The sequence below is a fragment of the Kocuria sp. MNB10 genome (genome assembly GCF_054073685.1).
Window position 1 is genome coordinate 2,810,362 of record NZ_CM133411.1, and the last position, 57,671, is coordinate 2,868,032.

Below are 57,671 nucleotides of genomic sequence, written 5' to 3' on the forward strand. Positions count from 1 at the left end.
CGAACCACATGTGGGACATCTCGTGCAGCAGCGTGTTCGCCCGCCCCGCCAACTGCGCCCGCGTGGCACCCGACGGGAACAGGTACGCCTCCGTGAACGTCACGAGCCCCGGGTTCTCCATGGCCCCCAGGTTGTACTCCGGCACGAACGCCTGCTCGTACTTCCCGAACGGGTACGCGAACGCGAACAACCGCGGGAAGAAATCCAGACCCTGCTTGGTGAGCATGAACAGCTCCTGGGTGTCCATGTACTCAGCGAGCGCCCGCCGGCAGTACAGCGTGAGGGGGATCGTCACGGCCTCGCCCTGGGGGTCGGTGCCGGACCACTCGTCGGTGAACCGGGCGTAGGGCCCCGCCAGGATGGCGGTGATGTAGCTCGAGATCCGCTGGGTGGGGGCGAAGTCGTGGGCCACCGCACCGGGGACGTCGCAGTCGTCGGTGGTGTTCTGCCCCGTGGGGTCCCCGTTGGACGCCGCGAGCCACTCCGGGGGCGTGATCACGGTGAAGTGGTAGACGGCCTTGAGGTCCGGCTGCTCGAACACGGGGAACACCCGGCGGCAATCGGCGGGCTCGTACTGGGTGTAAAGGTAAACGGAGTCGTCCTGGGGGTCCACATAGCGGTGCATGCCCTCCCCGGAACGGGAGTACAGCGCGCGACCCACCACGTGCAGCTCATTGGCCGTGCCCAGCTCCGGCAACCGGATCCGCGAGCCCTCCACGACGTCGTCCACGTCCAACGACTCGCCATTGAGTTCCACGGCGCTCACGGTGTCGTGAATGAAGTCGATGAACGTCTCCGCACCGGCCTCCGCGGTGAAGCGCACCGTGACCTCGGTACCGAATGTCGTGGCGCCCGGCTCCCGTGCTCCCGAGAGATCCACCGTGACCCGGTAGTCCTCCACCCGGATCTGCTCCGCGCGCGTCATGGCATCTTCTCTGGTCAGTGAGCTGGCTCCCATGACCCCAGTGTAGGCATCCGCCCGCCCGCGCCCCCTTGCGGCCCGCTGGGCGTGCCGGGCAGACGACGACGCTGCCGTCGGCAACCGCGCGATGCGGCGTCGTCGTCCCCGCCCGGGCTCCCGACCGCGCCCTCGTCGGCGCCTACGACGGCGGCCCCGCTCGCGTGAGCGGGGCCGCCGAGTGGGTGTCACGGAACGAGAACCGGACTCAGTTCTGGAAGCGGTAGTTCTTGGGCGCGATCGTCAACCCCGAATCCGTGACCGTGAGCCCGCGGGCGAGGTCGCGCTCGCGGTCCAAGCCCACCGTGAACCCGGGCGGGACGATCACGTTCTTGTCCAGGATGGTGCGGTGCACGGTGGCCCCGGCGCCGATCTGCACGTTCTGCATGAGCACCGATTCGGTCACGCGGGCGTCGTGCTCCACCTTGACCTTGGGGGAGAGCACCGAGGAGCCCACGTGCCCGCCGGTGATCAGCACACCGGGGGAGACGATCGAGTCGAAGGCCACGCCGGCCTGACCGTTGGGCCCGCGCACCGTCCTGGCCGGCGGGGCCATGATCTGGTGGGTGTAGATGGGCCAGTCGTAGTTGTAGAGGTTGAACACCGGCAGCGGACGGATCAGGTCCATGTGAGAGTCGTAGTAGGAATCCAGGGTGCCCACGTCCCGCCAGTACTGGCGGTCGCGGTCGGTGGAACCCGGGACGTCGTTGTGGGTGAAGTCGTAGACCATGGCCTCACCGCGGTCCGCGAAGTGGGGCATGATGTCCCCGCCCATGTCGTGGTTGGTGTCCCCGCGCTCGTTGTCCGCGCGCAGCGCCTCCACGAGGGCGTCCCGGTCGAAGACGTAGTTGCCCATAGACGCGAGGAACGCGTTCGGGTCGTCCGGCAGGGGAGCGGTGGAGTCCGGCTTCTCCACGAACCGGGAGATTCGGGTGGGGTCCTGCGGGTCGGTCTCGATCACACCGAAGGACTTGACCATGTCCATGGGCTGACGCACCCCGGCCACGGACGCCTTGGCCCCGGACTCGATGTGCTTGCGCACCATGTCCGAGAAGTCCATCCGGTACACGTGGTCGGCGCCCACGACCACCACGATGTCCGGATCGGCGTCGTCGATCAGGTTCATGGACTGGAAGATCGCGTTGGCCGAACCCAGGAACCATTCCTTACCGCGGCGCTGCTGCGCGGGCACCGAGGTCACGTAATTGCCCAGCTGCGTGGACAACCGCCACGTCTCGGACAGGTGCCGGTCCAGGGAGTGGGACTTGTACTGGGTGAGCACCACGATCTGCAGGTACCCCGAGTTCACCAGGTTGGACAGCGCGAAGTCGATCAACCGGTACCCGCCCGCGAACGGCACGGCGGGCTTGGCCCGGTCCTCCGTCAGCGGCATCAGGCGCTTGCCCTCCCCACCGGCCAGAACGATGGCAAGGACTTTCTTGTGTCGTGACATTCGTACCCCTCACTTCCCGAGCCAGTCAGAGCCCTCGCGGACCACAACACGGCGTCGTCTTTGACTGGTCTTCCCCGTCATTGTGTCCCACTCGGCAAGGCGGAACACCGTGTCGCCGGAAGTTTCGCGAACTTTTGCGCACCTGTGTGCGAGCACCCCCGTGCAGTACGCTCGCAGTGTGCGAGTAGACATCCTGAGCAAAGAGTTCCCGCCGACCATCTACGGGGGAGCGGGGGTGCACGTGGCCGAGTTGTCCCGCGTGCTCGCACCGCTCGTGGACCTCAACATCCGCTGCTTCGGCGAACCCCGGGACCCGGACTTCCATGGCGCCCAGGTGCAAGCGTATCCCGTGCCGGGTGAACTGGCCGATGCCAACGCCGCCGTGCAGACCCTCGGGGTGGACCTCACCATGATCGGGGACATCCAGGGCGCGGATCTGGTGCACTCCCACACGTGGTACGCCAACATGGGTGGGCACCTGTCCTCCCTCATGTACGACATCCCCCACGTGCTCTCCGCCCACTCCCTGGAACCCCTGCGCCCGTGGAAGGCCGAACAGCTCGGCGGCGGGTACCGGGTGTCCAGCTTCGCGGAGAAGACCGCCTACGAGGCCGCTGCCGCGATCATCGCCGTGTCCGACGGCATGCGCCGCGACATCCTCGCCTCCTACCCGGACGTGGACCCCCAGCGTGTACGCACCGTGCACAACGGGATCGACGTCAGCCAGTGGGACCGAGACGAGAACACCGACGTCCTGGACGAGTACGGCATCGACCCCACCAAGCCCTCCGTGGTCTTCGTGGGCCGCGTGACCCGCCAGAAGGGCGTGCCCTACCTCCTGCGCGCCGCTCTGCAGCTGCCGCCCGAGGTGCAACTGGTCCTGTGCGCCGGCGCCGCCGACACCCCCGAGCTCGGCGCCGAGGTCAACGCCCTCATCGACCAGCTCAAGACCGAGCGCGAGGGCGTGGTGCTCATCGAGAAGATGCTGCCCCGCCGCGCCGTGATCCAGATCCTCTCCCACGCCACCGCCTTCGCGTGCCCCTCCGTCTACGAACCCCTGGGCATCGTCAACCTCGAAGCCATGGCCTGCGGCGCCGCCGTGGTCGCCACTGCCACCGGGGGCATCCCCGAAGTCGTCGTCGACGGCGAGACCGGCCGCCTGGTCCCGATCGAACAGGTCACCGACGGCACCGGCACACCCTTGGACCCCCAGAAGTTCGTGGACGACTTCGCCGCAGCCCTCACCGACGTGGTCTCCGACCCCGACCGCGCTCACCGCATGGGGCAGGCGGGACGCACGCGCGCGGAGGAACACTTCTCGTGGGAGTCCATCGCGCAGCAGACCCTGGAGGTCTACCGCTCGGTGCTGTGAGCTCTCGATGCCGTGAGCCCGGTTGATATGGTGGAAGCGGGACGTTTGCATCATACATACCAATTGTGAGGGGAATCATGGCCTACGAGATCCAGACCGCTGCCGCTAAATACGAGACGATCGCCCGCTTCCCCGATTACGCCGAGGCCCAGGCCGTCGTGGACACGCTCTCCGACCGCGAGTTCGATGTCTCCACCGTCAAGATCGTGGGCGAGGGCCTGCGCTCCGAGGAATACGTCACCGGTCGCCTGACCAAGGGCCGCGCCGCGCTCGCCGGCCTGGGTTCCGGCGCGTGGCTGGGCCTGTTCATCGGCATCCTGTTCGGCCTGTTCGCCCCGGCGTTCGGCTGGCTGTCCATCATCCTGTGGTCCGTGGTGATCGGTGCCGTGTGGGGCGTGATCTTCGGTTTCGTGGCGCACCTGGCCACCGGCGGGAAGCGAGACTTCAAGTCCGTGCGCACCACGGCCGCGGACACCTACCTGGTGCAGGTCCGAGCCGAGCGCGCCCACGAGGCCATCACGGTCCTCAACCGCTGACTCCCTGCCGGTCCGCGCCCTCCGGCGCCCTCTCGACCGGTTTGAATAATTGACGACGACGGGCGGTCACCCTTCCGGGGTGGCCGCCCGTGGTCGTGCGCGTTCCGGCACGTCGACTCCGTCGCCGCGCGGGCGGGGCCGCTTCGGCTGCAGAGTATGCGGGTTCGGATCGTCGTTCGCGCAGCAGGGCCCCGGTACAACGGTCAGGCCCGGCCGTCGGAGACGGACCATGGTCCCCAGCCCGTGGTCAGCCGTCGGCCGGGGCCGCAAGCACCCCGGAGAGTAGCGACTCGACGGCGACTGCGAACGCGTCGTGTGTCTCCTGCAGGGAGCGCGAGCGTACGCGGGGGATGGGGGAGCGGGCGACATGTGTGTCGTTCTTCTCGCTTTCGCATGGCCCACGGCCACGTCCCGGGTGGAGAACCTGCCCGGGGCGGTAGTCGGTTCGCAGGAGCAGGTCGATGCTGTTACCCAGAAGATGCCCGAGCACCTGCTCGAGCTGCACCCGATGGCCAACAGTGAGGACGCGGTCAACGGGATCACGTCGCGGGAGGTGTGCGGCGGGATCGTGCTGGGGGAGCAGCCCGAGATCCTCACGGCGAGTGCGGCCAGCCCGGTGGCGTCCCAGATGCTCACGGGCGTGGAGACGAACATGCAGCGCTGGATCGACCAGCAAGTGATCGCGGGGATGCAACAGGCGCCGCAGAAGATGGCGTCGGGCGGCGGCGCGGCCCCGGTGGCCCTGGGGCTCCGGGACAAAGTGGGGGCGCTGCCTCCGGGGGTTTCGTGCAGGCCCAGCGTGGCTCGGGTGCGGGGCAGACGCCGGGAGCCACGGGGGCGACTCCGCCCACCGTGAGGGTCACGGACGTGGTGCCCCTGTCCGACGACGACCCGCGGGGGAGATCTGGGCACCGATCGGATGGCCGGCGCTGGGAATCATCCTGACGGTGCTGGGGCACCACAAGAAGGAGTGGGCGCTGCGGTCGGCCGAGGGCCGAGGATGCCGACGGGAGAGGCCCAGGGACCGTTCCGGCCACTCCACGTTCGGTTCACTTTACATAATGTACATTATCGGTCATAGGGGTACGTTAGTAACGACGCGATATGGGGCGAACCCGATTCAGCCTCTGGGAGGCCTCAGATGGCCGTGAGCTCAGGCGGCGACTCGGCCCCTCGTCCCATGGGTCACCGCCTGAACGACGCCATGCATAGTTACGGGACGGCGCGTTGCGTGACGCTTTTGTTCAACGGGTCCGGATACACATCTCGGGTTTCTGCTCGTGTATGTACTCAGTCCGGCGAAGTACGCCATGATGAGGGCACGCGACCCATACCGTCGATGCCACGGGTGCAGCCGGCGATTCCCCCGCGGTGTTCCCCGGCCCGCGGGTGATTTCGGGGCCCGCTCTGGGTGGCTGCCGGATCGTGGAGGTCGCCAGTAAGGCCGGCGCTCTGAAACGTGCAGCCTAAGCATCCGCGGCATGTGGGCAGCCCCTGGAGGTTCGTGCGCTCGCGGGGTGAAGACCCCCCAGCTGCGGCGACCTCAGCTGGCCCAGTCCATGAGAGCGTCATAGCGCCTTGGGCCGGTTCTTAAAGTTATAGGTGGAACTCGAACTAAATCCTGCGATTCTCACTGTGAAATTCATCCGTTCGGAAGCTTCCAGAACCCGCCATAAACTGGAGACATGAGCTCACAACCCCGTCCCGGATCGGACTCCCGCACGTCAGTGGCCTCTCCCCCGCAATCGCCTGGATCAGCTCCTTCCGCCGAGCGAACCGCGAGGGCCTGGCCCCTTTTCCTGGCCGTGGACCTCGTTCTGGTGATCGTTTTCGCCGCCATTGGGCGATCCGCCCACGGCGAGGACGTCCTGGGCATGCTCACGACCGCGTGGCCCTTCCTCGTGGGCACCCTCATCGGATGGTTCGCGGCCCGAGGTGCGCACCGCCCGGCCGCCGTGGTGCCCACGGGCCTAGTCGTGTGGCTCAGCACCGAGATCGTGGGCATGTTCCTGCGGACGCTCACCGGCCAGGGCACCGCATGGTCGTTCGTCCTGGTCAGCCTGGTGGTGCTGGGAGTCTTCCTGGTGGGCTACCGCCTCGTCCTGGCGGGCGTGGCCCGAGTTCGTCGTCGCTGATACGGCCACGACTCCCCTGCCACCGGCCGCTCCGAGACGCCCGCCGCGCCATCGACCCACCGATACAGTGGAGTGACACCGTGGAAAGGAACCCCATGTTCACCGCCATCGTTTTGATCAAGACCTCGTCGGACAGGATTCCCGAAGTCGCCCAGGAGGTCTCGGACATTCGCGGCGTGACCGAGGTCTATTCGGTGACCGGTGAGTGGGACCTGATCGCCGTGGTCCGGGTGCACCAGCACGAACGGCTCGCGGACGTGATCGCCGATCAGCTGTCCAAAGTTGAGGGCGTCGAGTCCACGAACACCAACATCGCCTTCCGCACCTACAGCACGCACGATCTCGACGCCGCGTTCTCATTAGGCATCGACGACTGACTCCCCGGCCGTAGCACGAACGACGCCGCTCCTCCGGAAACCGGGCGAGCGGCGTCGTCGTCAGATGGTGCGGTACCGCACGGACGGGCCGGGCGGGAGCGACGACCGGGTGGTCACCGCGCGGCGAACTCGACCCACCCGGTGAGGACGTCTCGCGCCGCACCCGAGTCGATGGACTCGGCCGCACGCCCAACCGCGGCCTCGAAACGCTCGGCGAACGGAGCCTCGGCATTCTCATCGATGGCCACGAGGCCGGCCGCGGCATTCAACAAGACCGCGTTGCGCACGTGTCCGGGCGAGCCGTCGAGGACGTCGCGCACCACACCCGCGTTGTAAGTGGCGTCCTGGCCGCGCAGATCCTCGATCGTGGCGCGCGGCATGTCCAGGTCCAGGGGCTCGAGCGTGTGTTCGGTGGTGCGGCCGTCCCGCACCTCCCAGATCCGCGACGGCGCAGTGACGGTGAGCTCGTCGAGCCCGTCATCGCCGCGGAAGACGAGCGCGCGATCGCCGCGGTTCTGGAACACACCGGCCATCAGCGGCGCCAGGGCCTCGTCCGCGACGCCGATCGCCGATGCCTTGACCTTGGCCGGATTGGTGATCGGGCCCAGGAAGTTGAATGCAGTGGCGACCCCGAGGGCCTTGCGTGCGGCGGCCGCGAAGCGCATGGACGGGTGGAAGGTCTGCGCGAACAGGAAGGTGATCCCCACCTCGCGTGCGGCGCGCTGGACGCGCTCGACGGGCATGTCCAGCTGCACGCCCAGGGCCTCCAGGACGTCCGCCGATCCCGATTTGGACGACGACGCCCGGTTGCCGTGCTTCACGACCCGCACCCCCGCCCCCGCGCACACCAGGGCGGACATCGTGGAGATGTTGACGCTCGAGAGGCGGTCCCCGCCGGTGCCCACGATGTCCAGCGCCGGGGCGGGAACGGAGATGGGGCGGGCGTGAGCGACCATGGCGTCCGCGAGACCGTTGAGCTCGGCCACGCTCTCCCCCTTGGTGCGCAGTGCCATGAGGAAGCCCGCGACCACGGTGTCGAGGACCTCGCCCGCCATGATGTTGTCCATGGCCCAGTAGGACTGGTCCCATGACAGGTCCTCGCCGCGGGACAAGCTCGTCAACACGTCTGGCCAGTGGTTGTTCGTGCGGGAGGCGTTCGAGGTAGTCACGGCTTCGACTCTATCGCGCCGTCACTCCGCGTGACGCAGTGCGGTGGCAGGCGGGGGCCGGCGGACGGGAGGGTTGTCCAGATCACACCTCGAGGACGCGACACGATGCGCTGCGGAGGCCGTGGTGGTTGGTTCGCCAGGAGTTTTGGCGACATAATGTCTCTGTGACAACTGCGACTCATACCCCAGCCAAACCGGTGGGCGCGACCATCACTCGCCCCAACCTCACATCCGTGGGCACCATCGTGTGGTTGTCCTCCGAAGTGATGTTCTTCGCCGGACTCTTCGCCATGTACTTCACTCTGCGCGCCACCTCCCCGGAGGTCTGGCACGAGAACACACAGCTGCTCAACGTGCCCATGGCGTTGGCCAACACCATCGTCCTGGTGCTGAGCTCCGTCACGTGCCAGTTCGGCGTCTTCGCCGCCGAGCGGCTCCAGCCCCGGCGCACCGGCGGCATCCTCCAGTTCACCAAGTGGGGCATGACCGAGTGGTTCGCCCTGACCTTCCTCATGGGCGCCGTGTTCGTGTCCGTGCAGGTCTACGAGTACGTCGCTCTCGTTTCCGAAGGCGTCACGATCGCTGCGAACGCCTACGGCTCCGCCTTCTACATCACCACCGGTTTCCACGCCCTGCACGTGACCGGTGGCCTGATCGCATTCCTCTTCATCATGGGCCGCGCCTTCGTTGCCAAGCGCTTCGGTCACTACGAGGCCACCTCGGCCATCGTGGTGTCCTACTACTGGCACTTCGTCGACGTGGTCTGGATCGTCCTGTTCGTGCTGGTCTACTTCATCAAGTAGGCCCCCAGGACCGTTCGCCCATCCAAGTTCTAGAACCGAGTAAAAGGAACGTTTGACGTGAAGGCACTCTCACAAAAGCGCCGCCATCCCCTGGCAGCCCTCGCGCTGTTGGTCATGGCTTTGCTTCTGACCGGTGGACTCTACGCAGTTGCCACAACCACCAATGAAGCCAAGGCCGACACCACCACGTACTCGGCTCAGGACGTCGAGGAGGGGCAGAAGCTCTTCATGTCCAACTGCTCCACGTGCCACGGCATGCAGGCCCAGGGCACCAACACCGGTCCCTCCCTGATCGGCGTGGGCGCTTCCTCCGTCGACTTCCAGGTGGGGACCGGCCGTATGCCCATGCAGATGCAGGGCCCCCAGGCGCAGGTCAAGCCGCAGCAGTTCAACGACGAACAGACCAAGCAGCTCTCCGCGTACGTGGCTTCCCTGGGTGCCGGCCCCGCCGTCCCCGAGGAGGAGTACCTCGACATCAGCGAGGGCAACTCCGCCAACGGCGCCAAGGTGTTCCTGGCCAACTGCGCCATGTGCCACAACGCCGCCGGCCAGGGCGGTGCCCTGACCCGCGGCAAGTTCGCCCCCTCCCTCATGGGCGTGAGCGAAAAGCACATCTACGAGGCCATGCAGACCGGCCCGCAGAACATGCCGGTGTTCAACGACGCCAACATCACCCCCGAGGAGAAGCGGGACGTCATCACGTACCTGAAGACCCTCGACAACAACACCACCGTGGGTGGCTTCAGCCTCGGCTCCCTGGGCCCCGTGTCCGAGGGGCTGTTCATCTGGACCATCGGCCTGGTGATCGTCATCGGCTTCACCGTGTGGCTGACCTCGCGCTCCGCCTGAGAGCGCCCCGCCGGTACCCACCGGCACCCGAAACAGTATTCACAGCACCAAGAGAAGAATGAGGGACCACATGGGCGACCATCGTGACGGCACTCCCCACAAGAGCGGGGCGGTTGTCACCTCGGACGGAACGGGCACGGAAAACTTCCCCAACCCGGGGCTTCCACCGCACCGCCCCCGCGTGACGGACGTAGATCCCAAGGCCGCGAAGCGAGCTGAACACCAGGTGGTCCTGCTGTTCCTGCTCTCCATCATTGGATCCATCCTGTTCTTCGTGGCGTACTTCGGTATCCGCGTGGACGGTCCTCTGTACGACGCCGTCAACACCGAGCCCACCGCGCAGCTGCGGTTGCAGAACCTGCTGTTGGGCCTCGGCATCGCCCTCGGCATGTTCGGCATCGGTATCGGGGTGGTCCACTGGGCCCGTACCCTCATGCCGGACCACGAGATCGTGGAGATGCGCCACGACCTGCGCCCGGAAGAGGACCGCGCCGAGGCGCAGGGCATCCTGAACACCATCTACGACGAGTCCGGTGTGCGGCGCCGCCCGCTGCTGCGCAACACGCTGATCGGCGCCGCAGTGCTCATGCCCCTCCCCTTCGTGGGTCTGCTCAAGGACCTCGGTCCCACCGACCTCAAGGTCCTGCGCCACACCATGTGGGACGAGGGCGTGCGCCTGGTACGCGACCCCTCCGGTACCCCCATCAAGGCGTCCGACGTGACTCTCGGTTCCGCGTTCCACGTGGTCCCGGAGAACCTCAGCAGCCTGAGCCACGAAGAGGGCTACCTGGACGAGAAGGCCAAGGCCGTGGTCCTGCTCATGCGACTGGCCCCGGAGGACGTCAACGTCTCCCCCGAGCGCAGTGACTGGAACGTGGACGGCATCTTCGCCTACTCCAAGGTCTGCACGCACGTGGGTTGCCCGATCGCCCTGTACGAGCAGCACACGCACCACTTGCTGTGCCCGTGCCACCAGTCCACGTTCGACCTCACGAAAGAGTGCGAGGTCATCTTCGGCCCGGCATCCCGCCCCCTGCCGCAGCTGCCCATTACCGTTGATTCCGACGGCTACCTCGTTGCCCGTAGCGACTTCCACGAGCCCGTGGGACCGACCTACTCGCAGCGCGATCTCGCCGTCCAAGACATGCAGGATGAGGCGAACTAATGTCCACATCAACAGACTTCGAATACCGCCCCACGACCACCACGGGCCGGATCGCCAACTTTGTGGACACGCGCGTGGGCGCCTCCGCGATGGTCAAGGAGTTCGGCCGTAAGGTCTTCCCCGACCACTGGTCCTTCATGTTCGGTGAGGTCGCCCTCTACAGCTTCATCATCCTGTTGCTGTCCGGCACCTTCCTGGCGTTCTGGTTCGACCCCACCATGACGTCCCTTACCTACAACGGCAGCTACGTCCCCATGCAGGGTGTCGAGATGTCCGGGGCGTACGCCTCCACCCTGCACATCTCGTTCGACATCCGCGGCGGCCTCTTCCTGCGTCAGCTGCACCACTGGTCCGCGCTGCTGTTCGTCATGGCGCTGTCCGTGCATATGCTGCGCGTGTTCTTCACCGGCGCGTTCCGCCGCCCGCGTGAGCTGAACTGGGTCGTGGGTTGCGTGCTCTTCATCTTGGCGATCGTGGCCGGCTTCTCCGGCTACTCGCTCCCCGACGACGTGCTCTCCGGTAACGGTCTGCGCATCGCGGACGCGATCGCTAAGGCCGTCCCGATCGTGGGTACCTACATCTCCATGTTCATGTTCGGTGGCGAGTTCCCCGGCCACGCGATCATCGGTCGCCTCTACATCGTGCACGTGCTGATCATCCCCGCGTTGATCCTCATGATGATCGTGATCCACCTGTTCATGGTCGTGGTCCACAAGCACACCCAGTTCCCCGGTCCGGGTCGCACCGAGGACAACGTGGTGGGCTTCCCCGTGGGTCCCATTTACGCCGCGAAAGCGGGTGGATTCTTCTTCATCGTGTTCGGCATCCTGGCCGCCATCGCCGCGACCACCACGATCAACGCGATCTGGAACTACGGTCCCTACGATCCCTCCCCCGTGCAGGCTGGCTCCCAGCCCGACTGGTACATGGGCTTCTCCGACGGCGGTCTGCGCCTGATGCCCGGTCACTGGCCATTCTCGTGGGAGGTCAACATCTTCGGTCTGGCGGTTCCGCTGGCCATTCTGTTGCCGCTGATCCCCATGGCCCTGATGTTCGGTGTCATGTTCGCGTGGCCGTGGATCGAGCGTTGGGTGACCCGCGACAACCGCGTGCACAACATCCTGGACCGTCCGCGTAACGCGCCGTTCCGCACCGCCGTGGGCGCCGCCGGCGTCACCTTCTACGCCATCCAGATGATCGCGGCCAGCGGTGACCTCATCGCCACCCACTTCCACGTGGCCGTGAACGACGTCATCTACTGGCTGCGAGCCCTGTACTTCCTGGGCCCGATCCTGGCGTTCATCATCACCCGCCGCTTCTGCCTGTCCCTGCAGCGCAAGGACCGGGAGATCGTGCTCCACGGCCGCGAGTCGGGCCGCATCCAGGCCCTGCCGCACGGTGAGTTCGTGGAGGTCCACGAGCCCCTGGATGAATACCGTCGCTACAAGCTCGTGAACTTCGAGGACCGCGAGGTCCAACCCGCTCGTGCCAATGCCAAGGGCAAGATCACGGCGAGTGAGAAGATGCGCGGCGGTCTGAGCCGGATCTTCTTCGAGGACCGTGTGGCCCCCGTGACGCCCGCCGAGCTGGAAGCGGCTCACGGTCATCACCACGCCGAGCCCGCCAGCGTCGGCGCCGGCTCGCACAGCGCACAGATCGAGAAGTAGGCCCCGGGCCCAGCTGACTCGATCGCTGATCGGGAGGGCCCGTTCGGATCACATAATCCGAACGGGCCCTTTCCTATGCCTCCAGCCCGGAGCCGGCTGGTCACTGTTCTATGCGCTGGCCTCGGCCTCCGTACGCGGCGTCCCGGAGCTGACGGGCACGGCAAGGGTGACGCTCCCGTCCCCATGGATGGTCTGACGATACGGTCCCACGGCGGTGAGCCCCTTGCCTCGAAGTGCCGTGTCCACCATGAGCCATGCGTCCCCGGTATTGACCGGCCGCTCCCGGAACCGAATGACAGCTGCCGTTCCGGCCCCCGGTAAGGTCACGGGGCGAGTACCCATCATCGGCTCTCCGACGGCCACTGTGACCCGAATCAGCGCCCTGTCGCTCATTCCGTCATAGCAGAGATGCACATCCCGCGATCCGATGGCGCCCTGGCCGTTCAACCGCTCGAGAAGGCGAGCCACGGCCCTCGGGATCTCGGTTTCGTCCCGTACCGCTTCCGACATGCCGTGCAACTCGAGCTCCGGCAGGCCTACCAACGCGAGCCCGTGGGCCATCGCTCCCCCTTGCCCTGCAATTTTCCCCATGGGCTCCATGGAACCATTTAACCCATGACACGGTGTCAGCCGAAGCGTCAGCCTCATCCCCGCTCGATGGTGGCCGCCGCCACTGTGGGCAAGAGAGCCCCCGTGACCTTCTTCCTGGCCCTTTCGCCCAGCAGGATGGAGGGGTGCTGACCGGTCGGTGCTCGGCATGATCGTTTGCCCCAGTCGCCGATGATCTGGGGGGTGTTGTCACCGAGGGCCGGTCCGGTGGTCGTGGATCGCTGATAGGGGCGGGATCGCCCCTGGAGGGCCTTCGTAACGTGGATGCTGAGCGTGACCATCCCCCGGTCGGCCAGCATGCTCGTGCGGCAGGGGAGGACAAGGGACTCGGCCCTGTCAGAGCAACCACAACCACCGGTGTTCCTCGGCCTCAACGTCGGCGAGTCCGACCACCACGCCGTGACCGCGGCCGGGAAGACGGTCTACGACAAGGCACCGCCCAACGACGAAGCCCGGCTGCGCGCGATCCTGGATGACCTGGCCGCCCAGATTACCGCCACCTCCAACCGGCTGCGCGGGATGCTCCCCCAGATCCACCCGGACCTGGGACGGGTCTTGGGGCCACGGGTCGCCCACCCGGCGGTAGCCGACCTGCTCAGCCGCTACCCGACCCCGGCCACACTGGCCGCGGCCGGTGGCGGGCACGTGCGGGCCAGGCTCAAGAAGCACGCACCCAGGCTGGCCGAGCCCCTCACGAATGAGATCTTCGATGCACTGAGCCAGCAGACCGCGGTGGTGGCCGGGACCGAGGCAGCTGCCCGCTCGGCCCGGCGCATCCACCGTCACCTGCTGGATCTCGGGCACCAGATGCACCTGCGCACCGTGGGTCGGTGTCTGGCCCGCCTGGGGATTTCCCGCCTGCGCGATCTCACCCCGGACGGGGATGACCTGCGGCGGCCGCCGCGACGGATCCGTGCAGCATAGCCCGGGCACATGGTCCATCTCGATGTCGTCATGAATTCACCTCTGCTTCCGCGCGGTATTCAGCACATCGGCGTCACCGCGCGCGATCTCGACGCCACCACCCGGTTCATCGTCGACAGACTCGGTGCCGGGGTCGTGTACCACGGCCTGACCGCGGACGGCGAACCACGCCGAGGGCAAAGGGCCGGTCCACGTCAAGGCACCGTGGGGAATGCTCGTCGAGCTCCAGAGCATCCCCGCCGGCCACCACTACCTTGAGGGCTGCACGACGCGCGTATCGATGCCGGACCCCCGCCCGTAAGGCTCGGGGCTGATCGCGAACCCTGCCCCGGTTGGGAGATATGACGAGGCCCGCACCATCCCATGATGGTGCGGGCCTCGTGGTATGGTCAGCCGATGCTGATCAGTGGGCGTGCTCCCCGCGGGAGTGCTCGAAGACCAGGCCCAGCAGACCGAGAGCGGCCACCGGGACCGCCAGGCCGATGATCCACCAGCCGACCGCCAGCGCGGTCACGAACAGCGCCGAGCCGATGCCGAGCAGCAGGGGCCACCAGCTCCACGGGGAGAAGGCCCCGTAGTCACCGGACATCTCCACGATCTCACCGTCCTCGCGGTCCTCCGGGAGCGTGCCCCCGGTGGAGCGCTGCACGAGCCAGAGGTAGACCACGAGCATGAAGCTCATTGCGGCCACGGCCAGCAGTGCGGGGAATCCGGCGAGTTCCTGGAACTCGGTGACGAATCCATACACCAGGCCCACCACGGTGCAGAACACACCGAGCAGCAGGAACGTCTTGATAGTTGCGCTCATCGTCCGTTCCTTCCGGTGCCGCCCACCAGGGGGGTCTCGGCCTCATATTGTTGGCTGGAGAACGCCGAGAGCTCCGGGTGGTGGAGATCCAGCGCGGGGCGCTCGGAACGGATCCGAGGCAACGAGGTGAAGTTGTGACGCGGGGGCGGACAGGAGGTGGCCCACTCGAGGGAACCACCGAAGCCCCACGGGTCGTCCACTTCCACCTTCTTGGCGTTGCGGTGGGTGGTGTACACGTTCCAGAAGAACGGGATCATGGACACGCCCAGCAGCATGGAACCGATGGTCGAGAACTGGTTCATCCAGGTGAACCCGTCCTCGGGCAGGTAGTCGGCGTAACGACGCGGCATGCCGTCCACACCCAGCCAGTGCTGGATCAGGAACGTCATGTGGAAGCCCACGAACAGCAGCCAGAAGTGGATCTTGCCGATCCGCTCGTTGAGCATCTTGCCGGTGAACTTGGGCCACCAGAAGTAGAAGCCCGCGAACATGCCGAACACGATGGTTCCGAAGATCACGTAGTGGAAGTGCGCCACCACGAAGTAGGTGTCGGAGACGTGGAAGTCGAGCGGCGGCGTCGCCAGGATAATGCCCGTGAGACCACCGAACAGGAAGGTGAAGAGGAAGCCGAGCACCCACAGGATGGGCGTCTCGAACGTCAGCGACCCCTGCCACATGGTGCCGATCCAGTTGAAGAACTTCACGCCGGTGGGCACCGCGATCATCATGGTCATGAAGGAGAAAAAGCCCAGGGCCACCGCGCCGGTCACGTACATGTGGTGCGCCCACACGGTCACGGACAGCGCCGCGATTGCGATGGTCGCGAAGACGAGACCCTTGTACCCGAAGATCGGCTTGCGGGAGAACACCGGGACGATCTCCGAGACGATGCCGAAGAACGGCAGGGCCAACACGTAGACCTCGGGGTGACCGAAGAACCAGAACAGGTGCTGCCACAGGATGGCGCCACCGTTCTCGGCGTCGAACACGTGGCCGCCGAGTCGCCGGTCCATACCCAGTGCGAACAGGGCGGAGGCCAGCGGCGGGAAGATCATGATGATCAGCATGGAGGTGATCAGCGTGGTCCAGGTGAAGATGGACATGCGCCACATGGTCATACCCGGCGCACGCATGCACACGATGGTCGTGATGAAGTTCACGCCACCCATGATGGTGCCGAAGCCCTGCAGGACCAGGCCGAAGACCCATAGGTCACCACCAACGCCCGGACTGAATGTCGTGCTGTTCAGTGGCGCGTAGGCGAACCATCCGAAGGAGGCCGCGCCCTGCGGGGAGATGAACCCGGATACCGCGATGAGCGAGCCGAAGAGGAAGAACCAGAACGCGAGGGCGTTCAGACGGGGGAAGGCCACGTCCGGCGCACCGAGCTGCAGGGGCACGATCACGTTGGCGAAACCGATGAACAGCGGTGTGCCGAACATCAGCAGCATGATGGTGCCGTGCATGGTGAACAGCTGGTTGTACTGTTCCTTGGTCTCTAGGATCTGCATGCCCGGCTGGAAGAGCTCGGCCCGGATCAGCAGAGCCATCACGCCACCGGCGCAGAAGAAGATGAAGGACGAGATCAGGTACATGTACCCGATGGTCTTGTGGTCGGTCGAGGTGAGCCAGTTGACGATCACCCGGCCCTTGGACCGTGGGACAACGCGGGGTGCGGTCGTGGCCGCGTCGTCCCGCGAATATTCGAGCGTAGACATTGCCTATCCCCTAGTTGTTGGACGTTTCGTTGAGGTTCGGGTTGCGGTTGTACTCGTCCCCGAGGATGCCCGTGTTGCCTTCGTCGCGCAGGCGCTGCATCTGGGCGTCGTACTCCTGCTGGCTCACGACGGCCACGTTGAAGAGCATCTCGGAGTGGTACTCACCGCACAGCTCGGCGCACTTGCCGGCGAAGGTACCCTCGCGGCCGGTGGTGAAGCTCATGTAGTTGGTGCGATCCGGGATCATGTCGATCTTCTCGAGGAAGGCGGGCACCCAGAACGAGTGGATGACGTCGCGGGACGTGATCTCCAGCTCGACCTTGCTGTCGGCCGGCAGGTACAGGGTGGGCAGGGTCTCCTCGACGCCGGGCTCGCCCGTGAGGTGCGCCTGGATGCCCTGGTAGTGGACGTTGTCGTCCAGGTAGTTGAAGTCCCACGCCCACTGCTTGCCGTACACCTGGATCTTGACGTCCGGGTTCTCGAAGCGGTCCGTGATGGCCGTTTGCGCGCGGTACGAGAAGAAGAAGAGGGTCACGATCAGGGCGATCGGGACGATCGTGTAGAAGATCTCCAGTGGGGCGTTGTACGCGAGCTGGCGGGGGTAGCCGGTCTCGTTCTTACGACGCCGGTAGGCGACCATGCACCAGAGCATCAGACCCCACACCACGAGACCCACGCCGAGCGCCGCGATCCACGACCCGATCCACAAGTCGATGACCTGATCGGCGTTGTCGGTGGTGCCCCGTTCGGTGGGCAAGAAGCCCAGCTTCGATTGCTCCGAGCAAGCGGTGAGCGAGATCGTCGCCAGGACTGCCACTGCCGAGGCCTTGAGCGCTCGGCCGCGGCGGCTGCCGGTTCGAGTTTGCGAACTCACAGACGGCCCTTCCTCTTTGTGTGTGTGGGTTCCGCATCGGTCCTGCGCGTGGGCACAATGGACGCGTTGCCCGTGGATGGTTCTCCCTAGGAAGCTTACCCCTCCGCCCCCGGATCCGCTGACACTGTGTCAGCGCGCCGTGTCGCGAGCGGGGCCGTCGGCAGACCCCGCCGATCCCCTCCCCTACGTGCACCGATGAGCCCCTCGAGCGGGCACGAAAAAGGGGTGCGCACGGACCCCCTGAGGATCCGAACGCACCCCTGTTCGGTGCGATCGATCAGTGGAACGAGTCACCGCACGCGCATGAGCCCTGCGCGTTGGGGTTGTCGATCGAGAAGCCCTGCTTAGAGATGGAGTCCTCGAAGTCCACGGTGGACCCGCTCAGGTACGGGACGCTCATCTTGTCCACGATGACCTCCACGCCGTCGAAGCCGCGGACGTGGTCGCCGTCGAGGACGCGCTCGTCGAAATACAGCTGGTAGATCAGCCCGGAGCAGCCGCCCGGCTGCACGGCGACGCGCAACCGCAGGTCGGTGCGCCCCTCCTGCTCGAGCAGGTCGCGGACCTTCTGGGCCGCGGTGTCCGTGAGCAGGACCTCGTGGGTGGGCATGTCCTGGGTGGTCTCGTTGTCGGTGGTGACGCTCATGGTGCTCACTTTCTGTGCGACGCGGGGTTGCGACCCCGGGTTCGGTGGATCCCTTCTGCCTGGTGGAACGCGCCGGCGCGGGGAATCATTCCGCGCTGCGCTCTCCCTGTTGGGCCAGCGCCGCGAGCACGAGGGCCTCGGCGGTGACGGCGTGCAGGAAGTCCCCGATGTGCAGGGATTCGTTGGCGCTGTGGGCCCGGGTGTCCGGGTCCTCGATACCGGTGATCAGGATCTGTGCCTCAGGGTACGCCCGGGTGAGGGTCGCGGTGAAGGGGATGGATCCGCCCATCCCCGCCGTGACGGCCGGGCGCCCCCACGCCTGTTCGAAGGCCCACAGGGCGATCTGCGAGCTCACGGCACCGGTGTCCGCACGGAAGGCGGGGCCGGTCTCCTCGAGTGCGAAGCTCACGTGCGCGCCGAACGGGGCGTTGTCCTCCACGTGCTTGCGCAGCGCCTCCCCCGCTTCCCGCTCGTCCTGGCCAGGAGCAATCCGCAGGCTCAGCTTGGCGCGCGCGGTGGCCGCGATGGTGTTGGAGGCGGTCGCGACATCGGTGACGTCGATCCCCGTAACGGACAGCGCCGGCTGGGTCCACAACCGCGACGAGATCGAGCCGCGCCCGGCAAGTTGCACACTGTCCAACACGCCGGCGTCCTCGCGGAAGCGGTCCTCGTCGTAGTCCACGTCCGTGTCGTCCTCGCTCAGCAGCCCCGCGATGGCCACGGCGCCGTCGTCGTCGTGCAGGGTCGCGATCAGTCGCGACAGCAGCGTGGGTGCGTCCAGAACGGGCCCGCCGAACATGCCGGAGTGCACCGAGTGGTCCAGCACGCTGACCTCCACGATCCCTCCAACGACGCCGCGCAGGCTCGTCGTCAGTGCCGGGACGCCCACTTCCCAGTTCGCGGAGTCCGCGATCACGATGACGTCCGCGGCGAGCTTGTCCCGGTGCGCGGCCAGGAAGTCCTCGAAACCGGGCGAACCGGCCTCCTCCTCGCCCTCGATAAACACGGTCACACCCAGGCCCGGGCGCTCGCCGATGCGCTCGAAGAACGCGCGCAGCGCGCCCACGTGCACCATAACGCCGGCCTTGTCGTCGGCCGCGCCGCGACCCCAGAGCCGACCGTCCTTCTCCACGGCCTCGAACGGCTCGGTGTTCCACAGTTCACGCTTGCCCGGGGGTTGGACGTCGTGATGGGCGTACAACAGGATCGTGGGGTACCCGGGTGCCGCGGCCTTGCGAGCGACGACGGCGGGGTGCCCCGCAGCGTCCCCGCGGGGCTCGCGCAGGATCTCCACGCTGTCGAAAGGCAGGCCCCGGAGCAGACCGGCCACGGCCTCGGCACTGCGCTCGAGGTCGGCGGCGTCGAACGAGTCCCACGCGATGCCGGGGATCGCCACGAGGGAGCCGAGTTCTTCCAGCAGGATGTCCCGGGAACCGTCCACGCTCGCCCGGAGGGCATCGACGGTGTCGGAGCTGGGACGTGTGAAGTCAGTAGCCATGGGCCCAGCCTAACGGCGGGAGCTCGGCGCGCACCGTGGCAAGCCCGTTCGGTTGCCTCCTGTCACGCGCGCGGTGACGTCGTGGCACTCCGGTAGGCTTGTCGGGTGTTTCGACGCAAGAAGTCAGCTGAATCCTCGGGATCCACCGCCGTGGGCGCGCGCGCCACGGCCGATCCCGCCGTCCCCACCGACCGCGGTGGGCAGCCCGGTGGCGGGAGGACGCCCGAGGGCAAAAAAGGCCGCCCCACCCCCACCCGCAAGGAGCAGGAGGCCGCGCGTCGCCGACCCCTGATCCCGGAGGACCGCAAGGCCGCCAAAGCCGAGTCCAGGATCGCGGAACGGGAACGGCGCGCCCAGGCACAGGCCGGCATGGCCGCCGGAGACGAACGCTACCTGGGCCCGCGGGACGCCGGGCCCCAGCGCCGTTTCGCCCGGGACTGGGTGGACTCCCGGTTCAACATCGGCGAGTACGTGCTGATCTTCCTGCTGCTGATCCTGGTCCTGATGTTCCTGCCGGTGCAGTCCGTGGCCATCACACTGATCTGGGTCGTGTACGGCTACATCATCCTGTGCGTGATCGACGCGATCATCATGTCCAACCGACTGCACGCGGCACTGCGCCGCACGTTCGGCACCGTCCAGCCCGGCACCCGCTGGTACGCCGCGATGCGTACTTTTACGATGCGCCGCATGCGCCTGCCCAAGCCGCAGGTGCGCCGGGGCGAGCGTCCCGAGTAACACCCGCAGAACCCGCGAGGGGCCGGCCCACCATGATGGGCCGGCCCCTCGTTCCATCGGTTCCGTGGGTCCTCAGTGCGAGGTGCGCCGTGCGGCACGGCGCAGGCCGCGATTGATCCGCGCCGCCCAGAACGGCCCCTCGTACAGGAACGCAGTGTAGCCCTGCACCAGGGAAGCACCGGCGTCCAGTCGCTCGATCACGTCCCGGGCGCTCGTGGCGCCTCCCACGGAGATGAGCACGAGGTCCTCCCCCACGTGACCTCGCAGCAGCTTGAGCACCTCGAGGGAACGACGCCGCAGGGGCGCCCCCGAGAGTCCGCCGGCTCCACACGCGATCACGTCCTGTGCGTCGCTGCGCAGACCGAGCCCCTCGCGGGCGATCGTGGTGTTTGTCGCGACGATGCCGTCCAGCCCCAGGTCCCGGGCCAGGTCCGCGACCGCGAGGACGTCCTGGTCCGCGAGGTCCGGGGCGATCTTGACGAGCAGCGGCACGTGCCACGACGTGACCCGGTCCGCTTCCTCCCGCACGGCTCGCAACAGCGGTCGCAGCGCGTCGAGCTCCTGGAGTTGGCGTAGTCCGGGGGTGTTCGGGGAGGAAACGTTGACCACGAGGTAGTCCGCATACGGGGCGAGCACGCGGGTGCTGCGCACGTAGTCGTCCGTGGCGTCCTCGAGACCCACGGCCTTGGTCTTGCCGATGTTGACGCCCACCACGGGGCGCGCACGATGCGTACGGGCGGCGTCCTGGGCGAGGCTCTGCAGTGCCGAGGCCACTCGCGGGGCCACGGCCTCCGCGCCGTCGTTGTTGAAGCCCATACGATTGATCACGGCGCGGTCCTCGACCAGGCGGAACAGCCGCGGACGGGGATTGCCCGGCTGACCCTGGCCCGTGACCGTGCCGATCTCCACGTGGCCGAAGCCGAGGTTCGTTAACGCGTGGGTACCGGTAGCGCCCTTGTCGAAACCCGCGGCCAGACCGAATGGGGACGGGAAGGTGAGCCCCATGACATGGACCTCGTTGCCCGGATCCGGGCGGGTAAGGCGGTGCAGCACCCGCCCCAGGCCCACACGGCGGGCCAGCTTGATCCCCGCGAACCCCACGGTGTGGGCGAGTTCCGGGTCCATCCAGGAGAAAACGAGATTGAAGAAAGCGGGGTACACGCGCATGGGGCCAGTTTTTCACACGGGGTGCCCGCTCCCGGACCACCTCGGGCGCATCACCGGCGGGTATGCCAAGTGGGCGCTGATACGACGGGAAGACGAGTTCAGGTTAGATACAGTCTCAATCTAAACTCGAATTATAAGTATCAATATTCAGTTGAAACTCTAAATACTGAGGACCCAATTCGGCGGTTACTCCCCCGTGGCCGGGGCCGTCTGATCCATCGCTCCCCCGTATCGTCGGTTGCGGTGAGCGTAATCCTCTACCGCACGCCACAGCACACGGCGGTCCATGTCCGGCCACAGGATATCCAGGAACATCATTTCCGCGTATGCGGACTGCCACAGCATGAAATTGGACAGCCGCTGTTCTCCCGAGGACCGCAGGAACAGGTCCACGTCCGGTAACTGGGGCTCATCCAGGTACCGCTGGACCATGTCCTCGGTAATCGACCCGGGCGTGAGCCGCCCCTCCTGGACGTCCCGAGCCATCGCGACCGCGGCGTCGGCGATCTCCGCGCGACCGCCGTAGTTCACGCACATGGTCAGCGTGATGACATCGTTGTCCTGGGTCTCGCGCTCCGCGGTCTCCAGTCGGTTGATCACGGACTTCCACAGGCGGGGGCGCCGCCCTGCCCACCGCACCTTGATCCCCCATTCCTTGAACGTGGGCAGCTGGCGGGACATCACGTCCCCCGTGAAGTTCATGAGGAACGCGACCTCGGCCGGGGACCGTTTCCAGTTCTCCGTGGAGAACGCGTACGCGGACACGTACGGGATCCCCAGGTCGATGGCTCCCGCGACGACCTCCATGAGGGCTCGCTCACCCTCCCGATGCCCCTCGGTACGCGGCAGTCCGCGGTCGTTGGCCCAGCGGCCGTTGCCGTCCATCACGAGGGCCAGATGTCGGGGAATGGCATCGCGATCCAGGGCGGGCACCGTGGCACCGCTGGGATGGGGCGGCGGCGGGGCGAAGCGGCTCATGCGGGGATCCTTTCGAGAAGCGACGGGGTGGTCCTCCCCCACCCTAGAACTTCCCACCGAGTAGCGGGCACTCCCCGCCTCAGCCGTCCCCTCGATCCACGAGGGCCAGGGAACGCACCGTGCGCTCCATGTGCCATTGGATGTACGCCGCCACGAACCCGGCAGCTGCGCGCGCGGTCTTGGTGTCGGCGGCGTCGATCGTGGACCAGTCCCCGCGCAGCAGCCCGTCCAGCAGCACGAACGTGGCCGCACTGGGCGCGGCGGATCCCGGCGGACGGCACTGAGGACACACCGCACCGCCGAGGGCCGCGGAGAACGAGCGATGGGGCCCGGGAGCCCCGCACCGTGCGCAGTCCACGAAACTGGGCGTCCAACCGGCCAGGGCGACGGCGCGTAGCAGGTAAGAGTCCAGGATGCGCCCCGGTTCGTGCAGACCACGCGCGAGGGCGGACAGCGCTCCCACGAGCAACTGGTAGTGCTGGACTGCGGTGTCGTAGTCGTCCGCGGTGAGTTTCTCCGCGGTCTCGACCATGGCCGCCGCGGCGGTGTATTTTTCGTAGTCGGCCACGATGCTCTGCCCGTATGCCCGTTTGCCGATGGCCTGCGACACGATGTCCAGGTTCCGTCCGTGCACGAGCTGCACCTGGGCCACGTGGAAGGGTTCCAGGCGCGCACCGAACCGCGACTTGGTGCGCCGCACCCCCTTGGCCACCGCCCGGACCTGGCCGTTCTCGGCCGTCAGCAGGATCACGATCCGGTCCGCTTCACCGAGGTCGTAGGTGCGCAGCACCACGGCGTCGTCCCGATAGCTACGCGATGCGAAGGTTGAACGGGCCATCGGGTCATTGTGCCACCTACCCCGGACACGACTCCGCTGCGGCGCACCCGGGTGCCCGCAGCGGAGTCGTCGGAGAAGGGAAGGAGCGCGCTCAGTCCTGCTGGGCCAACTGCGCGTCACGCACGGCGCGGTTGACCGCGGAGATCACGGCCTTCAGGGACGCTCGCGTGGTGTTGTTGTCCATCCCCGCACCCCACAGCACGCGGTCACCCACGGCGAGCTCCACGTAGCTCGCGGCCTGCGCGTTCGCGGACGCGGACAGCGTGTGCTCGGTGTAGTCCAGCAGGCGCACGTCCACGCCCTCCGCGTTGAACAGCTGAATCAGCGCGTCGATGGGCCCGGTGCCGTGCGCGGTGCGCTCGTGGTGCTCGCCGCCCACGTCCAGGCCGATCTCCAGGACCGTGTTGCCCTCGTCCTCGGCATGGGTGGAGATGGACGTGATGCGGTAGTGACCCCACAGCTCGCCGCCGCCGTCCTTGGCGGGCAGGTACTCGTCGGTGAAGATCTTCCACAATTGCTGCGCGGTGACCTCCGACCCCGAGGTTTCGGTGTACTTCTGCACGACCCCGGAGAACTCGATCTGGGCCCGGCGGGGCAGGTCGATGCCGTACTCGCTCTTGAGCAGATAGGCCACGCCACCCTTGCCGGACTGGGAGTTCACGCGGATCACGGCCTCGTAGCTGCGGCCCACGTCCTTGGGGTCGACCGGCAGGTACGGGACGGCCCATTCCATGTCATCGATGTCCACGCCCCGCTCCTGCGAGTCCCGCTGCATGGCCTCGAAGCCCTTCTTGATCGCGTCCTGGTGCGAACCGGAGAACGCGGTGAAGACCAGGTCACCGCCGTACGGGCTGCGCTCGGGCACGGGCAACTGGTTGCAGTACTCCACCGTGCGGCGGATCTCCTCGATGTCCGAGAAGTCGATCTGCGGGTCCACGCCCTGGGTCAACAGGTTCAACCCCAGGGTCACCAGGTCCACGTTGCCGGTGCGCTCGCCATTGCCGAACAGGCACCCCTCGATCCGGTCCGCCCCGGCCAGGTAGCCCAGCTCGGCGGCGGCCACACCGGTCCCGCGGTCGTTGTGGGGGTGCAGCGACAGGATGATGTCGTCGCGGTGGTACAGGTGCCGGCCCATCCACTCGATCGAGTCCGCGTAGATGTTGGGAGTGGCCATCTCCACGGTCGCGGGCAGGTTGATGATCATCTTGCGACCGTCACCCACCTCGAAGGTCTCGGCGACCTCGTTGCAGATCCGCGCGGCGAACTCGAGCTCGGTGCCCGTGTAGGACTCCGGGGAGTACTCGTACGTGACGTCGGTGTGCTTGAGCTGTTCCTCGTACTTGCGGCACAACCTGGCACCGGTCAGGGCGATGTCCACGATGCCGTCCATGTCGCGGTCGAAGACCACGCGTCGCTGCAGGGTGGACGTGGAGTTGTACAGGTGTACGATCGCGTGCGGTGCGCCCTCGATTGCCTCGTACGTGCGCTCGATCAGGTGCTCGCGGGACTGCGTGAGCACCTGGATGGAGACGTCCTCCGGGATCAGGTCGTCCTCGACCAGGGTGCGCACGAAGTCGAAATCAGTCTGCGAGGCGGACGGGAAGCCCACCTCGATCTCTTTGTAGCCCATCTTCACCAGCAACTGGAACATCTTCAGTTTGCGCTCGGAGTCCATGGGGTCGATCAACGCCTGGTTTCCGTCCCGCAGGTCCACGGCGCACCAGCGCGGGGCCGTGGTGGCCACCTTGTCCGGCCACGTGCGGTCGGACATGTCAAACGGGAAGTTCTGGTGGTACGGGGTGTACTTGTGGACGGGCATTCCGGAGGGACGCTGCAAATTCTTCATGGGAAGGGGGCCTTTCGATCAGAAGCTTGTGGGCCGGCACCACGGAACTCCGCAGCGGGTGGTCGGCCGTGAGGATCGGTTCAGGCCCCGCTGCGGCACGTAAGCAGGAGTAGCGTCATCCCTTGCCGCATGTGATCCAACGTACCACTAGGTCACCGGCACACCGGATCGTTACCCCGCCGCGGTCTCCTGGCACGTGAACTGCTCCGCGGTCTGGCCCTGCAGGTCCTCGGGCAGGGCGGCGTTGCGGTCCATCGTGTCACCGCTACGGAAGTCCTGGCCCACCGCGACCTCGATCCCGGGCACGTCGTAGCTCGCCACGAGTTGGCTCGGTGAGACGTTCAGGACAGCGGCGACGTCGTCCGCGGCCAGCGCCCAGTTGGGGTTGTAGAACATCTGCGTGGCCGCGAGCTGCGTGCCGGAGGACGCGGTGCGCGCCTGGTCGTAGCCGGCGCGTTCGAGCACGCTCACGAGCTGGTGGTCCCGGCCCCCGGCGTCCGTGCGGTTGCTCACCGTGATCGGCACGAGCGACGGGTCCACGGCGGGGCCGGTCGCGGTGGGCGATGCCGCCGGCTCGGTGGGGTGCGTGGCACTCGGCACGGGGGTAGCGGTCTCCCCCATCGCGTGGGAGGGCCCGGGGGACGCCGCCGGCGCGTCGCGGGCCTCCGTGACGGAGACGTCCCGACGCAGGGTCTCGAAGAGCCGCTCGGCGGGCTTCTCTTCCAGCTGCAACCGGTTGGGGTCCTGCGGGTAGGGCTCGGACGGCGCGGTCACGAACGCGATCCGGCCGGGATCGATGCCGTTGAGCGCACCGGCCATGCCCACGAGGGTGGGGATGGAGGTCAACCCCTGGTCCACGTGCAGGTTTTGGGTCATCACCTCGGCGATGTGGTAGAGCTGCGGGAGGTTGGTGAGCGTCCCGTCCGCCTGGATCTTGCGCGTGAGGGACGCCAGGAACGACTGCTGCGAGCGGATGCGGGCCTCGTCCCCACCGTTGCCGAACGCCGCGCGGGAACGCAGGAACGCGAGTGCCTGTTCGCCCTCCACGGAGGAGATCCCGGCGGGCAGGCGCAGCCCGGACTTGGGGTCATCCACCGGTTCGTTGACGCATACCTGCACGCCGCCCACGGCGCTGGAGAGTTCCTTGACGGCGTTGAAGTCGGCGAGCATGAAGTGGTCGATGTTCACGCCGGTGAGTCGGTTGATCGCGGCCACGGTGCACCCAGGGCCGCCGTGTTCCACCGCACTGTTGAGCATCCCGGTCGTGGCCGGGTACACGGTGCCGCTCTTGGGGTCCGTGCACTGCGGGATCCTGACCATGAGGTCCCGGGGAAAGGAGACCACGGTGACGGCGTCGCGGTTCTCGGTCACGTGCACGAGCATCATGACGTCGGTGCGGCCCTCGGCGTCGTCCTCGCTGCCGTATTCGCTGTTGCCCTGGCCGTGGCGAGTGTCCGAGCCCATGACGAGGATGTCCAGGGGGCCGTCGTCCACGTTCTCGGCACCGTCGGAGAGGTTCAGGGGGCTCGAGGTGAGGTTGCCGGTCAGGCGCAGCGCGGCGATCCCGCCGATGCCGAGTACGGCCAGTAGCCCGAACACGGCCAGGATCACGGCGATCCTGCGTACCGAGGAGCGGTGGACATGGGCGCGGTGATGACGTCCGGTCTGGCGCAGGTCGTACGCCTCGCCGTCGCGATCCGTGCGGCGGGCGGGGTGCGTACTCCACGGCGCGCTCGTACGCGAACTCCGGCGGCTCCGGCGTGGTGCTGAGCTGGGATCCACCGGTGACGTCTCCTGGGGTCTCGGATCGGGCGGGGCGTGCGGCCCTGACTGGTAGGTCAGGCTACGGCACCGGGTTGACGTGTGGTGTGTATCCGCTCAGAACCCGAGCTTGGACAGCTGTCGGGGGTCCCGTTGCCATTCCTTGGCGACCTTGACGTGCAGGTCCAGGTAGATCCGGGTGCCCAGTAGAGACTCGATCTGGGCTCGGGCGCGCGTTCCGATCTCGCGCAGTCGCGCACCGCGCTTGCCGATCACGATGGCCTTCTGGGAGTCCCGTTCCACGTACAGGCTCGCGTGGACGTCCAGCATGGGGTTGTCGGGTGAGCGGCCTTCACGTTCGGAGACCTCGTCCACGACCACGGCGAGCGAGTGGGGCAGTTCGTCCCGCACGCCCTCGAGCGCAGCCTCGCGGATGAGTTCGCCCATCATGGTGACCTCCGGCTCGTCGGTGAGGTCCCCTTCCGGGTACAGGGGCGGGGAGACGGGCATCAGCGACACGAGCAGCTCGGCGATCTCGTCCATCTGGAAGCCGTCCGCCGCGCTCACGGGGATCACGTGGGCCCATCCGGCCGGCGTGTCCTCGGTGCGCTGCGCGGCCGGGCGACCGCCGGTGCCCTTGGCGGACGGCGCCGCGTCGCGACGTCGTCGTCGTGCGTCGCGCTGGGCGCGCTCCTCGGTGACGACCTCGCGCCCGAGCTCGCTCACGGCCACGAGCTGTTCGGCGAGGCGCTGCTGGGGGACGAGGTCCGCCTTGGTCACGATCGCGACCACGGGGGTGCGCCCGACGGCGGCGACGACCTGCTGGGCGATGTACCGGTCCCCCGGGCCCACCTTCTGGTCCGCGGGCACGCAGAACCCGATCACGTCCACCTCACCCAGGGTCTGGGCCACGACGTCGTTGAGCCGCTGACCGAGCAGCGTGCGCGGACGGTGCAGGCCGGGGGTGTCCACGAGGATCAACTGACCGTCGGTGCGGTGCACGATCCCGCGGATGGTGTGCCGCGTGGTCTGCGGACGGTTGGACGTGATCGCGACCTTGCGCCCCACGAGCGCATTGGTCAGCGTGGACTTGCCCACGTTGGGCCGGCCCACGAACACGGCGAAACCGGCGCGGAAGTCAGCGGGCTGTTCAGTGGGCTGGGTCATCGCGGGTCCTCGGTCGTTCAGTCGGTGCGGGGGTCGGAGGCGGTGCGGCGCCTCACGTCATGGTCTCCACGGGCGCGTCCCGGCCCAGGAACTCCTCGAGCAGCGAGCGCTGGGCGGTGAACATGCGGGCGCGTTCGTCCTCGTGGGCGTGGTCGTGGCCCAGCAGGTGCAGCAGGGAGTGGGTGGTGAGCAGGCACAGTTCGTCCTGGGTGCTGTGGCCGGCGGCCGCGGCCTGGCGTTCGGCCACGGGTGGGCACAGTACGACGTCCCCGAGCACGCCCAGGCTAGGGTCGTCGGGGGTGCCCTCGCGCAGTTCGTCCATGGGGAAGGACATGACGTCGGTGGCACCGGGCAGGTCCAGCCACTGTTCGTGCAGTTCGGCCATGCGGGTCTCGTCCACCACGGCGATGCTGACCTCGGTGTCGGGGTGCAGGTGCCAGCGGGTGAAGGCGAGGTCCACGAGGGCCTCGAGCTGGTCGGTGTCCACGGCGCGGTAGGCGGTGGGCAGCTCGGCCTGTTCGGCGGGGGTGTCCCAGGGCAGGTCGAAGGCCACGCTCACGGGGTGTCTCCCTCGGTGCGCTCGGACGACGCCGCTCGGCGTTCGTCCTTGCGGCGGGCTCGTTCCACGCGGTGGCGGTTGGTGGTGTCGAACTGGTCGTAGGCGGCCACGATCTCGCCCACGAGTTCGTGGCGCACCACGTCCGCGGAGGTCAGTTCGCAGAACGCGATGTCGTCGATCTTCCCGAGCACGTGTTGGACTTGGCGCAGTCCGGACTTGGTGGTCCCGGGCAGGTCCACCTGGGTCACGTCACCGGTAACCACGATCCGTGAGCCGAAGCCTAGACGGGTGAGGAACATCTTCATTTGTTCCGGGGTGGTGTTCTGGGCCTCGTCGAGGATCACGAAGGCGTCGTTGAGGGTGCGCCCGCGCATGTAGGCCAGCGGGGCAACCTCGATGGTCCCGGCCTCCATGAGCCGCGGAATGGACTCGGGGTCCATCATGTCGTGCAGGGCGTCGTAGAGGGGACGCAGGTAGGGGTCGATCTTGTCGTTGAGCGAACCTGGGAGGAAGCCCAGTCGCTCGCCGGCCTCCACCGCGGGACGCGTGAGAATGATCCGGTTGACCTCCTTGGCCTGCAGGGCGCGCACGGCCTTGGCCATGGCCAGGTACGTCTTGCCGGTACCGGCGGGCCCGATCCCGAAGACCACGGTGTGCTCGTCGATCGCGTCCACGTAGGTCTTCTGGTTCACGGTCTTGGGCCGGATGGTCTTGCCCCGGGTGGAGAGGATGCTCGTGGACAGCGCGCTCGACGGGCGCAGGTCCTGGGCGTCACGCATCATGCGGGCCACGCGCAGCACCGTGCGTTCGGTGATCTCGGTGCCGCGCAGCGCCATCGTGAGAAGTTCCTCGAGCAGGGAGGCGGCCAGGCGGGTGTCGATCACGGGCCCCTCGAGGGCCACGTCCAGGTCCCGCACGGTCATCCGCACGGCCGGGAACTGCTGCTCGAGCAGACGCAAGGTCGCGTCCCCGTGACCCAAGGTCCGGACGGCGGTCTCCCGATCCGGTACGTGCACGGTGACGCGGGTTCGTTCGGTGGGCGGAGTGCTCAGTGCCTCGGTCCCTTCGGTTGGTTCGCTCATCGGGTCCAGCCTACCGGTGCGCGCGGACCTGGACCCGCCGGGACCGACGGGCTCGCGCGCCGCAGGTTGCAATCCCATAACGGTCCGCCCGGATCCACGTGCGACGTTAGCGCCCGTGGCTCCCGGTGGGTAAGTTGTGTAGCCGTGAAAAATCCCGCAGGAACGACCGAGCCGCAGCGTCGTCGTGCCACCGCGCCCGGCGGACTTCGGCGCGCCGCGACGGGGGCGCTCGCCGTGTCGCTCGCCGCGGTCGTGGCCTCGTGCGGGACCGCCGCCGACCGACCGGACCACAACTCCGAAGCCGCCCCCGGGATCGCCTCCGCGCCCATGAACACGGACACCGCGATGGAAGGCGTGGCCACCGAACAGGCCCCCGTGTACTGGGTGGGCACCGGGGACCAATCGCGCTACCTGTTCCGCGAGTTCCGCACCCCGACCTCCCAGGACACGACCGACCCCGTGGCCCAGGCGGCGCTCATGGTCACCTCGGCCACCCCCGCGGACCCGGACTACCGGTCCCTGTGGTCCGCCGTGGACACCGTGGGCACCTCCGTGTCCCCGGACGGAACCATCACCGTGGACCTGCCCGCCGCCGCGTTCGCCTCCCAACTCTCCCCGCAGGACGCGCGGGTCGCACTGCAGCAAATGGTGTACACGGTCTCCGCGGCGGCTGTGACCGCCGGGCTGTTGGACTCGTCCACGGCCAAGGAGGTGCGGGTCCTCGTGAACGGGCAGAGCGGGTACAAGGCCTTCGGAGCCGTGGAACTTCATGCCCCGCTCACGCGTGACCCCGCACTGGCCGCGCCCGTGTGGCTCGTCGACCCCCAGACCGGGGCGGAACCCAAGAGCCCCGTGACGGTCTTCGCCCGCGTGCTGCCCTCGGTGCGTGACGCCCTCTGGGAGGTGCTCGAGGACGACCGCGTCGTGCACAGTGGGAACATCGCACCCGCTTCCCCCGGCTCGGATCCGACCACGGGCACGGAACTACGCACGAGTGTCACGCTCGACCCCGGGACGTACACCGTGCGCGTGAGCGGCACGGACGATTCCGGCACCACCGTGTCCGACGATCACGCGATCACAGTGCGCGCCGGGGACTGAGCCCTCCCCGTTGGGTCCCGGGTCAGTCCCAGAGCCCGAGCACCGCGTGCAGCGCGGCCAGTGCCGCGGGTCCCGCGGTGGACGATCGCATGACAGTGGTTCCCAGGCGCATCGGCTGAGCACCGGCGGCGCACAACGCCTCGAGCTCTCCGTCACCGATCCCTCCCTCCGGGCCCACGATCACCGCGATCCGGGACCGATCACCCCACCGGGTCACGTCCGGGGTGGACCAACGTGGGCTCGCCGATTCATGCAGCACGAGCCACAGCATCTGGGGTTCCGCAGCGATCAGCCGGGCCAGACCCGCGGTGTCCACCCAGTCACCGCGTTCGGGCCAGCGGGCGCGCCGCGACTGCTTGGCCGCCGCGGCCAGGGTGGAGTCCCACTTGGCCATGAGTTTGGCCGCGCGGTCCGCGTGGACGCGCACGATGCTGCGCTCCGCCTGCCACGGGATCACCCGGGAGACCCCGAGTTCCGTGGCGGCCTCCGCGGCCTGCAGGTCCCGGTCCCCCTTGGCGAGTGCCTGCACCAGCGTGAACTCCGGCTGCTGCGCGGCGTCGTGGTGGATCTCGTGGACGGTCACGCTCATCCGGTCCTTGGCCCCGGAGTCGAACGTGCACACCGCACGGGTGCCGTGCCCGTCCACGAGGTCCAGGGCCTCCCCCGCGCGCAGGCGCCGCACGGTCACCGCGTGCTTGGCCTCGGGACCCACGACGTCCAGGACCTCCCCCGGGTGCGCCCGGAAGAGGTCCCCGGCGGGGACGTGGAAGACGGGGTTGGTCACAGGTCGTTGAACCGGTCCCGCAACCGGGAGAAGAACCCACCGGAGTGGTTGGTGTTCACGGTCGTGCCGTCCGCCGCTTCCTCACCGCGCAGCTCGGCGAGTCGCTCGAGCAGTTCGCGCTGTTCGGAGGAGAGGTCCTTGGGGGTCTCCACCTCGAAGTGCACCTTGAGGTCCCCGCGGCCCTTGCCCCGCAGGTGGGTGACACCCAGGTCGTCGAGCGTGACGGTCGCACCGGACTGGGTACCGGGATCGACGTCCACCGTGCGAGCGCCGTCGAACGTCTCGAGGCTCACGGTGGTGCCGAGCGCGGCGGCGGTCATGGGGATACGCAGGCGGGCGTGGAGATCGTCGCCCTCGCGGAGGAAGGTGGGATCGGGGTCCACCTTCAGTTCCACGAAGAGGTCGCCGTTGGGTCCGCCGGCGGTGCCGGCCTCACCCTGGCCGCCCAGGCGGATGCGGTTGCCGGACTGGATGCCGGCGGGGATCTTCACGGTCAGGGGGCGGCGGTCGCGCACGCGGCCCTCGCCGTAGCACTCGTGGCACGGGCTCTCGATCACGGTGCCGAAGCCGTTGCACTGGGAGCACGGGGCCTGGGTGGTGACCATGCCCAGGATGGACTGGCGCTGGTACTGCATGTGGCCGGAGCCGCGGCACATGGTACACGTCACGGGGCTCGTGCCGGGCTGGCAGCACGTGCCCTGGCACGTGGGGCACACGACGGCGGTGTCCACCGTGATGTCCTTCTCCATGCCGAACACGGCGTCCTTGAGGGAGATCCGCACGTTGATCAGGGCGTCCTGGCCCTGGCGGGTGCGGGACTGGGGGCCGCGCTGGCCACCGGCTCCCGCGCCCTGGAAGAACGTCTCGAAGATGTCGGAGAAGCCGAAGCCCGTTCCGGGGAAGCCCCCGCCGAAGCCGGTGTCCGTGCCGTTCTCGTTGCCTGTGGCGTCGTAGACACGGCGTTTGTCCGGGTCGGAGAGGACGTCATTGGCGTGGGAGACGCGCTTGAACTCCTCGGCGGCCTCGGGTGAGGGGTTCACGTCCGGGTGAAGTTTGCGGGCCTTCTTGCGGTAGGCGCGCTTGATCTCTTCGGCGCTGGCGTCCCGGCTCACGCCGAGGGTTTCGTAGTGATCGCTCACGATGTCGTCGTTTCTTCTTTCGTCGGTTCTACGGTCGAGCGGGGCGGGCGGCGCTCACGTGCGCTCAGCCCCCAGGTTCTTGGACAGGTAGCGGGCCACCGCGCGCACGGAGGCCATGGTCGTGGGGTAGTCCATGCGTGTGGGCCCCACGACTCCCACCTTGGACGCGGCGTGCGGACCGTAACCCGTGGCCACCACGGACGCCTCCGCCAGGGGGTCGTCGCTGTGGTCGGAGCCGATGCGCACCGCGACCCCGCGTTCGTCCTGCTGCATCTCGGACAACAATCGCAGCATGGCCACTTGTTCCTCAAGCGCCTCGAGCACCGGGGAGATGCTCTGCGGGAAGTCCCCGCTGAAGCGCGCGAGGTTCGCGGTCCCGGCCATCACCAGGCGGTGTTCGTCCGACACCGCTGCGAGCACCGCGAGCGCCCCGGTCACCGCGGTCCCGGCGTCGCGCAGTTCCTCGGGCAGGGCCGGGGGCAGGGTCACGGCGGCGTCGGGGACGTCTTCCACGGGCCTGCCGAGCAGGCGTGCGAGCACGTGGGCGCGCAGCTCCAGCAGCTGGGCCTCGGTCAGGGTGACGGGCAGTTCCACGGTGCGTTGGGCCACGCGTCCGGTGGTGGGGATCAGGATCACGAGTACGCGGGCGTCTCCCACGTCCACGAGTTCCACGTGGCGCACGGTGATCCCGGTGCGCACGGGATACTGGATCACGGCCACCTGGTGGGTGAGCTGGGCGAGCAGGCGCACGGTGCGCTCCATGATGTCGTCCAGGTCCTGGGCGCCGTCCATGAACACCTGGATCGCGCGGCGCTGGGCGGAGGTGAGGGGCTCCAGAGCTGCGATCTGGTTGACGAACTCGCGGTAACCTCGGTCCGTGGGGATCCGCCCCGAGCTCGTGTGCGGGGCCACGATCAGCCCGTCCTCCTCGAGGGCGGCCATGTCGTTGCGCACCGTGGCGGAGGAGACGGGTAGGCGGTGGCGTTCCACGAGCGCCTTGGACCCCACGGGTTCACGCGAATGGACGTAGTCCTCCACGATGGCGCGCAGGATCTGCGCTCGGCGCGGATGCTCCATGTGTCTCACCTCCCGTTGCTGGCAATTCTGGCACTCAAGAGTTCACAGTGCTAATCCTGGCCGTCCGGGGCCCGTGGGTCAGGGGCCGATTTTGATACGCTCGCGGCTGATTCGCCTGCCCGGCGGCGCGCTCGCGCCGCGGCACGACGTGGAGGAGTCGCCCGTGAACGCATCCGGCTGGTCCTGGGGTCCCCGGGACCTAGGCAGTCCCGACGTCGCCCGCACCGGTCCCGTCTCCCGGGACGTCCCCGTGGCCCGGGACATGGTGCTCGAGGACGTGGAGACCGGGTGGGTGGGCGCCGTCGTGGGCGTGGAGACCATCGGCGGGATGCGCGTGGTGGGTCTGGAGGACCGGCACGGGCGCGTGAAGTCCTTCCCCCTGGGCCCGGGCTTCCTCCTGGACGGCGAACCCGTGCGGCTGGGCCCGCCCGAGACCCGCAGCGCCCCGGCCAAGCCCCGGATCACGCGTTCGGGGTCGGTCGAGGTCGAGAACCTGCGCGCGTCCGTGGCCAAGGAGTCGCGTGTGTGGGTCGAGGGGTACCACGACGCCGAGCTCGTGGCCAAGGTGTGGGGCCACGACCTCGCGGTCGAGGGCACCGTGGTGGAACCCCTGCACGGGATCGACGACCTCCCCTCAGCCATCGCCGAGTTCCACCCCGGCCCGCAGCGCCGGCTCGGGATCCTCGTGGACCACCTGGTCGCGGGCTCCAAGGAGTCCAGGATCGCCCAGGAGGCGCTCGCGGTCCCGGGTGCCCGGGACAACGTGCTCATCCTCGGACACCCCTACGTGGACATCTGGCAGGCCGTGAAGCCCAGCGCCCTGGGGATCCGGGAGTGGCCCGTGATCCCGCGCGGGGTGGATTGGAAGACCGGGATGGCACGCGCGCTGGGCCTGCCGCACCGCACACCCCAGGACGTGGGGCGGGCGTGGCAGGCGATCCTTGCACGAGTGAACACGTACGCAGACCTCGAACCGGCCCTGCTGGGCCGCGTGGAGGAGCTCATCGACTTCCTCACCGCCCCGGACGCCGCCGATTCCTGACCCGGGCTGCGCCTGACCTGCGGTGACCCACGACGTCGACGGCGCTCGCAGCCGGTGGTCTACGGCTTCGGTGACCCGCGTTAGCGGTGACCACCAGCGTGGGTGACGCCTGGCGTCGTCGTCCGGCGCGAGCCACGCGGGAACGACCGTAGGATGGGAGCACCGGCGTCCTCCGACCCGGATGGCTACCGCCCGTGAAAGGCACACCCGCTCGTGACTGACGCTGCTCCCTCCCCCTCCACTCGCTCCGCCGAGACTCCGTTCGAGTCCGTGGCCCCCGTGGCGCAACCCCTGGACGTGTCCCAGGACCGGCAGTGGGCCACCCTCGCCCACCTGGGTGGCGTGGTGGGCGTACTGCCCAGCTACATGATCCACCGGGTGTTCAAGGACCGCGGTCCCTTCACCGCTCAGGAATCCCGGGAAGCCGCCAACTACACCATGCTGCCCACCCTGGTGATCCTCGCGGGCATCGTGCTCTCACTCATCCCGTTCATCGGATGGCTCTTCTCGGTCATCGCCGCCGTGACCTGGCTGTTCCTGGCCATCACCTCCGTGCGCGCGGGCGTGAAGGTCAACCGCGGCGAACCGCACCAGTACCGGTTCAACACCCACCTCTACGACAAGTTCGCGGCCCGCAACTCCTGACACGGTCACCAGTCGAGCAAGCGGCGCGTCACGGCGTCGGCCATCAGACGCCCCGCGTCCGTGAGGACCGCGGACCCGCGGAGGGCGGCGGCGCCGTCCAGCCAGCCGTCGGCGATCAATCCGGCCACCGCGTGCCGCCCCTCCGGGCGCAGCCCCTCGAGCGGGAGTCCCTCACGGATCCTGATCCCGAGCATCACGTGTTCCACGTACTGCGTCTCGCCACCCAAGGTCTCGCGGCCCACGGCCGGTGAGTCACCCCGGCGCACGGCGGCCGTGTACGGCAACGGGTGCTTGAGGTTCCACCAGCGCACGCCGTCACTGTGTGAGTGCGCCCCCGGGCCGATCCCCCACCAGTCCTGATTGCGCCAGTACGCGAGGTTGTGCACGCTGCGGTTCTGCACCGCGCTGCGCCCGTGGGCCGCGCGGGACCAGTTGGACACCTCGTACCACTCGAACCCGGCCTCGCGCAGCAGCGCGTCCGCGAGCGTGTACTTCTCCGCCTGGTCGTCCGGATCCAGGTCCGGCACCTCACCGCGGCGGATCTGGGCGGCCAGCTTGGTGCCGTCCTCGATGATCAGGGAGTACGCGGAGACGTGGTCGGGGTCCATGGCCAGCGCGGCCTCCAACGAGGTGCGCCAGTCGGCCACGCTCTCCTCCGGTGTACCGTAGATCAGGTCCACGCTCGCGCCCAGTCCGCGGTCCTTGGCCCAGCCGACGGCGCGCGGGACGTTCGCCGGCGTGTGCGTGCGTTCCAGCACGCGCAGCACGTGGGGCACCGCGGACTGCATCCCGAAGGACACCCGGGTAACCCCGGCCGCGGCGAGCACGTCGAACGTCTCCTCGCTCACCGAGTCGGGGTTGGCTTCCACGGTGACCTCGGCGTCCGGGGCCAGCCCGAAGCTCTCCCGGGCCTGCTCGAGCATGAGCGCGAGCTCCCAGGCGGGCAGAAGGGTGGGCGTACCCCCGCCGAAGAACACGCTGTGTAGCGCGCGCGGCGGTGCCCCGGCGGCGTCGAGCACGGACCGGGCGAAGCGGACCTCCGCGGCGGCGTCGGCGTGGTAGTCGCGCTGGGAGACGCCGTCCCCGAGCTGGTCCATGGTGTAGGTGTTGAAGTCGCAGTACCCGCAGCGCACCGCGCAGAACGGGACGTGGACGTACAGGCTCAGGGTGCGATCGGTGGCGCGGGCGACCGATGCCGCGGGGAGCGCGCCGTCCCGGGGTGCGGGATCACCCTCCGGTTGGGCGGGCATTACTTCTTCTTGTCCTTCCCGCTGTCCTCGTCCGAGGACAGCGCGGCCACGAAGGCCTCCTGGGGGACCTCCACGCGGCCCACCATCTTCATGCGCTTCTTGCCCTCCTTCTGCTTCTCGAGCAGCTTGCGCTTACGGGAGATGTCACCGCCGTAGCACTTGGAGAGCACGTCCTTACGGATCGCGCGGATGTTCTCGCGCGCGATGATCCGGGAACCGATCGCGGCCTGGATGGGGACCTCGTACTGCTGGCGCGGGATGAGCTTCTGCAGCTTGCCCGTCATGAGCACGCCGTACGAGTACGCCTTGTCCTTGTGGGTGATCGCGCTGAACGCGTCCACCTGCTCGCCCTGCAGGAGGATGTCCACCTTCACGAGATCCGCGGCCTGCTCGCCGTCCGCCTTCCAGTCCAGGGACGCGTAGCCCCGGGTCTTGGACTTGAGCTGGTCGAAGAAGTCGAAGACGATCTCCGCGAGCGGCAACCGGTAGCGCAGCTCCACGCGGTCCTCGGAGAGGTAGTCCATCCCCTTCATCTCACCGCGCTTGGACTGGCACAGTTCCATGACCGCGCCGATGAACTCGGACGGCACCAGGATGGTGGCCGAGACCATGGGTTCGCGGATCTCCAGGATCCGCCCCTCCGGGAACTCGGACGGGTTAGTAACCTGCTCCTCCGAGTTGTCCTCGAGCGTCACGTTGTAGGACACGGACGGCGCGGTGGAGATCAGGTCCAGGTTGAATTCGCGTTCGAGCCGGTCGCGGGTGATCTCCAGGTGCAACAGCCCCAGGAAACCGCAACGGAAGCCGAAGCCCAACGCGGCGGAGGTCTCGGGTTCGTACACCAGGGCGGCGTCGTTGAGCTGGAGCTTCTCGAGGGCGTCCCGCAGCACGGGGTAGTCCGAACCCTCCACGGGGAACAGCCCCGAGAACACCATGGGCTTGGGGTCCTCGTACCCACCCAGGGACTGCTGCGCGGGCTTGGTCTGGCTCGTGACCGTGTCACCCACGCGGGACTGGCGGACGTCCTTCACGCCCGTGATCAGATAGCCCACCTCCCCCACACTCAGCCCCTGCGAGGGCACCGGCTCCGGGGAGATCACACCGAGTTCGAGCAGCTCGTGGGTGGCCCCGGTGGACATCATCTGGATCCGCTCTCGCGGGGACAGCGTCCCGTCCACCACGCGCACATAGGTCACCACGCCGCGGTAGGTGTCGTACACCGAGTCGAAGATCATGGCACGCGACGGCGCGTCCTTGACCCCCTGAGGCGCCGGGACCTGGCGCACGATCGTGTCCAGCAGCTCCTCGACGCCCTCACCGGTCTTGCCCGAGACCTTGAGCACGTCCTCGGGTTCCACGCCGATCAGATTGGCGAGTTCAGTAGCGTACTTCTCCGGCTGCGCGGCCGGCAGGTCGATCTTGTTGAGCACCGGGATGATCGTGAGGTCGTTCTCGATCGCGAGGTACAGGTTGGCCAGCGTCTGCGCCTCGATCCCCTGGGCGGCGTCCACGAGCAGGATCGTGGCCTCGCACGCGGCCAGGGACCGGGAGACCTCGTACGTGAAGTCCACGTGCCCGGGCGTGTCGATCATGTTCAGCGCGTAGTCCGTGCCGTCCACGTTCCACGGCATCCGCACCGCCTGGGACTTGATGGTGATCCCGCGTTCGCGTTCGATGTCCATGCGGTCCAGGTACTGGGCCTTCATCTGCCGGGGCGTCACCACGCCCGTGGCCTGCAGCATCCGGTCCGCGAGGGTGGACTTGCCGTGGTCGATGTGGGCGATGATGCAGAAGTTCCTGATCACCGAGGGGTCGGTCGAGGCGGGAGCCGGTGGATTGACGGCCAACGGTGACACGGGCGGTCCTTTCGATCGGATGACTCCCCAGTTTCCCACGTTCCGCGGCAACGGACGAACCGCTGCCCCTACGATGAGCACATGGCTGACTTCATGCGCCTCGCGCGCCAGGGCCTGCGGGCCTACCGGATGTATCAGCGGGTCTCGCGGACCCTGCGCGGGCGGCGGGACGCCGGCCGCGCGCCGTTGCCCCGGGACGCTTCCGGGCACGCGCGCCGCGATCGGGCCGCCGCGCCCACCGCTCCGGGGACGACGACGTCGCCCGCCGGCACCTCCCGGCCCTACCCCGGTGACTGGACGGGGCCGGTGACCCCGCACTACGACCCCCACCCGGATGGTCGCCCCGATCCGGGCGAGGTCGTGTGGACCTGGGTCCCCTACGAGGAGGACCCCTCACGCGGCAAGGACCGTCCCGTGCTGATCGTGGACCGCGCCGGGGAGTACGTGCTGTGCGTGATGCTCACCTCCAAGGACCACGACACCGCGGCCCACGACGATCCCGACTTCGTGGACGTGGGAACCGGAGACTGGGACCGTTCGGGCCGCCCGTCCGAGGCCCGGATCGATCGGATCATCCCCGTGCGCCCCGAGGACGTGCGCCGGGAGGGCGCGGTGCTCGCCCGCTCACGCTTCGACGGGGTGGCCGCGGAGCTCGCCGCCCGCGCCCGCCACTGACCGGCGTCACGGCCGGTGATCTGCTAAAGTGGATCGCTGTGTGTCCGCGCTGGTCGTCGGGCACAGCGGATGGTTGCCACCGAGCATCCCCACTCTCACAACTCAGTCGATGATCATCCGTGAGCCCTCACTGACCTACTTCCGCAAACGTTCTAGGAGTTTTACGTGGCCAACATCAAGTCGCAGAAGAAGCGCATCCTCACCAACGAGAAGGCTCGCCTGCGCAACAACTCTTACAAGTCCGAGCTCAAAACCCTGATCCGCAAGGTGGACGCCGCGGTCGAGTCCGGCAACAAGGAAGCTGCGACCGAGACGCTGCGCAACGCGTCCCGCAAGCTCGATAAGGCTGTGTCCAAGGGTGTGCTGCACAAGAACACCGCGGCCAACAAGAAGTCCGGTCTGGCCAAGAAGGTCGCCAAGATCTGAATCGACTGACCCCGTCCGCACAGGACGCCTGCGGGCCCGGCACCGTTTCTCGGTGCCGGGCCCGCAGTCTTTCCCCGGATCTTCCGGGATCGCAATGGTGGCCCCCAGAGATGGCCCCTCAGTGGTGGCCGGACGTCGCGATCACGGTGATCGCCCGCTCCACCGCGAAGTACGGGGACCGGGACGCACCCTTGACCTGGGCGTCGGCCTCGGCCACGGCCTGCAAGGCGGCGGCCACGTCCCCGGCGGTGAACCGGCGGGCCTCGTTCTGCGCGCGCTCCACTTGCCACGGTGCCGCGCCCACGTCCCGCGCAAGTGCTCCCGCTCCCCCGCGGGATCCCGCGGTCAGCGCGATCAACCGCATCTTGGAGCCCAGCGCGGCGACCATGGGGACCGGGTCCACTCCCACGTCCACGGCTTGCCGCCACAGCTTCAGTGCCTGATCCGCGTTACCGGCCACCGCGGCGTCCGCGACGCGGAACGCGGTGACCTCCACGCGCCCGCCGTAGTACTTCTCCACGAGGTCGTGATCCACCGTGAGCGGGCCGTCCGCGATCAACTGCGCGCACGCGGCGGCGAGCTCCGCGGTGCTCGTGCCCACGGCCGCGGCAAGGGCGCGGGCGGCGTCCGGCTCGATGCGTTTGCCGTGCGCGCGGAACTCGGCCAGGACGAAGGCCGTCTTGTCGCGGTCCGATTTGGGCGGCGTGCAATCGAGGACGAGCGCCGACTCCTTGAGAGCGTCCAGTAGTTTCTTGCCGCGGTTACCCCCCGAGTGCTGCCACAGCACGGTCACGTCCGGGTCCGGATTGGCCACGTACGACAGGCCGTCCGCGAGGAGGTTCTCGTGCATGCTCGCGAGGTCGTGGACGCACACGAGTTTGGGATCGTCGAATAGGGAGGGGCTCGTGACCACGGCCAAGCTCCCGCTCTCGTAGTCGGCGGCGGAGATGTCCGTGACCTCGCACGACCCGCGTTGCTCCCGGGTCTGGTCCCGCAGGGAGTCCTTGATGCGCTGCAGGATGTACTCGTCGGAACCGGAGGCCAGCACGAGCGGCTGCGGGGTGACGTCCCGCCACGAGGTCTGCGGCGGCGCGGCGGCCTTGCGACGGGCTGGGGGCATCGGAACTCCTCAGGTGCGCGCGGCATGGGAGGGCGCCGCTGTGGTCCTCATGCTAGCGCCGGGCGGGGACATGCCGTGGCCCGGTGTGGACGGGTGAGGCATCGGAACAAGAAACGTGAGCCACACGCGACGAACCCGGTGCACCCAGTGGCTTGATGCGCGGTCACCGTGTCGAGACCACGAGCTGATTGCCTTCCTTACGGATCCACAACGAACCGCTGAGGTCCGTGCGCGCCACCGCCGCCCCAGTCTCCTGTAGGGCCGCCACTGTTGCGGGGTGGGGATGGCCGTAGCTGTTGCCCTCCCCCACCGAGATCACCGCCAGGGCGGGATCTGAGTCCCTGATGATGTCGGTCCCACCGTTGCGCGCGCCGTGGTGGGAGACCTTCAACACATCTACGTGTGGGGCGGCTGCTGTTGGCAGGAGCCTGGTGGCCGCTCGGTACCCATCGGCTTCGAGGTCCCCCGCGGTCAACCAGGTGGTGGTCCCCTGGTCAGCGGTGCGGGTGATGAGCAGGACGAGGGACGCATTGTTCTCGTCCTCCGAACTCACCCGGCTGTGCACGGGAGCGCGCGGGGTTCCGCCCGTTGCAGTAGGCGTGACCCGCGGGGCGAGTACCTCGACCGTGAGCGGTCCGGCGGTTAGTCGTGCCCCGGGCGCAGGCTGCTCGGCCTTCTCCGCGAGCGGTGCCAGTTCGCGTGGTAGCTCCGTCCCGGCCGTGGAGTACCACACCCGCTCCACATCCACCGCATCGGAGAGCCCCTCCAGGCCGGCCACGTGGTCGTCGTGGTTGTGCGTGGCGATCACCGCGTCCAGGTGCGTGATGCCCGCCTGGTCGAGACAGCGACGCAGAGCCCTGGGGTCGGGCCCGCCATCCACGAGCACCGCGCTGTGCTCCCCGGTGCGGTGCAGCACGGCATCTCCCTGCCCGACGTCGCACACCACGGACTCCCACGCGGGCGCCGGTCGGAACCACCACACCGCACCCAGGACGACCAACACGACCACCGCGAGGGACGCGATCACCGCGAGCGCGCGACGTCGTATCCGTAGCCTGCGCGCGCGAACGCGCCATACGGCATCGGGCTCGGGCGGCGGGGCCGATGAGGCGTCGACCGTGCCCGCGATGGGTGATGCCTGACGCAGGCGGTGGTCCACCCCGTGCAGGACGCCGAGGAACAGCAGTGTGACCGCGGTGAGGATGACAATCCCCGGGACACCGCCCGGCCAGGGCAGCTGCGCGCCGGGCAGGGCGGCGAAACCGTCCGCGAGCCACGCAATGACCCGCGCGGGAACCGAGGCGGCGCCCACGGGCAGGGAGGCGGCGCGCTCCCAGCCGGCGAGCGCCGCGGCGTCGTGGGCGCCGGGGAGCAGCCAGCTCAGAGCGGGTGAGGCCAGGTGCCCCGCGAGCAGGACGCATACTGCAAGCAGACCGGCGACGGTGACCACGGGAACGAGAGGGGCGGCGGCCATGTTGGCGGGCAACGAGTACAGGGGCAGAGCGGGGTTGAGCACGAGCAGGGCGGGCCCGCACCACAGTTGGGCGACGAGGGGCACGGCTATGCACGCGGCGAGCGCTGTGGGGATCCGGGAGGCGAGGACGCGGGTCACGGGGCGGGCGCTCACGACGATGCCGGCGGTCGCGAGGACGGAGAGGATGAAGCCGAAATCGATGGCGAGGGGCGGTTGTACGAGCACCAGGCCGGTGACGGCGGCGCACAGGGCATTGAGGCTGACGCCGGCGCGGCCGCTGAGCATGGCGGCCCCGCCGAGTGCACCCATGACGCCGGCGCGCAGGACGGAGGGGTCGGGGCCCACGAGCAGCACGAACCCGGCGAGTGCGGCGAGCCCGATACCCACGCACAGTCGCCGCCCAGCGCCCAGGGTCAGGGCGGCGTACCCGGTCAGGGTCATCACCACGGTGCAATTGGAGCCGGAGACGGCCGTGAGGTGGGTCAGTCCGGTGTCCTTCATGCTCTGCGCCAGCGCCTCGGGCAGCTGGGAGGTGTCTCCCACGGTCATGCCGGGGACCAACCCGGCGCTCACTGCACCGAACCGTCCGGACACCCGGGTCAGGTTCGCGCGCACGGTGTCCAGCAGTCCGGGCCGGGCTCCCCGGCAGCCGTGATCGCATCCGGTGGGTGGGGAGGTGGCCCGGGCAGTGAGCCGCGCCGGGTTCGCGGTGCGCGTCACGTTCACCACAGCGTTGACGGTGTCCCCGTCGCGCAGGCCGTCCCACCCGGGGTGGGCGGCGAACACCGTGAGTTCGGCGGTTGCGGCCTTCCCGTCCGCGGCGTGGACGGCCAGGGGTACGACGACGCCGCGCGATGCCTCCTGCTCCCCTGGCGCCGGTGAGCCCGTGTATTCGTGGGGCATCCCGGTGACCGTGGCGTTGACGCGGACCGCGGAACCGGGAGGATGCTCGGTCAGGAAGTCGCGGGACGGTGCGGTGGCGGCGAGCGCCGTCGTGATGGCCGCGGCGGCACTCAGCGCCACGACCCCCGCCAGAACGGCCAGGCTGGGCAGGAGGGACCTCATCCGGGCGCGGGACTCGCTGGATGATGGCCGCGGGCATCCATGGGAGGAGGAACCCCCGTGCGCGTCCGATGCATGCGTCCAGGATCGCGCGCGGCTCGGCTGCCCGGCCGGCGGACGGCTGCGTTGTGCCGAGGCGGGCGCCTTCCCTCGTGGCCCGCGGTTCGCCCGCCGGATGCGAGACCGGTCGAGAAGAGCGGGTGCGCACCACGCGAGGCCGAAGACCAGCACGCAGCCGAGAGCCCCCACGGCCCCCACGGTCCACCCGGCAAGTAGTGTCAGCGATCCGCACACCCACGCGGTGATGGCAACCGGGACCAGGCGCAGGTCCCATCGCACGCTCACACCGTGACCAGTGGTAGCAGTGCCTCCAGCATGGCGGGACCCACCCCGCTGACGTCGTCGAGCTGTTCCGCGGAGGTGAACGGGCCGTGCTGGGTGCGGAACTCCACGATCCGCTGTGCGAGGACCGGTCCCACGCGAGGTAGGGTCTCGAGCTCCGCTTGCGAGGCCGTGTTGAGGTTGACCGGGGCGCCGCCGGGCAGGGCGGCCGCACCACCCGCCTTAGCCGCAGCGCCTGATCCGGACGATGAACCTCCCGTGGCCGCGCCACCCTCGGAAGCACTACCGCTCACGGAAGCACTACCGCTCACTCCAGTCTTAATGCTGGCGCTGTTCGCTGCTCCCTCGGCCGGGGCACCGGTCCCGGCGCCATTCACGGAACCGCCCTGCGCGGCAGCCTCGGCCACCCGATCGACGTTCTCCGCATTGGGAATCGTGATCTGGGCGCCGTCGCTCACGGGCTGCGCCAGGTTGATCCGGTCCTTCACCGCACCCTTCGTGAATCCACCGGCTGCCGCCACCGCATCCATGACGCGCGCACCCGGGGACAGCGTCACCACGGATGGGTCCTTGACCTCCCCGATCACGTGGACCGTGAGCACCCCGGCTGCTTCGGCGGAGGCGGTACCGCCGCCCGCTGAACCGGCTCCGGCTCCCCCGACGAGCCCTGAGGACGTCGCGGATCCGGACACCCCGTGAGGTACTGTGTCGTCCCGGCCGGTGGCTTCAGTGCCCTCACGGGCGGCGTCAGCGCGGTCGGAACCCTCATCTGCCCCCGCGCCATCCGTACCGGCGACGGCGCCCTCCGATTTCACGGAAGTGGACGTGACGACGTCGTCCCCCTGTCCATCGGGGAGCAGGTTCCAGCCCCCGATCCCGAGGGCCACCAACAGCACGGCGCACAGTGCTACTAGCGCGGGGCGAGCAATGTGCCGACGGACCACGACGTCCTCGCGATGCCGGGAGTGCTCGGACACCGGGTCTGCACTGAGCGACGGACCGGTGGCACCATCGGCGGCGTCGTCGGCCGGTTCCGCACCACCGTCCGGAGCCAGGTCGGCGCCCTCTTCATCATGGCCAGCAGCACGGCGACCCGTCGCACCACGGCCGGCCACATCACCATTCCGATCAGGCCCTGGCTCCGCCCATGGCAGCCCCGCACCCGACTGCCGGTCTTCCCGCAAGAGCGCCGTCAACCGCTCCGTGGCCTCACTGTCCCGGAACCGGCGCCGTCCCCTGAAATCGATTCCACTCATGCGCCCACCCCACCGCACTGGCGACAGGGCTCGTGGGTGCGCGACGCCACCGGTGGATTACTCGGGCAACACGCGGATCAGGGGTGCGGTTGTGCAGCCCGCCCGCCGTGCCACACGGGCCGGGACGTGGGGCCCTCGATCACCGCGGCCTTCGTTCCGAGCCCCACGTGCGCGCTGAGCACCGGGGGCAGGTCACTGATCACGAGCTCCGCGTCCGGGCGGTAGCGATCCATGAGCACCTCACCGATCTCGCGCGCCCCGTGCGGGTCCGCGACGTGGTGAATACATAACACCGGCCGGTCGGTCTCTGCGTGGGCCAGAGCCTCCCCCGCCAGCAGCATGAACCGCGCCTTAGCCCGCGGCAAGGACACCGGCCGCTCCACGGTCACGATCTTGCCTTCGGCCATGCTCAGCAGCGGTTTGAGCTGGAACATGGAACCGACCATCGCCGTGGTCGGATTCACCCGTCCACCCCGGCGCAGGGTTTCCAGCGAGCGCACCTGAATCAGTACCTGTGCCTGGGCGGCGGTCTCACAGGCGGCCGCAGCGACGTCGTCGATCCCCGCCCCCGACGCCACTGCCCGTAGTGCCGCGCGCACCCCCAGACCCTGCCCCAGACCGGCGCTCGCGGTGTCGACGATTCGCACGGGGATCCCGATGTCCTGGCGAGCAATCCGGGCGGCGCCCACCGTCCCGGACAGCTCCCCCGACAGGTGCACCGAGACGATGGCGTCGTACCCCTCCTCCTCGAACCGCCGGTACGCGGCACGCAGCTGCCCCGGGGCCGGCCGGGACGTGGTCACGGGTGTGCCCTCCGCGAGCGCGACGACGAGCGAGGACAGCGTGTCGGACTCGTCGGCGGTGTAGAGCTGACCGGAGATCAGCACGGGCATGTCCACGAGCGCGAAGCCCGGTGCGTCCTCGAACGCGCGGAGCCACGCATCGGGCAGGGCGGCGGCACTGTCGGTGACGACGGCGACGCGGGGCGGCGCGGCGGCGTCGACCGAGGACGCGGAGGCGGACGGAGGCTCTGACGGCGCGCCGACAGGAATAGAGGCCGCATCTCCGAACGGGCGGAGCCCGCCCTCCCGCTCGGTGGAACGGGGGGACGGGCTCCGGGGCTCGCGGGGGAACATCAGACCACGATGTTCACGAGCTTGGGGGCGCGCACGATGACCTTGCGCACCGTGGCCTCGGACAGCAGGCGCTGGACGGCCTCCGATCCCATGGCCGCGGCCTCGAGGTCCTCGTCGGTGATGTCCGCGGGGACCTGCAACCGGTCACGGACCTTGCCCTTGATCTGCACGATCGCGGTGACGGTGTCCTCCACGAGCAGCGCGGGGTCCACGGTGGGCCACGGGGCGCGCACCACGGAGTCCTCGTGCCCGAGCAGGTGCCACATGTCCTCGGAGGTGTACGGCGCCACGAGGCTCAGCAGGATCGCCACGGCCTCGGTGGCCTCGCGCACGGCGGGATCGGCCGGACCGCAGCCCGCGTCGATGGCCTTGCGCACGGTGTTCACGAGCTCCATGGTCCGGGCGATCACCACGTTGAACTTGTGCGCGTCGAGCAGCTGTTCGGCGTCCGCGACCGTCTTGTGGGTCGCACGGCGCAGCGCCTGGTCCCCGGTGGTCACGTCCGCGTCCCGGGCGGCCGTGCAGTCCTTCGCGAGGCGCCACGCGCGGGCCAGGAACTTCTGGGCGCCCTGCGGGGACACGTCCGCCCAGTCCACGTCGTCCTCGGGCGGTGACGCGAAGACCATGGTCAGGCGCACGGCGTCCACGCCGAACTCGTTCAGCTGCTCACCCAGGTCCACGCCGTTGCCCAAGGACTTGGACATGGCCTTGCCCCCGTTGAGGACCTGACCTTGGTTCAGCAGCGCCTTGAACGGCTCCTGGAACCCGATCAACCCGAAGTCGTAGAGCGCCTTGGTGAAGAACCGCGAGTACAGCAGGTGCAGGATCGCGTGCTCCACACCGCCCACGTACTGGTCCACGGGCAGCCACCGGTCCACCTCGGCACGGTCGAACGGCGCAGCGTCGTCGTGCGGGGACGCGTAGCGCAGGTAGTACCACGAGGAGTCCACGAACGTGTCCATGGTGTCGGTGTCGCGCGTGGCCTGCCCGCCGCACGCGGGGCACGCCACGGTGACCCAGTCCGACGCCGCTGCGAGCGGGCTCCTGCCCTTGGGCGCGAGTTGCTCACCGCGCAGGTCCTCGGGCAGCCGCACGGGCAGCTGGTCCTCGGGTACGGGCACCTCGCCGCACGAGGGGCAGTGCACGATGGGAATCGGTGCACCCCAGAACCGCTGCCGGGACAGCAACCAGTCCCGCAGTCGGAAGTTCACGTGATGCTCGCCGGTCCCGGCCTCAGTGACGATCTCGATGGCCTTGGCCACCGCCTCCGCCTTGGACAGCCCATTCAGCGGTCCGGAGTTGATCAGGGTGCCGTCACCGGTGGTGGCGACCCCCGTGCTCGCGGGGTCCTCCTCGCCGGTGTCCAGGACCGCGCGCACGGGCAGGTCGAAGGCCCGGGCGAAGTCCAGGTCCCGTTGGTCGTGGGCGGGCACCGCCATGATCACGCCGGTGCCGTAATCAGCCAGGACGTAGTCCGAGGCCCACACCGGCAGCTTCTCGCCCGTGAGGGGGTTGACCGCGTAGCGGCCCAGGAACACACCGGTCTTCTCCCGGTCGGAGGCCTGGCGTTCGATGTCCGACAGGGCCTTGACGTCCTCCCGGTACGCGGCGAGCGCGTCGGCGTGTTCGGGTGCCACGATCTCCTGGGCGATGGCGGCGTCCGCGGCGACCACGCAGAACGTGGCGCCGTGGAGGGTGTCCGGGCGGGTCGTGAACACGGTGACGGTACGCCCGGAGGTGTCCTCGGGGTCCGCGCCCTCGGCGGGGGCGCCCTCGATCACGAACTTCACGTGCGCGCCCTCGGAGCGTCCGATCCAGTTGCGCTGCATGGCCAGCACGCGCTCGGGCCAGTGGCCCTCCAGCTCGCCCATGTCGTCCAGCAGGCGCTGGGCGTAGTCGGTGATCTTGAAGTACCACTGGTTCAGGGACTTCTTGGTCACGGGGGTGTGGCAGCGTTCGCACGCTCCGTTGACCACTTGCTCGTTGGCGAGCACCGTCTGGTCCTTGGGGCACCAGTTGACCGGGGAGTCCTTCCGGTACGCCAACCCGTGCTTGTAGAACTGCAGGAACAGCCACTGCGTCCAGCGGTAGTACTCGGGGTCGGACGTGTGGATCTCCCGGTCCCAGTCCACGCTGATCGCGTAGCGCTTGAACGAGGCGCGCTGGGTGTCGATGTTGCGGTAGGTCCACTCGGCGGGGTGGGCGTCACGCTTGATGGCGGCGTTCTCCGCCGGTAGGCCGAAGGAGTCCCAGCCGATCGGGTGCATCACATCGTACCCGCGGTGCAGCCAGTAGCGGGAGACCACGTCCCCCATGGCGAAGGCCTCCGCGTGGCCCATGTGCAGGTCCCCCGAGGGGTAGGGGAACATGTCCAGGACGTAACGCCGCGGAGCGGAACCGTCGTCCCGGGGCGCGAAGACCCGGTTGTCCTCCCAGTAGCCGGACCAGGTGGCCTCGATGCGCTGGACGTCGTAGTCCGTGCCCGCCTCCGGGGTGCTGTGCTCGCTCACGTGCCTCGCCTTCAAAGTTCACGGGGATGGGCCGGGGATGCTCGCTCGCCCCGGTACCGGCGCGGTGACAGCCTGGTCCCCCGTTCTCGTGTGGGGATTTCTCCCAGTTTAGACCAGCCCGCCACCGCGCCTCTCCCGGCTAGCATGGATGCGCCGACGCCGCACGACTGGAGGACCCGTGGAGAACACCTACGCCGAACGCCGCAGCGTGCAATTGGACGGGTACCGCGTGCGCTACTGGTTCTACGACGCGGACAAGAAGCACAAACCGTTGCTCGTGATGCTCCACGGCTTCCGCGGGGACCACCACGGTCTGCAGCTGATCGCGACCGCCCTGCGCGAGAAGTACCACGTGGTGCTCCCGGACCTGCCCGGTTTCGGGCGCTCGGAGCCCTTCCCGGACCGGGAACACTCGGTGCCCGGCTACGTGGAGTTCGTGCGCGAGTTCCTCGAGGCACTGACCGATAACGCCGTCCATCCCGGTTGCGAGACGGGCATCGTGCTCGCGGGGCACTCCTTCGGGTCGACCCTGGCCGCGCACTTCGCCGTGGAGTACCCCGCCATGGTGGAGCGGTTGATCCTGCTCAACCCCATTTCCGAACCCGCCCTGGCGGGACAGCAGAAGCGGCTGACCAAGCTCACGGAGCTCTACTACTCGGCGGGTGCGTCCCTCCCGCGACGGTTGGGCACCAAACTGCTGGCCTCGAACGCCGTCGTGAAACTCATGACGGACGTGATGGTCAAGTCCGAGGACCCGGAGATCCGCAACTACGCGCTGCGCCAGCACCAGGCCTACTTCAACACCTTCGCCGACCGGGACGTGCTCACCGAGGCGTATCAGGCGTCGATCTCCCACACCGTCGCGGAGGTCGCGATGAACCTGACCATGCCCACCCTGCTCATCGTGGGTGACCAGGACGAGCTGGGCTCCGTGCGCTCGCAGCGCACCATGGCCTCGTGGATCCGCAGCCACAGCCTCAAGATCATCCCCGGGGTGGGTCACCTGATCCACTACGAGACCCCCCAGCTCGCGGCGGACTACATCGAGGACTTCCTGGCCTCCCCCGCGCCGGACCCCCTCGAGGGCTACGACCAGTTGCCCCACGCGGACACGACCGCCTCCACCCCGGACCAACTCACCGGGATGATCCCCGCGGTGGACCCCGGCTCCGGGGAGCATCAGCTCACCAAGGAGGCCACCGCGCGCGGACTCTACGGGACAGACGACCGGTGAAGCTGCTCTTCGACGCCCGCTACATCCGCACCGATCACCACGACGGGATCAGCCGCTACAGCGCCGAACTGCTCGCCGCCACGGCTCGCGCGGTCGCCTCCGATCCTCGGGTGCGGCTCGCCGCGCTGATCAGCGATCCCGCCCAGGCTGCCCTGATCCCCGACGGTCTGCCCACGCTGCTGGGCCCGTCCGTGACGTCCCCGGCCGAGGTGCTCACGGGCGCGCTGCTGAGCCGGTACGCGCCCGACGTCGTGTTCTCCCCCATGCAGACCATGGGCTCGCTCGGGCGCCGCCACCAGCTGATCCTCACGCTGCACGACCTGATCTACTACGAGCACCCGCAGCCCCCGGGCGATCTCCCGCTGCCGGTGCAGTGGGGCTGGCGCGCGTACCACAAGGCCTGGTGGCCCCAACGGCTCACACTCAACCGCGCGGACGCCGTCGCGACCGTCTCGCAGACGTCGAAGCGGGAGATCCTCGCGCATCGGCTCACGAAACGGGACGTGCGCGTGATCGCCAACGCGGCGCCGTCGTCCGGGATCCCCGAGGAGACCGCCGTGCGGCGGCTCGGCGAGCGCGGGCGGGACCTGGTCTACATGGGCTCGTTCCTGCCGTACAAGAACGTGGAGACGCTGTTGCGCGCGATGGCCCACCTGCCCGGGTACACGCTGCACCTGCTGTCCCGAATCTCGCCGGCGCGCGAGGCGCAGCTGCGCGGGCAGATCCCCGAGGGCGCGCGCGTGGTCTTCCACCGCGGGGTCGGCGAGGACGAATACCGCGAGCTCCTGTCGACCTGCGCAGCGCTCGTGACCGCGTCCCGCGCCGAGGGGTACGGCTTGCCACTCGTGGAGGCCTTCGCGCAGGGCGCGCCCGTCGTGTGCTCGGACCTGCCCATCTTCCACGAGGTCGCCGGGGACGCCGCCGGCTACGCCCCCGCCAACGACGACGCCGCGTTCGCCGCCCGCGTGCGCGAGCTCACCGACCCGGAACTCGCCCGCGAGCGCGTCACCGCGGGGCTGCGCCGGATACGCGCGCACACGTGGGACGACTCCGCGGGTGAGCTGCTCGACCTGGCGTGGGAGCTGCATCAGCGCGGCTGAGTCGTGACATCGCGGAGGTGGCGGGTGGCCGAACCCCCGACGGCCCTGGTGTACTGGGGTCATGGTGACACGGGACGGATGGACGATTCTCGGAACTTTCGTGCTCTTCTTCGTGGTCATCCTGGCCACGGCGTGGATCGACAACTTCCTCATCCGACTCATCGCGGCCTTCGCTCTGTCGCTGGCCTTCTCGGCGGTGCTCAACCGCATCCTCAATGGGAAGTTCCCCGGGTCCCGCTCCGAGACCCGCACGCCCGACACGAAGTGACCGCGCCCTCCGGCGGCCATGGCTCTCGTTACATGGCTCCTCGGCGAATCCGTGGGGTGTGCGACGGGCGTCGTCCCGGCGCCGAACGGGTTCTCGGGCGACGCGACGCCGCCTGACACCGGCCTACAGCAGGTCCGCTACGTCGCAGCGCACCGTAACCGGCGCGTGTTCCCGCAGCGCCGACGCGCGGGCCTTCTCCGCCCGAAGCGCCGAGGTCACGCGTGGGGCGATGCCGAACCCGAAGAACAGCAACGCCCGGTAGGGGCGCTCCGACGCGCGTTCCACCCGAGCGGTCGAGGTGCCGGAGGGCACGTCCAGCGTGGCGGGACGGGGCTCGGCGTGCGGGACGTCGGCGCCGTTGCCCACGGCCTGCTCCACCGGTGCGGGCCCCACGACCCGGACCTGCTCGGGTAGACGCAGATCCCGGAGGGTGGCCTCCACGGCGTCGCGCGGACCGGTCAGCGCCGCGGTACGCACCGCCGGCGGCAGTCCGAGTTCGTGGCGCTCCCGAAGCTCCCGCTCGGCGTGCCCCGCAGGGTCCCAGCGCACGAGCGCGCCGACCGCGCGGTCCTGATCCGCGGTCACCACCACGGTCCCGCCGTGAGAGCCCGCCCGCACGAGTGCTGCGGCATTGAACCAGCGGCGCAACGTCTGCTCCTCCGCGCGCAGCCACGGCCGGGCGAGCATCTGGTTCCCGTCCAGCAGCAGCGCGGCGGCGTAGCCGCCGTCCGCGACGGGCTCCGCTCCCGGCGTCGCCACCACGAGCGCCGGGGCGGACCCCACCCGGGGCCGTACGGTGCGGTCGCTCGACGAGATCACGGGCACCTGCGGGAACGAACGGCCCAGCTCCTCCGCGGTCCGGGACGCCCCCACGGTACTCAATCGCACCCGGGTGAACCCACACTCCACGCACCGCCAGTCATGGGCGTGACGCCCGCACCACGTGCACACCGGCACGGCGTGGGCGGAATCCAGCGCGAGGGACCCGTCGCATGCCTGGCAGCGCGCGGGCGTACGGCACCGCTGGCAGGCGAGCACGGGAGCATAGCCCTTGCGCGCCACCTGCACGAGCACGGGCCCGGATTTCAGGGCCTCGCGTGCCACCCGGAACGCCTCGTGCGGCAACCGGGCGCGCGCCGCGAGCGGGTCGAGGGCGGTATTGTAGGAATCGGAGGTCGCTTCGATGCGCGGGGAGAACCGGCGCAGGTCCGCGCGATCTGGTGCCACGCGCGCCGCCCACCCTGTGGCCACGAGCCGCAGCGCCTCGGGACTCACCGCGTACCCCGTGAACAGCGCGGCCAGACCCTGCTGCTGGGTGCGCAGCAACAACACGTCCCGCGTGTGCTGGTAGGGGGCGCGCTGCTCCACAAAGTTCACGTCCCCGTCGTCATGACAACACACGAGCGCGAGGTCCTGCACCGGCGCGTACGCGGCAGAGCGCGTGCCCACAGCCAGGCGCTTCTTCCCGAGCGCGAGCTCGAGGAACCCCCGGTAACGGGGCGTGGGTCCGTCGTCGGCGTGCAGGCGGACGACGGCGTCCTCCCCCACCAGCTCGCACAGCGCCCGTTCGAGCCGCTCCAGGGCCTTATGGTCCGCGACCACGCCCACAGCCCCACGACCAGCGGCGTACGCGGTGGCCATGGCGCTCGCGGTCAGCCCCGCCCAGTCGTGGTCCTCGGCCGAGGGCAGTACCTCCACGACCGCGCGCGCCGGCTCACCACGCCCCACGGACGCCACGAACTCCAGGCCGCCCGTGTAGTGCTGCCAGCCGGGCGTCGCGGGCTCCACGGGAGACGAGGGCGCTCGGCCGGGCTCGGGGGCCGCGGTCGGGTCCGCATCGGCGGCGCCGTCGGAAGCGGGGCCCGCTGATAGGTCGGCCGGCACCGCGGCGTCGTCGTCCGCATTCACGACGCCCGTCTCGGAGGTCTCGGCAGCTTCGGGAGCCGCGAACTCCTTATCCACCCGCGCGACCCGCGGGGCAATCGCGACCCGCAGGACGTCCGCGACCGTGCCCGCGCAGCGTTCGGCCACGGCCTGCGCGAGCTCGACGATCTCGGGGCGGGCCACCGGCAGCGGCGTGAGCACACGGCGGATGGGCAGCAATCGGTCCTCGGGGACGTCCGTGTGGGCCACACGATCCACGACCCACCCGGACATCTTCCGGCCCGCGAAAACCACCGAGACCTTGGACCCCACGACCGCCTGGTCGTCGAGGGCAGCGGTCACGCGGTAGTCGAAGACCCGGTCCAGGTGCGGAACGTAGGCCTCGAGCAGGACCTTGGCCACGGGGTCGCGCGCCGCGCGACCCTCGGAGCCCAGGGCCTTTCGGGGCAAAGTACGCGGCTGGTCCGGGGGTGCGGCCTCGGGCAGACCCGCGAGCGCGAGCTGCTCACCGGATGTGTCCCGCTCGGGGGTGTCCCGGTCCGCGGGGACGGAACCCGCAGTCGCGGAGCCCGGGCGCGCGGTGCCCGCCGACTCCAGCCTGGGAGACTCCGGCATGGCGGGCTCCGTCCCGGCGGGGCCGGGGCTCACAGCCCCGCGGCGGAACGCAACTCCTGGACCCGGTCCGTGCGCTCCCACGTGAAGTCGGGGTCATGACGGCCGAAGTGACCGTGGGCGGCGGTCTTGGCGTAGATGGGGCGCTTGAGGTCCAGGTCCTCGATGATCGCCAACGGCCGCAGGTCGAACACCTCGGAGATCGCCTTTTCGATCCGCGCGGGGTCCACGGTCTCGGTGCCGAAGGTCTCCACATACAGGCCCACGGGACGGGCCTGACCGATCGCGTAGGCCACCTGGACCTCCGCACGGCGGGCCAGTCCGGCGGCCACGACGTTCTTGGCGACCCAGCGCATCGCGTACGCGGCGGAGCGGTCCACCTTGGAGGGGTCCTTGCCGGAGAACGCGCCGCCGCCGTGGCGGGCCATACCACCGTAGGTGTCCACGATGATCTTGCGTCCGGTCAACCCGGCGTCCCCCACGGGACCGCCGCGCACGAAGTTGCCCGCGGGGTTGACGATGATCTTGGTCGCGGACAGGTCCAGCCCGGAGTCCTCCAGGACGGGGCTGATCACGCTGGTCGTGAGATCGCGGGTGAGCTGGTCCAGGTCGTAGTTCTCCGCGTGCTGGGAGGAGACGACCACCGTGTCCACGGAGACGGGGGTGTGCCCGTCGTAGCCCAGGGTCACCTGAGTCTTGCCGTCCGGGCGCAGACCGGGCAGCACCGCGGTCTTGCGCACCCGTGTGAGCTGCTCGGATAGCCGGTGCGCCAGCAGAATGGGGGCGGGCATGAGCGTGTCCGTCTCGTCCGAGGCGTACCCGAACATGATGCCCTGGTCCCCCGCGCCCTGGGCGTCCCGGGGGTCACGCGCGGCACCGGTGCGCTCCTCGAGGGACGTGAACACACCCTCGTAGATCTCGTTGGACTGCTCGCCCACGCTGATGGACACACCGCAGAACTCGCCGTCGAAACCGTGCACGGAGGAGTTGTACCCGATATCCAGCAGGGTCTTGCGCACGATGTGGGGGATCTCCACATAAGCGTCCGTCTTGACCTCGCCCGCCACGTGCACGAGGCCCGTGGTGACCATGGTCTCCACGGCCACCGAGGAATTGGGATCCTCGGTTAGCAGAGCGTCCAGGATCGCGTCGGAGATCTGGTCACAGATCTTGTCCGGGTGCCCCTCGGTCACCGACTCGGACGTGAAGATTCTCAGGTGCTTGCTCGCTTCGTTCACGGGAGACCACATTACCCGTCGGTGCGGACGTCCTCGGCGATGCGCTGCACCACGAACCGCGCGACCTCGTCCTTGGTCCCGCGCGCCCCGCGGTCCTCGCTCGAGCGGGCCGAGAGCACGGTGACCTCGGTGTCGTCGCGACCGAAGACCTTGTCCGTGCCCACCTCGTTGAGCACGAGCAGGTCGCAGCCCTTGCGTTCGAGCTTGGCGCGGGCGAAGTCGAGCACCGAGTGCTCGGCGTCCCCGGTCTCGGCGGCGAAGCCCACGGTCAGCTGCTCGAGAGAGCGCTCGGCACGCTGGGCCACGACGGCGCGCAGGATGTCCGGGTTGCGCACCAGCCGGATCACGGGGTCCGCGCCGTCCTCGGACTTCTTCATCTTGTGCTCGCCCACGGTGTCCGGGCGGTAGTCCGCCACGGCGGCGGCCATGATCACGACGTCGGCCTCGCGCGCGGCAGCCAGGGTCGCGTCCTGCAGCTCACGCGCCGAGGACACGCGCGTGATGTCGACGCCGCTCGGCAGCTCGGTCTCCACGTGCGCGGCGATCAGGTGCACGTGTGCGCCCGCGTCGCGCGCGGCACGGGCCAGGGCCACGCCCTGCTTGCCCGAGGACCGGTTGCCCAGGAAGCGCACGGGATCCAGGGCTTCGCGCGTTCCGCCCGCGGTGACCAGGACGCGGCGTCCGCGCAGAGCGTCGTCGCCGTCGGACGATGAGTGGGCGGAGCTGGAGGCGGGGTCCACGAGGGCGAGCGCGGCGTCGAAGATCTCCTGCGGCTCGGGCAACCGGCCCGGGCCGCTGTCCTTGCCCGTGAGCCGACCGCTGGCCGGGTCGAGGACCGTGTGGCCGTGCCCGCGCAACAGGGCCACGTTGCGCTGCGTGGCCGGGTTCTGCCACATCTCGGTGTGCATGGCCGGGGCCAGCAGCACGGGCGCGGCGGTCGCGAGCACCGTGGTGGTCAGCAGGTCGTCCGCGTGCCCGTGGGCCACCCGGGCCATGAGGTCCGCCGTGGCCGGGGCGATCACCACCAGGTCCGCGGCCTGGCCCTGGGCCACGTGGTTGACCGTGTCGATCCGGTCGAAGACCGACCCCGAGACGTGCTCGCCCGTGAGGGCCTCCCACGTGGGCGCACCCACGAACTGCAGGGCGGCCTCGGTGGGCATGGGCACCACGTGGTGGCCGGCCTCGGAGAACAACCGGGACAGCAGGGCGGCCTTGTATGCGGCGATGCCCCCGCCCACACCCAACACCACGCGCAACGGGGCGCGGGGCGCGGAGGGGACGGGGGCGTCGCGGCTGTGCGGGTCGGTCACTGCTCGGAGGACTCTGCGGAACCCTCGGCGGGGTCCTCGGTGTCCGCGGCCGGGATCTCCTCGGAGGTCTCCCCCAGCTGGACGCCGTCGGAGAAGACCGCGGTGCCGTCCTGCTCACCCTGGGCGAAGAAGTCGCCGGTGAACATGTCCGTGGCGGTGGGCTCGTCGTTGACCATCTGGCCGTTGGGGGTGAACCCGGCGTGGTCCACGTGCACGGCCTCGATCAGGCCCTCGTCGACCTCGCGGAACGCGATGGACAAGGGCTTCTCGTTGAGCTGGGTATCCACGAGCGGACCCACGTACTCGAACAGACCCTCGTGCAACTGCGAGTAGTAGGCGTTGATCTGGCGGGCTCGGCGGGCCCCGAAGATCACGAGTCCGTACTTGGAATCCGTCTTGTCGAGCAACCGATCGACGGGCGGGTTGACGATGCCTTCGTTGTTCGTGCTCACGTGTTTCATGACTCCTGTGGTGGACGGAAAAGGTGGTGCTACTGGCCGTGGGGGCTGCGCGGATCCGGGGCGGGTGACCGCCTCAACGGTGCGATGTGCTCGGCAACCCCATGAGGGCCACGAGTTCGGCGGCGGCGCGTTCCACCGTGTCGTTGACGACGGTGTGATCGAACTCTGATTGCGCCGCGAGTTCCAGTTTAGCCGTTTCCAGCCGACGCTGCTGTTGCTCGGGGGTCTCGGTGCCCCGGCCCACGAGCCGGTGCACCATTTCCTCCCAGCTCGGCGGGGCCAGGAACACGAACTGGGCGTCCGGCATGGCCTGGCGCACGCTGCGCGCTCCCTGCAGGTCGATCTCAAGCAGGACGCTGCGCCCGGCCGCGAGCGCTTCCTCCACTTTGTGGCGCGGTGTGCCGTACCGGTTGAGGTTGTGCACGACCGCCCATTCGAGCAGGTCGTGGCGATCGATCATGTCGTCGAACTCGGCGTCGCTGACGAAGAAGTAGTGCACGCCCTCCACCTCGCCGGGCCGCGGCGCACGCGTGGTGGCCGAGACGGACAACCACACCTGCGGGTAGTGGTCCCGGATATAGGTGGACACCGTTCCTTTGCCCACGGCCGTGGGGCCGGCCAGAACGGTCACGGTGGGTGTGGGACGCACGGATACCTCCGGGAGAAGACGGTGACGGGCGAGCGGTCAGCTCGCCCGTCACTGTATCAACCGCGGGTCCTAGTGGTTGCGCCCGGGATCGTGCGGATCGGGCACCAGGGTTCAGCGGTCCAGGTAGTCCACGAGCGCCTTGCGCTGGTGCTGACCCAGGCCACGCACCCGGCGGGTGGGTGCGATCCCGATCTGCTCCATGATCGCCGCCGAGCGCACCTTCCCGATCCCGGGGGTGGCCTCGAGCAGTTCGGTGACCTTGAGGCGGCTGACGGCTTCGTCCTCCTCGCCCCTGCGCAGCACTTGTGCCACGGTGATCGACC

Annotated in this window: 50 protein-coding genes and 1 pseudogene (2 of these 51 only partly in view); 19 read left to right on the forward strand and 32 right to left on the reverse strand. The window is 68.8% G+C overall.

All coding sequences use genetic code 11. The features are described 5' to 3' along the window. Together pepN and glgC are read right to left on the reverse strand one after the other, a co-directional pair. Positions 1-958, reverse strand: partial view of an aminopeptidase N gene (gene pepN / locus ACW9PK_RS12785; protein WP_457016146.1) — the 5' portion only. 1,748 nt of this gene lie to the left of the window's left edge; 958 of the gene's 2,706 nt are visible here — the first part of the coding sequence; the start codon lies at positions 956-958; the stop codon falls past the left edge of the window. 208 nt (positions 959-1,166) lie between these two features. Then, positions 1,167-2,411 (reverse strand): glucose-1-phosphate adenylyltransferase, encoded by a 1,245-nt coding sequence (gene glgC / locus ACW9PK_RS12790; protein ID WP_131332938.1) that lies wholly within the window; start codon positions 2,409-2,411, stop codon positions 1,167-1,169. Positions 2,412-2,589: 178 nt separating this feature from the next. On the opposite strand from glgC, the gene glgA reads away from it, so the two are divergent. The 5 genes from glgA (at position 2,590) to ACW9PK_RS12815 (ending at position 6,831) form a co-directional block, all read left to right on the forward strand. Continuing rightward, positions 2,590-3,783: a glycogen synthase gene (gene glgA, locus ACW9PK_RS12795; RefSeq protein WP_064845206.1), complete on the forward strand. Its 1,194-nt coding sequence runs from the start codon at positions 2,590-2,592 to the stop codon at positions 3,781-3,783. Positions 3,784-3,860: 77 nt separating this feature from the next. Further along, on the forward strand, positions 3,861-4,319 hold the full coding sequence (locus ACW9PK_RS12800) for a general stress protein (RefSeq protein WP_064845191.1): 459 nt from the start codon (positions 3,861-3,863) through the stop codon (positions 4,317-4,319). A 367-nt stretch (positions 4,320-4,686) separates the two neighbouring features. Next, positions 4,687-5,175: a hypothetical protein gene (locus tag ACW9PK_RS12805; protein WP_085106052.1), complete on the forward strand. Its 489-nt coding sequence runs from the start codon at positions 4,687-4,689 to the stop codon at positions 5,173-5,175. 829 nt (positions 5,176-6,004) lie between these two features. Next, a complete protein-coding gene (locus ACW9PK_RS12810; protein ID WP_085106051.1) occupies positions 6,005-6,454 on the forward strand; it encodes a DUF3054 domain-containing protein in 450 nt (149 codons plus the stop codon). Positions 6,455-6,549: 95 nt separating this feature from the next. After that, positions 6,550-6,831: an Lrp/AsnC family transcriptional regulator gene (locus ACW9PK_RS12815; protein ID WP_155384267.1), complete on the forward strand. Its 282-nt coding sequence runs from the start codon at positions 6,550-6,552 to the stop codon at positions 6,829-6,831. A gap of 113 nt (positions 6,832-6,944) precedes the next feature. On the opposite strand, the gene trpD is transcribed toward ACW9PK_RS12815, so the two are convergent. Next, a complete protein-coding gene (gene trpD, locus ACW9PK_RS12820; RefSeq protein ID WP_457016149.1) occupies positions 6,945-8,000 on the reverse strand; it encodes an anthranilate phosphoribosyltransferase in 1,056 nt (351 codons plus the stop codon). A gap of 164 nt (positions 8,001-8,164) precedes the next feature. On the opposite strand from trpD, the gene ctaE reads away from it, so the two are divergent. The 5 genes and pseudogenes from ctaE to ACW9PK_RS12845 all read left to right on the forward strand — a co-directional run. Beyond that, complete coding sequence (gene ctaE / locus ACW9PK_RS12825) at positions 8,165-8,803, forward strand: aa3-type cytochrome oxidase subunit III (RefSeq protein WP_064845194.1); 639 nt, start codon at positions 8,165-8,167, stop codon at positions 8,801-8,803. A gap of 57 nt (positions 8,804-8,860) precedes the next feature. Then, complete coding sequence (qcrC, locus tag ACW9PK_RS12830) at positions 8,861-9,652, forward strand: cytochrome bc1 complex diheme cytochrome c subunit (RefSeq protein WP_457016151.1); 792 nt, start codon at positions 8,861-8,863, stop codon at positions 9,650-9,652. Between the two features lie 70 nt (positions 9,653-9,722). After that, the gene (gene qcrA, locus ACW9PK_RS12835) at positions 9,723-10,817 is read left to right on the forward strand and encodes a cytochrome bc1 complex Rieske iron-sulfur subunit (protein WP_183085777.1); all 1,095 of its coding nucleotides are present in this window, start codon (positions 9,723-9,725) and stop codon (positions 10,815-10,817) included. Continuing rightward, complete coding sequence (gene qcrB / locus ACW9PK_RS12840) at positions 10,817-12,484, forward strand: cytochrome bc1 complex cytochrome b subunit (RefSeq protein WP_457016153.1); 1,668 nt, start codon at positions 10,817-10,819, stop codon at positions 12,482-12,484. The genes qcrA and qcrB overlap by 1 nt, the downstream gene beginning before the upstream one ends. Before the next feature lie 942 nt (positions 12,485-13,426). Then, positions 13,427-14,014 (forward strand): annotated as a pseudogene (locus ACW9PK_RS12845) (hypothetical protein); the annotation flags it as partial. Positions 14,015-14,420: 406 nt separating this feature from the next. Here the strand turns inward: ACW9PK_RS12845 and ACW9PK_RS12850 are convergent. The 5 genes from ACW9PK_RS12850 to ACW9PK_RS12870 form a co-directional block, all read right to left on the reverse strand. Beyond that, complete coding sequence (locus ACW9PK_RS12850) at positions 14,421-14,825, reverse strand: cytochrome c oxidase subunit 4 (protein WP_064845200.1); 405 nt, start codon at positions 14,823-14,825, stop codon at positions 14,421-14,423. After that, on the reverse strand, positions 14,822-16,543 hold the full coding sequence (gene ctaD / locus ACW9PK_RS12855; RefSeq protein ID WP_085106046.1) for an aa3-type cytochrome oxidase subunit I: 1,722 nt from the start codon (positions 16,541-16,543) through the stop codon (positions 14,822-14,824). Before ctaD ends, ACW9PK_RS12850 begins: the two co-directional genes overlap by 4 nt. A gap of 10 nt (positions 16,544-16,553) precedes the next feature. Beyond that, positions 16,554-17,417 (reverse strand): aa3-type cytochrome oxidase subunit II, encoded by an 864-nt coding sequence (gene ctaC, locus ACW9PK_RS12860; protein ID WP_179861217.1) that lies wholly within the window; start codon positions 17,415-17,417, stop codon positions 16,554-16,556. Between the two features lie 277 nt (positions 17,418-17,694). Continuing rightward, a complete protein-coding gene (locus ACW9PK_RS12865) occupies positions 17,695-18,063 on the reverse strand; it encodes a HesB/IscA family protein (RefSeq protein WP_035961960.1) in 369 nt (122 codons plus the stop codon). An 85-nt stretch (positions 18,064-18,148) separates the two neighbouring features. Continuing rightward, positions 18,149-19,561 (reverse strand): dipeptidase, encoded by a 1,413-nt coding sequence (locus tag ACW9PK_RS12870; protein ID WP_085106044.1) that lies wholly within the window; start codon positions 19,559-19,561, stop codon positions 18,149-18,151. A 105-nt stretch (positions 19,562-19,666) separates the two neighbouring features. On the opposite strand from ACW9PK_RS12870, the gene ACW9PK_RS12875 reads away from it, so the two are divergent. Continuing rightward, positions 19,667-20,299 carry a DUF3043 domain-containing protein gene (locus tag ACW9PK_RS12875; protein WP_085106043.1) on the forward strand — a complete coding sequence of 211 codons (633 nt, stop codon included), beginning with the start codon at positions 19,667-19,669 and terminating at the stop codon, positions 20,297-20,299. A gap of 72 nt (positions 20,300-20,371) precedes the next feature. On the opposite strand, the gene ACW9PK_RS12880 is transcribed toward ACW9PK_RS12875, so the two are convergent. From ACW9PK_RS12880 to ACW9PK_RS12915, 8 genes are all read right to left on the reverse strand, one after another. Next, positions 20,372-21,466: a quinone-dependent dihydroorotate dehydrogenase gene (locus ACW9PK_RS12880; RefSeq protein WP_457016155.1), complete on the reverse strand. Its 1,095-nt coding sequence runs from the start codon at positions 21,464-21,466 to the stop codon at positions 20,372-20,374. Between the two features lie 186 nt (positions 21,467-21,652). Then, positions 21,653-22,444, reverse strand: a complete 792-nt coding sequence (locus tag ACW9PK_RS12885) for an isoprenyl transferase (RefSeq protein ID WP_144931864.1) — start codon at positions 22,442-22,444, stop codon at positions 21,653-21,655. A 79-nt stretch (positions 22,445-22,523) separates the two neighbouring features. Continuing rightward, on the reverse strand, positions 22,524-23,282 hold the full coding sequence (recO, locus tag ACW9PK_RS12890) for a DNA repair protein RecO (protein ID WP_064845846.1): 759 nt from the start codon (positions 23,280-23,282) through the stop codon (positions 22,524-22,526). Positions 23,283-23,373: 91 nt separating this feature from the next. Further along, positions 23,374-25,128, reverse strand: a complete 1,755-nt coding sequence (gene leuA / locus ACW9PK_RS12895; RefSeq protein ID WP_312794297.1) for a 2-isopropylmalate synthase — start codon at positions 25,126-25,128, stop codon at positions 23,374-23,376. Between the two features lie 171 nt (positions 25,129-25,299). Then, the gene (locus tag ACW9PK_RS12900) at positions 25,300-26,910 is read right to left on the reverse strand and encodes an LCP family protein (protein WP_457016156.1); all 1,611 of its coding nucleotides are present in this window, start codon (positions 26,908-26,910) and stop codon (positions 25,300-25,302) included. A gap of 96 nt (positions 26,911-27,006) precedes the next feature. Next, entirely contained in the window at positions 27,007-28,056 is a 1,050-nt protein-coding gene (locus ACW9PK_RS12905) for a GTPase Era (RefSeq protein WP_064845849.1), read from the reverse strand. Positions 28,057-28,108: 52 nt separating this feature from the next. Then, positions 28,109-28,564, reverse strand: coding sequence for an rRNA maturation RNase YbeY (ybeY, locus tag ACW9PK_RS12910; RefSeq protein WP_231885507.1), 456 nt, complete (start codon positions 28,562-28,564; stop codon positions 28,109-28,111). A 47-nt stretch (positions 28,565-28,611) separates the two neighbouring features. Continuing rightward, positions 28,612-29,697: a PhoH family protein gene (locus ACW9PK_RS12915; RefSeq protein WP_457016157.1), complete on the reverse strand. Its 1,086-nt coding sequence runs from the start codon at positions 29,695-29,697 to the stop codon at positions 28,612-28,614. Between the two features lie 144 nt (positions 29,698-29,841). On the opposite strand from ACW9PK_RS12915, the gene ACW9PK_RS12920 reads away from it, so the two are divergent. After that, positions 29,842-30,798, forward strand: coding sequence for a GerMN domain-containing protein (locus tag ACW9PK_RS12920; RefSeq protein ID WP_457016158.1), 957 nt, complete (start codon positions 29,842-29,844; stop codon positions 30,796-30,798). A gap of 22 nt (positions 30,799-30,820) precedes the next feature. Here the strand turns inward: ACW9PK_RS12920 and ACW9PK_RS12925 are convergent, their stop codons facing one another. Genes ACW9PK_RS12925 through hrcA form a run of 3 tightly spaced genes read right to left on the reverse strand, consistent with a single transcriptional unit; the run spans position 30,821 to position 33,798 of the window. Further along, positions 30,821-31,582, reverse strand: coding sequence for a 16S rRNA (uracil(1498)-N(3))-methyltransferase (locus tag ACW9PK_RS12925; protein WP_457016160.1), 762 nt, complete (start codon positions 31,580-31,582; stop codon positions 30,821-30,823). Further along, positions 31,579-32,721, reverse strand: coding sequence for a molecular chaperone DnaJ (gene dnaJ / locus ACW9PK_RS12930; RefSeq protein WP_144996703.1), 1,143 nt, complete (start codon positions 32,719-32,721; stop codon positions 31,579-31,581). The genes ACW9PK_RS12925 and dnaJ overlap by 4 nt, the downstream gene beginning before the upstream one ends. Before the next feature lie 54 nt (positions 32,722-32,775). Further along, positions 32,776-33,798 (reverse strand): heat-inducible transcriptional repressor HrcA, encoded by a 1,023-nt coding sequence (gene hrcA / locus ACW9PK_RS12935; RefSeq protein WP_457016161.1) that lies wholly within the window; start codon positions 33,796-33,798, stop codon positions 32,776-32,778. A 163-nt stretch (positions 33,799-33,961) separates the two neighbouring features. Here hrcA and ACW9PK_RS12940 point away from each other — a divergent pair, with 163 nt between their 5' ends. Both ACW9PK_RS12940 and ACW9PK_RS12945 read left to right on the forward strand, forming a co-directional pair. Beyond that, a complete protein-coding gene (locus ACW9PK_RS12940) occupies positions 33,962-34,840 on the forward strand; it encodes a DUF3097 family protein (RefSeq protein WP_457016162.1) in 879 nt (292 codons plus the stop codon). Between the two features lie 213 nt (positions 34,841-35,053). Next, positions 35,054-35,485 carry a DUF4870 domain-containing protein gene (locus ACW9PK_RS12945; RefSeq protein ID WP_239318428.1) on the forward strand — a complete coding sequence of 144 codons (432 nt, stop codon included), beginning with the start codon at positions 35,054-35,056 and terminating at the stop codon, positions 35,483-35,485. A 5-nt stretch (positions 35,486-35,490) separates the two neighbouring features. Here the strand turns inward: ACW9PK_RS12945 and hemW are convergent, their stop codons facing one another. After that, complete coding sequence (gene hemW, locus ACW9PK_RS12950) at positions 35,491-36,735, reverse strand: radical SAM family heme chaperone HemW (protein WP_457016163.1); 1,245 nt, start codon at positions 36,733-36,735, stop codon at positions 35,491-35,493. Beyond that, positions 36,735-38,591: a translation elongation factor 4 gene (gene lepA / locus ACW9PK_RS12955; RefSeq protein ID WP_167318514.1), complete on the reverse strand. Its 1,857-nt coding sequence runs from the start codon at positions 38,589-38,591 to the stop codon at positions 36,735-36,737. The genes hemW and lepA overlap by 1 nt, the downstream gene beginning before the upstream one ends. A gap of 81 nt (positions 38,592-38,672) precedes the next feature. Between lepA and ACW9PK_RS12960 the strand changes: the two genes are divergently transcribed. Together ACW9PK_RS12960 and rpsT are read left to right on the forward strand one after the other, a co-directional pair. After that, a complete protein-coding gene (locus tag ACW9PK_RS12960) occupies positions 38,673-39,266 on the forward strand; it encodes a type II toxin-antitoxin system PemK/MazF family toxin (protein ID WP_368835278.1) in 594 nt (197 codons plus the stop codon). Positions 39,267-39,431: 165 nt separating this feature from the next. Next, positions 39,432-39,692: a 30S ribosomal protein S20 gene (gene rpsT / locus ACW9PK_RS12965; protein WP_035961892.1), complete on the forward strand. Its 261-nt coding sequence runs from the start codon at positions 39,432-39,434 to the stop codon at positions 39,690-39,692. A gap of 118 nt (positions 39,693-39,810) precedes the next feature. Here the strand turns inward: rpsT and holA are convergent, their stop codons facing one another. The 5 genes from holA to leuS all read right to left on the reverse strand — a co-directional run bounded on the left by holA (position 39,811) and on the right by leuS (position 48,592). Then, positions 39,811-40,812: a DNA polymerase III subunit delta gene (gene holA, locus ACW9PK_RS12970; RefSeq protein ID WP_085106029.1), complete on the reverse strand. Its 1,002-nt coding sequence runs from the start codon at positions 40,810-40,812 to the stop codon at positions 39,811-39,813. 163 nt (positions 40,813-40,975) lie between these two features. Then, positions 40,976-43,351 carry a ComEC/Rec2 family competence protein gene (locus ACW9PK_RS12975; RefSeq protein WP_457016165.1) on the reverse strand — a complete coding sequence of 792 codons (2,376 nt, stop codon included), beginning with the start codon at positions 43,349-43,351 and terminating at the stop codon, positions 40,976-40,978. A gap of 338 nt (positions 43,352-43,689) precedes the next feature. Continuing rightward, entirely contained in the window at positions 43,690-44,667 is a 978-nt protein-coding gene (locus ACW9PK_RS12980; protein WP_457016167.1) for a helix-hairpin-helix domain-containing protein, read from the reverse strand. 356 nt (positions 44,668-45,023) lie between these two features. Further along, a complete protein-coding gene (locus tag ACW9PK_RS12985; RefSeq protein WP_457016168.1) occupies positions 45,024-46,082 on the reverse strand; it encodes a DegV family protein in 1,059 nt (352 codons plus the stop codon). Beyond that, positions 46,082-48,592 carry a leucine--tRNA ligase gene (gene leuS / locus ACW9PK_RS12990; protein WP_457016170.1) on the reverse strand — a complete coding sequence of 837 codons (2,511 nt, stop codon included), beginning with the start codon at positions 48,590-48,592 and terminating at the stop codon, positions 46,082-46,084. The genes ACW9PK_RS12985 and leuS overlap by 1 nt, the downstream gene beginning before the upstream one ends. A 178-nt stretch (positions 48,593-48,770) precedes the next feature. Between leuS and ACW9PK_RS12995 the strand changes: the two genes are divergently transcribed. From ACW9PK_RS12995 to ACW9PK_RS13005, 3 genes are all read left to right on the forward strand, one after another. After that, on the forward strand, positions 48,771-49,826 hold the full coding sequence (locus tag ACW9PK_RS12995) for an alpha/beta fold hydrolase (protein WP_457016171.1): 1,056 nt from the start codon (positions 48,771-48,773) through the stop codon (positions 49,824-49,826). Beyond that, positions 49,823-50,926, forward strand: a complete 1,104-nt coding sequence (locus tag ACW9PK_RS13000; RefSeq protein ID WP_457016172.1) for a glycosyltransferase family 4 protein — start codon at positions 49,823-49,825, stop codon at positions 50,924-50,926. The genes ACW9PK_RS12995 and ACW9PK_RS13000 overlap by 4 nt, the downstream gene beginning before the upstream one ends. 100 nt (positions 50,927-51,026) lie before the next feature. Beyond that, the gene (locus tag ACW9PK_RS13005) at positions 51,027-51,194 is read left to right on the forward strand and encodes a hypothetical protein (RefSeq protein WP_457016173.1); all 168 of its coding nucleotides are present in this window, start codon (positions 51,027-51,029) and stop codon (positions 51,192-51,194) included. A gap of 123 nt (positions 51,195-51,317) precedes the next feature. Here ACW9PK_RS13005 and ACW9PK_RS13010 read toward each other — a convergent pair whose 3' ends face one another. The 6 genes from ACW9PK_RS13010 to mihF all read right to left on the reverse strand — a co-directional run. After that, positions 51,318-53,693 carry a primosomal protein N' family DNA-binding protein gene (locus ACW9PK_RS13010; protein ID WP_457016174.1) on the reverse strand — a complete coding sequence of 792 codons (2,376 nt, stop codon included), beginning with the start codon at positions 53,691-53,693 and terminating at the stop codon, positions 51,318-51,320. A 29-nt stretch (positions 53,694-53,722) separates the two neighbouring features. Next, positions 53,723-54,928 carry a methionine adenosyltransferase gene (gene metK, locus ACW9PK_RS13015; RefSeq protein WP_156523383.1) on the reverse strand — a complete coding sequence of 402 codons (1,206 nt, stop codon included), beginning with the start codon at positions 54,926-54,928 and terminating at the stop codon, positions 53,723-53,725. Positions 54,929-54,939: 11 nt separating this feature from the next. After that, positions 54,940-56,238: a bifunctional phosphopantothenoylcysteine decarboxylase/phosphopantothenate--cysteine ligase CoaBC gene (gene coaBC, locus ACW9PK_RS13020; protein WP_457016176.1), complete on the reverse strand. Its 1,299-nt coding sequence runs from the start codon at positions 56,236-56,238 to the stop codon at positions 54,940-54,942. Further along, a complete protein-coding gene (gene rpoZ / locus ACW9PK_RS13025; protein ID WP_369795608.1) occupies positions 56,235-56,699 on the reverse strand; it encodes a DNA-directed RNA polymerase subunit omega in 465 nt (154 codons plus the stop codon). Before rpoZ ends, coaBC begins: the two co-directional genes overlap by 4 nt. A gap of 73 nt (positions 56,700-56,772) precedes the next feature. Beyond that, positions 56,773-57,348: a guanylate kinase gene (gmk, locus tag ACW9PK_RS13030; RefSeq protein ID WP_064845874.1), complete on the reverse strand. Its 576-nt coding sequence runs from the start codon at positions 57,346-57,348 to the stop codon at positions 56,773-56,775. A 111-nt stretch (positions 57,349-57,459) separates the two neighbouring features. Next, a protein-coding gene (gene mihF, locus ACW9PK_RS13035) for an integration host factor, actinobacterial type (protein ID WP_035961833.1) crosses the window boundary here: on the reverse strand, positions 57,460-57,671 show its 3' portion. 103 nt of this gene lie beyond the right edge of the window; only the last 212 of its 315 coding nucleotides appear in the window; the start codon falls outside the window, past its right edge; the stop codon is at positions 57,460-57,462.

Bases quoted from the DNA above. Each gene is read 5' to 3' on its own strand.
- glgC (WP_131332938.1), bottom strand. From the start codon at position 2,411: ATGTCACGACACAAGAAAGTCCTTGCCATCGTTCTGGCCGGTGGGGAG.
- ACW9PK_RS12800 (WP_064845191.1), top strand. From the start codon at position 3,861: ATGGCCTACGAGATCCAGACCGCTGCCGCTAAATACGAGACGATCGCC.
- ACW9PK_RS12805 (WP_085106052.1), top strand. From the start codon at position 4,687: ATGTGTGTCGTTCTTCTCGCTTTCGCATGGCCCACGGCCACGTCCCGG.
- ACW9PK_RS12810 (WP_085106051.1), top strand. From the start codon at position 6,005: ATGAGCTCACAACCCCGTCCCGGATCGGACTCCCGCACGTCAGTGGCC.
- ACW9PK_RS12815 (WP_155384267.1), top strand. From the start codon at position 6,550: ATGTTCACCGCCATCGTTTTGATCAAGACCTCGTCGGACAGGATTCCC.
- qcrA (WP_183085777.1), top strand. From the start codon at position 9,723: ATGGGCGACCATCGTGACGGCACTCCCCACAAGAGCGGGGCGGTTGTC.
- qcrB (WP_457016153.1), top strand. From the start codon at position 10,817: ATGTCCACATCAACAGACTTCGAATACCGCCCCACGACCACCACGGGC.
- ACW9PK_RS12850 (WP_064845200.1), bottom strand. From the start codon at position 14,825: ATGAGCGCAACTATCAAGACGTTCCTGCTGCTCGGTGTGTTCTGCACC.
- ctaD (WP_085106046.1), bottom strand. From the start codon at position 16,543: ATGTCTACGCTCGAATATTCGCGGGACGACGCGGCCACGACCGCACCC.
- ACW9PK_RS12865 (WP_035961960.1), bottom strand. From the start codon at position 18,063: ATGAGCGTCACCACCGACAACGAGACCACCCAGGACATGCCCACCCAC.
- ACW9PK_RS12870 (WP_085106044.1), bottom strand. From the start codon at position 19,561: ATGGCTACTGACTTCACACGTCCCAGCTCCGACACCGTCGATGCCCTC.
- ACW9PK_RS12880 (WP_457016155.1), bottom strand. From the start codon at position 21,466: ATGCGCGTGTACCCCGCTTTCTTCAATCTCGTTTTCTCCTGGATGGAC.
- ACW9PK_RS12885 (WP_144931864.1), bottom strand. From the start codon at position 22,444: ATGAGCCGCTTCGCCCCGCCGCCGCCCCATCCCAGCGGTGCCACGGTG.
- recO (WP_064845846.1), bottom strand. From the start codon at position 23,282: ATGGCCCGTTCAACCTTCGCATCGCGTAGCTATCGGGACGACGCCGTG.
- leuA (WP_312794297.1), bottom strand. From the start codon at position 25,128: ATGAAGAATTTGCAGCGTCCCTCCGGAATGCCCGTCCACAAGTACACC.
- ACW9PK_RS12905 (WP_064845849.1), bottom strand. From the start codon at position 28,056: ATGACCCAGCCCACTGAACAGCCCGCTGACTTCCGCGCCGGTTTCGCC.
- ACW9PK_RS12915 (WP_457016157.1), bottom strand. From the start codon at position 29,697: ATGAGCGAACCAACCGAAGGGACCGAGGCACTGAGCACTCCGCCCACC.
- hrcA (WP_457016161.1), bottom strand. From the start codon at position 33,798: ATGGAGCATCCGCGCCGAGCGCAGATCCTGCGCGCCATCGTGGAGGAC.
- hemW (WP_457016163.1), bottom strand. From the start codon at position 36,735: ATGCCCGCCCAACCGGAGGGTGATCCCGCACCCCGGGACGGCGCGCTC.
- ACW9PK_RS12960 (WP_368835278.1), top strand. From the start codon at position 38,673: ATGGCTGACTTCATGCGCCTCGCGCGCCAGGGCCTGCGGGCCTACCGG.
- holA (WP_085106029.1), bottom strand. From the start codon at position 40,812: ATGCCCCCAGCCCGTCGCAAGGCCGCCGCGCCGCCGCAGACCTCGTGG.
- ACW9PK_RS12975 (WP_457016165.1), bottom strand. From the start codon at position 43,351: ATGAGGTCCCTCCTGCCCAGCCTGGCCGTTCTGGCGGGGGTCGTGGCG.
- ACW9PK_RS12985 (WP_457016168.1), bottom strand. From the start codon at position 46,082: ATGTTCCCCCGCGAGCCCCGGAGCCCGTCCCCCCGTTCCACCGAGCGG.
- ACW9PK_RS13010 (WP_457016174.1), bottom strand. From the start codon at position 53,693: ATGCCGGAGTCTCCCAGGCTGGAGTCGGCGGGCACCGCGCGCCCGGGC.
- rpoZ (WP_369795608.1), bottom strand. From the start codon at position 56,699: ATGAAACACGTGAGCACGAACAACGAAGGCATCGTCAACCCGCCCGTC.